This is a genomic window from Mycobacteroides immunogenum, assembly GCF_001605725.1.
Classification (GTDB): domain Bacteria; phylum Actinomycetota; class Actinomycetes; order Mycobacteriales; family Mycobacteriaceae; genus Mycobacterium; species Mycobacterium immunogenum.
In genome coordinates this window covers 230687-287849 of sequence record NZ_CP011530.1, presented here as the reverse complement: position 1 = coordinate 287849, position 57163 = coordinate 230687, and the positions used below count along the sequence as shown (strand labels likewise).

The following is a 57163-nucleotide window of genomic DNA, read 5'->3' as shown; positions in this document are numbered from 1 at the left end:
ATGCCACGGAGGATCAGCCACCACACACCGGAAGCCACCAGAGGTCTCGGGAAGGTCCATCTGACCAGTTTTCACCGGGGTAATCCCGCCGGTGAGCAGGACACGCTCGGAGTGGTGTCCCCTCCCAGCTCAGGGTAATGTCACGTCCCGTAGCTAACACGTGAGGGGACTTTGGGTGGGTGATCCGATCAAGCTCGATTTGGAGGCGCTGGGCCGTTTGCGGCCTCAAATCGAATCGCTGGTGGACAGAATCAAGTCCGAAACCCCCACAGCGAGTTCGAGCGCGGGCGCTGACCCAGCGTTGGCCGCTTTGCAGGATCTGACGGGCCGCGCCCTGCCGAACGTGCAAAAGATCGTGACCGGGTTCATGGGCAACTTCGCCGAGGTCGAGGAAGCGGGTCGGCGCGGATTCATCGCCACCGAGGAGCACGGCGCGGCACTGTTTCGCGTCATGCCTGACCTGCACCGCCAGGCATAGGCAGGGGTTACCGGGGTGGGGCCTACTGCGTCGCGGATGCTCGCGACCGATGTGAACTCATACCGGGAAGCACTCGACCCCGCCGCCAAGCTGATGGCGCAGCTCGAAGACCGCACCCACGACTTCAAGGGCTATGTAGAGCGTCCGGGCGGCTCAACGTGGAGCGGCCTATGGGCGAGCGCCTCACAGGAGAAAGCGGACGGTGCGTGGCGCACTGTCGTGCACGCCCGCGACGCGATGGACGAATCGGCTCGGGCGATGCTCAACACCATCGACTACGACATCATCCCGCCCCTCAACAACGCCAAAGCGATCCTGAACAACGTCCACGGCCAACCCGGCGTGACAGTCAACGACGCCGAATGCACGCTCAGCTACACCGCGCCCGAGGGGATGAGCAAGGAACTGGCCGACAAGAACGCCAAGATCGTCGCGGACGCTTCCCGCGAGTTGAAGGACTCAGCCACCAAGTGGTGGGCGGGCGTCGAGAAGCTCAAAGGCCAGGCCGACGCAGCCGGGAACACGGTCGCTGGTCAATTCAACCTGGCCGCTGCGATGTTCAACGTCAACAAGGCCGTCGCAGACACCAAACCCAAAGACGTTCCCGCCGCGACGCCGGACGACAACTTCTACAAGGACTGGTACCCCAAAGCCACCCCCGCCAGCACCGAGGCTGCTGCCGCGACCGCCCCAGTCAATCCGAACGCCCCGGTCCTGGGGCCACCCACACCGGAGAAATCCGTTGACCCGAGCAAGTTGGGCAGCATCGGTGGCACGGTCGATTACCTCAACAAGAATGCAACGCCCCCAGCCCCGTCGAAGCCCGAACCACCGAAGAAAGGCTTCCTGGACGGCTGGGTTGACGCCGCTAAACAGAAGGCCGAAGGCATCGTTGACCATGCGGGCGACATGATCGGCCTGCACGGCAGCGAGAAGTTCAAGGACGCCTGGATTGACACCGGCATCGGCCTAGCCAAAGACGCGCTTGACGAAGCCACCGGTAACCCCGGACACGTCCCCTCAGCACTCGACCAAACCATCGACGCCTACAACAAGGCCGAGTACGCCAAAACGCACGGCGGCTCAGCGGCCTCTTTAGCCGGAGCGGGACTCTTCGACATACAGGCCAAAAGCGCCGAAGCCACGGCGGCAATCGCCACGGGCGGCACTGGACGCTTCCTGGAACGCGGGGTGGTCGAGGGTGCGCTTGGGGCCGAGGGGCGAGCCGCCCTGCACGAGGGCATACCCACCCTCGACAACACACTGCACAACACCGTCAAAGGCTTCCTCAACGACGCCCTACACCCCGAAACCCCAGCAGCACCCCACATCGAGACACCGGCGGTGCCACGCGCTGAGATTCCCACAGCACCACATGTCGAGGAACCAGCGGTATCGCACGCCGAACCGCCAAGCGGCGGTGGACATGTGGGTGAGGACGCGCCAGGACACCACGCTCCACCCGCAGTCGAGCACTCAGCGCCTCATGTTGACCACAGCCCGTCTCCATCACCGCCTTCAGTTGTCGAGCATCCAGCGGACACCTTCGACCCACACCAGGGACGGCACTACACCTCGGGTGACCCGCACTATCCAGGGGGCTGGCCACCGGGCACACCGGAATCGACCTGGGCGAAGGGAGACACCGACCCTGGCTGGCATCACATCAACCGAGGCGAACGCCCTTGGATGCCCTACCAAGAACAGATTTCTGGAGCCGAACGGCTCCCTGACGGGCGAATCCCCGAATACGCCCAACTCAACCCCGACACCGGCAAGATGGTCAACTTCGACGGGCACACCTACCGTGGCGACCAAGAAGTCTTCCTCGACGCCAAAGACGGCTACGCCAAGCTAGCCACCGAACCGGGCAAGCCATGGACGAACGGGATGACTGACGGACTGCTCAAAGAAGTCGAAAGCCAACTTGGAGCCTTACCTGACGGTGCCCGCCTGGAGATACATGTCTCAGACCCCACGGGCGCGGCGGCAATCCGAAAGCTGCTCAGTGACAACTTCATTTACGGAGCCCAGGTCATCTACACACCGAAGGCACCATGATGACTACGGTTGGAGATATGAGCGTGAGTTCTGAGGTTCGTACGGCTTGGTCTGACAGCCCCTCGCTGCATTCAGTCTGGCTCGCTACGAGCGAGTCTCCGGAATGGATTGCTGCTCGCACAGATGCGCTGCTAAACGCTCTTAGCCACGTCTTCGGAGTCAATTCGTGGCAGACCTACAAAGGTGACAGCTGGGAAGGCTCACCCGAGACGCTCGCTGACATCGTGCGTCGTTTTATCGTGCGCGACCGTCCCACCGCCGACGATCCTGACGGTGAAGCAATACCCGAAAGCGGCTACTCGTTCATCATCTCGGGTGTTGGGCAAGGCATACAACTGGACGTGCGAGTCTCAGCGGGCTCCAAGGCACTTGGATCCCGTCTGCCCATGCACACTCTCTGGATACGGCTACGGGACATTGCACCAGCACTTCTCACTACCGAGATGTGCGATGACCTCTGCGCGGCGGTGATTCGTTCGTGGGAACCCGCGACAGCGGTGTTCTCGGATGACCCCGTGCGGCAGCTAGCACGTCGTGGCAACTGGAAAATCGGTGTTGGGTATCGCACGTGGATCAGCGCCGAGGTGGGCACGGTGACGCACCTCGTGGACACTTTGACCGCCACCGAGCTGGCGGGTGGCACGCTGATTTCCGCCCCGGACGACTGGCCCGCCACGCGCGTCGTGGAGTCCGTGACAGCGACTCTGCGCGAAAACGGACTCGACGAAGTTCCGCACTAGCCAGTGGCTTCGTCGTCCTCGACCGGCGCACCCTCGACATCACGTCGAGCACGCCAGCCGCGCGACTTGCACCCATCCGAACACCACGTCTTCCGCCGTCCCCTTTTGGGCTGTCGAATGATGCTCAAACAGCCAGGACACCGACTGTCCATTTCGTGTCGCATACCCTCCTCGTGACACGAAATAGACTCCTCGCCCAGTCCTTCCAGCGGCCTGTTGCTCCACACGATTTCCGTCCGCCGACCGTCCCCCGACCCTTGCGACGTGATCATCGGAATTTTCCACCGATACCAATCCCCGAGCATCGAGTCGTACAGCGCCGAGCTGTACCCGCTCACGACAACACTCGCATCACACGACAAGCACGCCTCCAACAACTCGCGATGAGCCCTATCACTTCTCATCTCAACTCTGTACTCCCCGCCGCGCCGAATCCCCCTGTCCACCACGTAAGGCGGGTCAACGTAGAGCAAGTTCTCCCTGCTGCTCCCGTACGCCTCGACCATCTCGACAGCAGGACGGCACTCCAAGCTCACTCGCTGAATCCTCTTGGCAGCCTTACTAATTCGACCAGCGTACCTCTGCAACACCACGGGCATCGGAGTGGACACGGGCCGCAAATCATGCCGCCACCCCGTACGTGTCAAACTTCCCGAGCGCCCCTGAGTTAGCGCCACGAACACCAGCCGCGCAATCTCCAACTCATCCAATTCGCTCGTAATCTCTTGTGCCAGTGTCCGTTCCGACCGACTGTGCGGAGTCAGGGAACACACTCTCTCCAGGTCGTCAGGACGGTCACGCAACACCCGCCAAAAGGTCATCAGGTGGCCGTCCAGGTCGTTCACGGTCTCCTGCCTGCTCGGCTTCTTAGCCAGCAGGAGAGCCAGGGAACCACCACAGACCTCCACATAGTGTTTATGCGCGGGTAACACCGACGCCAGGCGCGGGGACAGCCAGGCTTTCCCTCCGAAATAGGGCACTGGGGAGCGCGTCACCTGGCCGATGTTACCGGGAAGTGCTGGTGTTACTGGGATTTCCGCAGTCGCAGTCCACCTCACGCTCACCAGCCGTCTTGTGTCGATGACACACCACGAACCACTGCACATCCTCGCGCTCGACCCGTGGCATGATCTCCAGGCACCGCTCCCACTCGGCCACCTGCTCAACAGGAATCACATGAATTTGGCAATCAGGGTGGTATTCCCAACCAGAGTCCAGCTCCCCCTCGGGCTCGTCCTCCCAGCACCCCTCGGGAAGCTCGACACCCGGCGGTGCCCACCGCATCGAGTCCGTCCACGGGTACTGCCAATCGTCCGTGCCCTCGTCATCGGGCTCATCAAGCACCGCGTCGATGCGGGAAATCAGGTCATCCATGGGTCACCGTTTCCGGTCGAAAACGTACGGAAACTCGCCACCGTGTGACGGGTTTCCAGCACACCCTGTAACGGGTTTTCCCGTCCCCGCACTCTCCCAGCATCCCGCTCTGCTCGGACGACCCCAAGGGCTCCGCCCTCGGAGCCGCCCTCGCGCGGAACACCCTGATCTGCGCGCACACGGGCTCACCTGGCCCGTCGTTCACCCTCGGACACCACTGAGTCCCACTGTCGGCGAACGTGTTCGGGTATCCCAGCGCCCGGATACTTGTCACGCACGACTGCCAGCACGATGTTGCGCATCCCGTCAAAGCGCGCGAGTTCGCGCCGCAGTTCAGCCTTGCTAAATGCACGACGACCGTCACCAACAACGGTGAATCGCACCTGCTGCTCCAGGTAACCCGCGTGAATCAATAACACACGGTACAGGTCTCGCAGGCTGAATTCCGGTCGGTCATCGAGTTCGTCGGCGGCGTGAGTATCTGGTCTATTCATCAACCCGTCTCCCCGAGCATCCGATACAGTGTGCTCCGCCCTACACCCAGCGTCCGAGCCACGTCACCGACCCGATGACCCGCCCCGACAAGGGTTTTCGCCTGCTCGACCTGTCCCGCTGACATCGCCGCTGGTCGCCCAATCTTGGCTCCCCGCAGGCGAGCTGCCGCCAGCCCCGCTTGCGTGCGCTCGATAATCAGACTCCGCTCGAACTCCGCCAGCGCCCCGAACACGCTCAAGATGAGCCGCCCGCTAGCCGAGGAGGTGTCGATGCTCTCGGTGAGCGAGCGGAGGTGAATCCCCCTGGTGGACAGGCTCTCCACAAGTTCCAGGAGGTTCTTGAGCGACCTGGCTAGACGGTCAAGCCGCCAGACGACAAGAGTGTCACCCGAACGCAACATCGCCAGACACCTGTCGAGTTCGGGACGGGAGGACACGGAGCCGCTGATCCCCTCGTCGGTGAATACCTTCTCGACGCCAGCGGACTGTAGAGCATCGAGCTGGAGCCCTGTGGACTGCTCGGCGGTGGAAACCCGTGCGTAACCAATTAACATGTCTGCTCCGTATGCTCCGCACTCGCTCGCCTCGCCTGCGGCTCGGCTCCCGTCTCTGAACCCTCCGAACCCCGACTTATGGGAATCACTCTGTGGGACAAAGTTTCGAGACCGTGAATGTCATGGTCGGCGTAACACGACCTCTCGAATCCGAGTCGTCCCAAAGGTGTTCGGTTTTGAGACAGGGCGAGACTGGCGTACAAGCTGACGATGACCAGGCGCTCGATAGAGGTCAGGGGAGCCTCGATGTCACTCGTCATTGGTCGTCTCCTCAATAAACTTGTTCACGAGCCTCGCCCACACCCAGCGCAACTCGCCCGTAGCAGCTTCCCGTACGGCGTCGGCACACATGCCCAGCACGGGATCCCTGCTGTCGGTGGTGTGACGGGACTGGATGACCTTGGCAGCACCAACTACACGAGACCACCCGAGGCTCAGTTCCGCCCACTGCGCGGGATGGTCGCTGGCCGAGCACCGCTGGGCATCGGGGCCACGGGCGTGTTGCGGTTCATCGAACAGCTCGGCGAGAGCCATCAGATGACTTCGAAGCGTTGGGTTTTCGGACATGACTCGACGCTAGAGGCACTGGGAGACATGGGCAATCGCGATGGGCGCACGTCCCCCAGACATGAAGAAACCCCCGGAGAAAAGTGGGCTCCGGGGTTTCTAATGGACGGACTTACAGGGGCTGAATGCTGTACTCGACTCCCATCTCATCGAGCACCTCGGTCAGCTTGCCGCGCTTATCGGCACAGGCAGGTCGTCCAGCGCCGCCTAGGCGCTTGGGTACCCATGGCGCGGTGGGGTACCAGTCCTCCGCGTCGAGCGGCTTCCCACACACCTCGCACGTGTTATCATCTTTCTCGGTCATCTCGTTCCTTTCTCGCTGAGCCCCGCCGCTGCAACGGCGGGGTTTTCTCTTGTGCGCCAACATTTTTCGGCGCATCGTGGGTGCCGAGGTCGCGAGCCCCGTGTGCCGCACTCTGTGACGAGTCGGCAACACCCCGTCCTCAATCGCAAAGACGGCCGCAAGTCCACCCCACGTACTCGTCGTCGTCCTCCAATCTGTGTGCATACCAAACGCTTTGTTCCCTCATGGATGGGGTCGCGTGCCAACTGTTTTGTCCTATCGTGGATGGAGTCACGCGCCGCACCATCTCCGACACCACCAGTTCGGGCAGTTCGATTCCGGCCACGCTGCGTGCCATCTTGGTCGCCCACTGCGCCGGGTACCCACGCCGCAGCAGCTCCTCCACGCGAGTGACTGTCGCCACCGCGTCGTCCACAAGTTCCTGGACATCCGTTCTGAAGGCCCGATCGTCACACGGAAGGTAGGTCAGCGAGTCCGCGAGCACGACCATCGCCGCAAGAGTGTCCAGCCGGACGAGGGTGAGCGTGGCCTCGTGCTGCGCCCACCACCGCAGCGGTTCCCCCAGCGCCCACCCGTAGCGCGTGCGCGTGCGCTTGTGCCGCAGGGCCGCTCGCAGGTGCTCTGGGGTGAGTTCCGCGAGCAGCTCCTCATCACCGACGCATGGCCCGACCGTCAGCAACTTCTCCACGCGGGTCATCGCAAGCGCCATCACGCCGCCTCCCCAAGGTGCAGCAGCTCACGCACCGGGGCGCTCGGGATAATCCAGCGCTGCCCGATCCGTGCGCTCGGCACGGGCAGGTCACCCCGGGTCGCAGCGCGTTGCAGGGTGGACACATGCACACCCGTCAGCACCGCCAGGTCAGCGAGGTCAATCGCTGGCTGTCCGATGACTCGCGCTGTCGCGTCCTCGACTGTGGGGTGCTTGACCAGCGCTTTCACCTTCCCTTGCTTCATCTTCTACTCCCTTTCCGCTCAAATTCGTGAACTGTATTTCAGAGCATACCGCAATTTATACACGTCAGTATGGCTGATGCACACTCAACGACATGGAATTTTCCGGAGCGACTGGTACTGTCTTCTGCATGCATGAACGGCACACGGCGGCAGTGGTCAGCGCGAATCTCAAGAGGTTGCGGACTGTCTTGGGCGTCTCGTCGCGGTCGCTGGCTCAGAGCATGAACGAACTTGGCGCTCCCATGTCCAGCTCGGGAATCACTGACATCGAGTCTGGCAGGCGTGGAGTCAGCGTTGACCAGTTGACTTGCATCGCAGCAGCTCTCGGCGTCTCGCCCATCACACTCCTGACCCCCTGGGTCGCGGATGGCGATGCGGATCCTGACCCCGGTGCGGAGGCGATGCTGTCGGGCACGAGCCCCGAGCGCGCAGAAGACATCTATCTCTGGCTGCGCGGCGACAGATCACTGACTGACGAACTGCTCGATGACTTCGAGCGGGAAGCCTTCCGTCGGCAAGTAAACCCGCCATGGACGTGGAGGAAGAAATAGTGGCCGGGCGTCCACCATTGCCCATAGGAAGTCACGGAGACATCTACACGATGCCCCTCCGTTCCGGTGTGTACCAAGCCGAAACTCGGTTCCGAGACAAAGACGGGACGACCCGAAAAGTCCGTGCCAATGGCGCGACGGAGGCGAAAGCCAAAGCGGCACTTCGGGAGAAGATTCTCAACCGCAAGCGCGCTGGTACCGCCGACGAGCTGACCGTCGAGTCCCCGCTGAGTGCCCTTGTGGCGAAGTGGCTGGAGACCCTGGAGCCGAAACGGCGCAGCGTCACGGACACACGCGCAGGAAGTCTCGCTGACGACACCGTGGACACTTACATAGACGTGGCGCGGAAGGTGCTCATCCCCGGTATTGGTGCTGTTCGTCTTCGTGAGATGAGCACCCAACGCGCAGACGGGTATTTGTCCGGGGTCGTTGCTCGCAAGCGGCACGTGCGGACAGTGCTGATGCAGTCCTGTGCTCTCGGCGTCCGTTGGGGGCTCATGGAGTACAACCCAGTTCGCGAGACGGAGACGCCGCCACGTTCGCCGTCCGACAAGCGCACGCTCACTCCGGAAGACGTGCGGGAGCTGATGACACGCACCCAGTCATGGCAGGCACGCAAACCCGGCAAGGGCGGGCCGCAGCGCGGCGTGGACATGGTGGAGATCGTCGCCCTGCTCATGGCGACCGGCGAGCGCACCGGGGAGATTCTGGCCGTCCAGTGGGCCGACATCGAACACCTGGACGACGAGACGCAACCAGTAGCGGTGACCATCGCAGGAACTATCGATAAGAAGGGCCAACGCCAACCGCTACCGAAGTCCGAACACGGCTACCGCCGCCTGCTCCTCCCCGAATACGGGCGGCAGGCACTCCTCGCCCAGCGCGGGCGGGGTCTGCCGTTCGAGTTGGTGTTCCCGAGTCGCAATGGCACCGCGCGGTGGAAGAACAACGTCAACCGGAGCTGGCGCGAGATCAGAGGCGACGACTACTCCTGGGTCACACCACGCACCTTCCGCAAGACGGCTGGCACGGCCATCGAGCGTGAGTTCGGGGCCGAAGCCGCCGCCGCCCAGCTCGGTCATTCCTCACCGGACATCACCCGCAAGCACTACATCGACCGCGCTATTTCCGCCCCGGACAACACCGCCGCCCTGGACGCCTTCAATCCATTTGCGCCCAATAAGCGCCCATCCAAGCCGAATTTGAGAGTGGTGGGCGAGAACTAAAACGCTCTGACCTGCATTGATGGTGCGCCCGAAGGGATTCGAACCCCTAACCTTCTGATCCGTAGTCAGATGCTCTATCCGTTGAGCTACGGGCGCGTGCTATTCAATTGTTGCAGGTCAACAGGTTTGGCCTGCAGACCGACGCGGAGGCGAGAGGATTTGAACCTCCGGTCCCCCGTAAAGGGGACAACTCATTAGCAGTGAGTCCCATTCGGCCGCTCTGGCACGCCTCCTGAACTTCCCGAGCGGTACTGCGAACCCTTGAAAATGGATCCCGAACCGCCGAGGGCACAGAGTACAGGCCCGCGCGCCCGAAAGGCAAAGCCGTTGGTCGTCATCCGGCTTCACGTGCCCCGATAGGCTGATGAGGTGCCCGCACGACTTCGCCCCGAGCTGACCGAACTACCGGCCTACACACCGGGCCGCAGTGTCCCCGGCGCCATCAAACTCGCTAGTAACGAGACCGTGCAGGGACCGCTGCCGAGCGTGCGCGCCGCCATCGACGACGCCACCTCGCTGATCAACCGATACCCCGACAACGGGTACGCCGAGCTGCGCTCGCACCTGGCCAAGCACGTGGACATGCCGCCCGAGCACATCGCGGTGGGGTGTGGATCGGTGAGCCTGTGCCAGCAGCTGGTCCAGATCACCGCGACGGTGGGCGACGAGGTGCTGTTCGGCTGGCGTTCCTTTGAGACCTACCCCTTGGTGGTGCGGGTCGCCGGCGCCACCCCGGTCCAGGTGCCACTGGTCCAGCACACCTACGACCTGGATGCCATGGCGGCCGCGGTGACCGATCTCACCCGGCTGATCTTCGTGTGCAACCCGAACAATCCCACCGGCACCGTGGTACGTCCTGCCGAGTTGCGCAAGTTCATCGAGTCGGTACCGCCCCACATCCTCATCGCGATCGACGAGGCCTATATCGAGTATGTCCGCGAAGACTTCACCGACAGCCTTGCGCTGGCGCGCGAACACGCCAATGTGATTGTGTTACGCACCTTCTCGAAGGCGTACGGCCTTGCCGGACTACGTGTCGGCTACGCGGTGGGCGATCCTGACGTGATCACCACCCTGGGCAAGGTGTATGTGCCGTTCAGCGCGTCGAGTCTCGCACAGGCGGCCGCGGTAGCCTCTCTGGGCGCGGCAGAGGAACTACTTACCCGCACCAACGACGTTGTCGCCGAACGTTCCCGGGTAACCGACGCGCTGCGTACGGCTGGGTACGACGTCCCGCCGTCGCAAGCCAACTTCGTGTGGTTACCGCTGGGTGAGCGCTCCACCGAATTCGCCCAGGCCTCCGCCGAGGCGCGAATCATCGTGCGCCCCTTTGGAGTCGATGGCGTCCGGGTCACCATCGGGGCTCCGGACGAGAATGACGCCTTCCTGAGGTTCGCGCGCGCCTGGCGTTAGCTAACCCGTGAGAGCTCGGCGGCGGCCCATTCGACAGTCAGTTCGTGGACGTCCCGCGCGCCCGGATGCACGAGAGCCAGCGGGGTCAACGGTCCTTCGGCCACCCCCGTGAACACCCTCGCTGTCGCGGCCGGGTCCACTACCGAGACCGTCACCGTCGCAACGTGTTCGGCGGGACGCACGTAGAAACGTGTCCCCGATTCCACCGGCCCGGTGAGCTCGGCGCCGGAAATATCCATGGCCTTGGCGCCCTCGGAGATCGAAACCAGAACGGGACGGGTGGAATCCACCACGAAGGGCCCCATAAGACCCGCCGCCATCACCGCCTGCGAATCATCGACGGTGGGAACATGCTCCACCTGGCCGGCCGCGCGCAGGGACTGCTCCAGCAGATACCGGTACAACTGCACAACACGGTCGGCGTTGCGATGGTTGCGCGCGTCATGCAGCCAGAATTCGACGTCCTCGATCTCGGCCGTGCCGCCCTGTACATAAAGACGATAGAAACGGTATCCGAGATCCGGTGCGCCATGGCGAGTTTCGGCAACCGTCGCGCCTACTCCCAACACCTTGGCGTAGTGCGCCGCGCCTGCGGTGAAGCGCAGTTCCGACGACGAGACCTCACGCCATACCGCCCCGTCCACAGAAGCGTGCAGGCGTACCTCGGCGGGCTGCTGACCCACGCCGGTCCGTACCGTCAAACCGCCCAGCTGGGGCCGTTCCTGGAATTCAAACTCGATGAACGACGGCGACTTTCGCGTTGCCGCGGGCACGTTGCGCGCCGCCGTATCCAGTTCCACCCCGTTGGTGAGGAACCAGATGGCCGCCTGCGTTCCGGCGATGGCCTCGTGATCCTTGATATTGGCTTCGCCCAGATACCCGGCCTCACGCAACCGGCGGCTCAGCCGCGCCGTCGAGAGCGCCGGAAAGGAGTTCGCCAAAATCCAGGCCACCTGCGATTCGCGGGTGCGAGCGCGCAGGTTGGCCACCGACAGCCAGTCCGCCACGGCATAGCCGGACGGCAGGTTCGGGGCGATACCGGCGATATCGAGCGAATAGGCCGCGATGGTGGGGTTAAGGCGAATTAAATCTGTGCGAGCAGAAGTTCCGTCAGTGAACACAACCTCGTCCACGGTGGACGAGTAAGTGCCTCCGCGGTACCTCGTCAGACGCTGCGGAAGCGCCTCCGCGTTGGAACGACGGCGGCGGCCCGTGATGCGGGCAGACGGCCATTCGACAAGTGTTAGCAAAGATTGAGCGGTCATGGTTTGGTTGATCCTTGTGCCGGCGGAATGCAGCCCAGGGTCTCGATGACGTCGAGAGACGGGGACCCGGGATGCCAGGGGCGGGGTTAGGGAATCAACAACAACAGCAACACACGGAAGCGCTGCGCGCCCCGGTGCTGTCGGCGCGCAGCGCGATGATCGCCCGGAGTCGGTGCGACAGTGCGACGTGCTGCATGCCATTCAGTCTACGTATGTCTGAGCGCTCGGCACTGTTTGCTTCGGCACCCCGCCCGCTGGCGGGCGCGTCCGATCCGGCTCCGCCAGGCTCCGGCGTGTCGGAGAAATCCGGCGCGGGCGAGTTCGGCGCACGGGTGTTCGTTACCTGATGCGGCGCCCCAATCGCGATTAGGATTTCAGACATCACGTCTTGATCCCATCGCTGAGGAGGAAACCGCTGTGCCCGCTGCCCAGAACGAATCTCAGGCCCTCGGCAATCTTGCCGCACGGCAGCTAGCCAATGCCACCAAGACAGTTCCCCAGCTGTCCACGATCACCCCGCGGTGGCTGCTGCACCTGCTGAACTGGGTTCCCGTCGAAGCGGGCATCTACCGCGTCAACCGCGTGGTCAACCCCGATAAGGTCGCGATCCACAGCGAGGAGCAGGGCGAGGGCGAGGCACCGCTGCCGCAGACCTACGTCGACTACGAGACCAACCCGCGCGAGTACACGCTGCGGACCATCTCGACCCTGCTGGACATCAACACCCGGGTCTCTGACCTGTACTCCAGCCCGCACGACCAGATCGCCCAGCAGCTGCGCCTGACCATCGAGTCCATCAAGGAACGGCAGGAAAGCGAGCTCATCAACAACGCCGAGTACGGTCTGCTGGCCCAGGCCACCCCGGAGCAGACCATCAAGACCCTCGGCGGCCCTCCCACCCCGGATGATCTGGACGCCCTGATCACCAAGGTCTGGAAGACCCCCGGTTTCTTCCTGACGCACCCGCTGGGTGTGGCGGCGTTCGGCCGCGAAGCCACCCGCCGCGGCGTGCCGCCGGTGGTCGTCAGCCTGTTCGGCGCACAGTTCATCACCTGGCGCGGCATCCCGATCATCCCGTCGGACAAGGTTCCGGTGAAGGACGCCAAGACCAAGTTCCTGCTGGTGCGCACCGGCGAGGAACGTCAGGGCGTTGTCGGCCTGTTCCAGCCCGGTCTGGTCGGCGAGCAGGCCCCGGGCCTGTCGGTGCGCTTCACCGGCATCAACCGGTCGGCCATCGCCTCGTACCTCGTCACCCTGTATTCGTCGCTGGCTGTGCTGACCGATGACGCACTGGCCGTTCTCGACGACGTGCAGGTGGACAAGTTCCATGCCTACAAGTGATGAGATTCCAGTAGCGGACAGCCCGCCGGGATTCCCGTCGTCGGCCGAGCTGGCCGCACTGGCCACTCAACTGTTCTGGGAGGCAACACCTTCCGGCGCGCCTGGTATCGATACCCCGGGACCGGCGGTTCCCGTCGCGCCCCGGGGCACCGTGCCGGACGCGACGGCGGGGTCCTCCGCGGCGGCCACCGCCGGTTCGTTGGCCAGCCCATACGCACCGGCTCCGGTGGCCGACGCGCTGGCGACGGCCACGGTGGCCCCGCCCGTCGCGGCCTTCAGTTCGGCCACGCCCGACGGTGTTCCCGGTGCCGTGCCGGTGGCTCCACGCGGTGGCGGCGGTGACCTGACCTCGGGCAGCTCGGCGGCACATACCGCCGCAACGGGCTATCCGACGACCGGACTGGCCGACTTCGCGGTCCCCTCGGGGCTGGTGCCGACGATTCCGGGTGTGCTCGCCACCCCTGTGGTGGCCCCGGCCGTCGCTTCACCTCGGGTGGCCCCGCACTCAGAGGCGCTTTCGGTGCCAGATCTGGGTTGGTCGCCCCCCGTGGCACCGACGGGAGGCGACGAGGCGAACTACTACTTCCTGGGCGGGGCGCCCACTGCCGCACCGATCCATGAAGACGCGCGCGCCTTCGACGTCGCCTCGATTCGGGCCGATTTCCCGATCCTGTCCGAAACCGTCAACGGCAAGCCGCTGATCTGGTTCGACAACGCCGCCACCACCCAGAAGCCACAGTCGGTGATCGATCGGCTGGTGCACTTCTATCAGCACGAGAACTCGAACATCCACCGTGCCGCACATGAATTGGCGGCACGGGCCACCGACGCGTACGAGGACGCACGCGGTGCCGCGCGCAAGTTCCTGGGCGCCGAGGCGGACGAGAACATCATCTTCGTGCGCGGCGCCACCGAGGCCATCAATCTGGTGGCCCACGCCTGGGGTGGCAAAAATCTGGGGCACGGCGATGAAATTGTCATCACCCATCTGGAGCACCACGCCAATATCGTTCCGTGGCAACTGATCGCACAGAAGACGGGTGCCATCATCAAGGTGGCCCCGGTGGACGATGCCGGCAACCTGCTGTTGGCCGAGCTGGAGGATCTGGTCGGTCCGCGCACCAAATTGGTTGCGGCCACCCAAGTTTCCAACGCCTTGGGCACGGTGACCCCAGCCAAGCAGATCGTCGAGATCGCGCACCGCTACGGCGCGCGCGTGCTCATCGACGGTGCGCAGTCGGTGCCACACCTGGCGGTGAACCTGCAGGAACTCGGCGCGGACTTCTTCGTCTTCTCGGGTCATAAGATCTACGGCCCCACCGGAATCGGCGTGCTCTACGGCAGCGAGGACGCGCTGGCGGAGACGCCGCCGTGGCAGGGCGGCGGCAACATGATCGCCGACGTAACCCTGCAGCGTGCGGTGTTCCAGGGTCCGCCGAACAAGTTCGAGGCGGGCACCGGGAACATCGCCGATGCCGTCGGGCTGGGTGAGGCACTGCGGTACGTCGAGCGCATCGGCATCGACAGAATCGCCGAATACGAGCACGCGCTGTTGGAGTACGCGACACCGCGGTTGGCGGCGATTCCCGGCGTGACTCTGGTCGGGACGGCCGATCACAAGGCCTCGGTGCTGTCGTTCGTGCTCGACGGACATGATCCGGTGGAGGTAGGTAAGGCGCTGAACGCCGACGGCATCGCGGTGCGCGCCGGTCATCACTGCGCGCAACCGATCCTGCGCCGGCTGGGGCTGGAGCAGACGGTGCGGCCATCGTTCGCGTTCTACAACACCTTCGACGAGATCGACGTCTTCATCGACGCCGTACGGCGACTGGCGGAAAGCGGCGGCCCCAAGGCCTAACGGGACCAGCGGCCGGGCGGCTCACCCCGCCCGGCCCACCACCGTCAGCAACACTGCCGAATCTTCCAGCGCCGTAAGGTCGTGGCGCTCTTGCGGAATGACCACATACTGCCCAGCCGCGGCGGCCGCCCTGGCGTTGGAGGTGGCCAGCTCAACCCGCCCCTTGAGCACCAATAGGGTTGCCTCGCCGGGGTTTTCATGCTCGGCAAGCTTCGCGCCCGCCGCCAGAGCCATGACCACCTGGCGTAGCGCGTGGCCACTACCCCCGTGCACGGTGTGTGCCGACCGGCCGCTGTGCGCACTTCGCGCCGTTTCGACGTGCTCGTCGCCTAGGGCCGTTATCGAGATGACGTCCATGCCTGCCTCTCTTTCGTGTGTGGCTCCAGCACCATGCTGACCGTGCAGTCACCGTGAGCGGCGTCGGGTGACACGGTGACCTGAAACCGCCCGCCAATTGCCTCGGCGTTGACGTCGAGCACTTCCTGGATCAGGCCCCGCTGGATGCCCCGGACCACCTCCGGTGCCGTCGTGGCGATCTCGGCAAGTGGGCACGAACAGATCTGCACGGTGACTCGCCCGAACGACATCAACGTCGAGTGCACCGTAAAGCCAAGTTCACCAAGGGTTTCCACGACCAAGTCCGCGGCAGGCAACGGGTCCCGGCGCCGCGCCACATTCACGCGGTGCGCTAGGTCGGCCCCGACCAGCGCGGCACGCGATTCACGCTCGGCGGCGCTGCCACCGAGATGTACCGCGAACAACGCCACCACGTCGGCGTAGTCGAGGCGGGGCGCGATCGCGTACGACAGGCTGGGCCTGCCCGCCTTCTGCTCGGCGGCACCACCACGCCGGACAATATGCCCCTGCTCTTCGAGGGTCTTGAGATGGAACCGCACCGTGGTGATGTGTATCCGCAGACTGTCGGCGATGTGTTGAGCGCCCACCGGCCGTGACGCCTGGCGCAGCACGTCCAGGACGCGCTCGCGCTGTTGGCCCGCTCTACGGTTGACGGTCATTCCGGACGGACACCGACAATCGCGACCGCCGTCAAGGCATCCTTGTGCTCGTCGAAGGTGCGCCGCATGGCGAGCACACGTTTACGCGCCGCCCCATTCAGGAGAACGTTTTTCACCAGTCGCAGGGCCCCGACAACGCCCTCGTCGGCGACCACGCGCCGTGGGTTGAGCAGGGCCATGGGCGCCCTGTCGGTGCTCACCACCTCGAATCCCGAAGCACTGAGCAGCTCCGTCCATTCGGCCACGGTCAGTGGTCTGGCGTTGACCTTGATCGAGCGGGCAAGGGCGCGGCGAATGTCGTCCTTAGCTTCGGCGTCCACAGAATCAGGCGTGAGCCCCAGTTCGTGGATCGCGTAACGGCCGCCCGGCCGCAGCACCCGATACGCCTCGTCAACGATGGCACGTTTGGCCTTGTCGGTCTGCATGGTCAGCATCGCCTCGCCCACCACGACATCGGCACTGGCGTCGGCGAGACCGGTGCTGGCCGCATCGGCGACGATCACCCGCCCGCCGCACGGTGCGACGACGTCGCGTACCGACTGCGTGGCGGCAGCGGTGTCGTCGACACCGACGTAGGACCGCGGCCGCAATGCCACGATGTCCCGCGCGGTCCGGCCCAGCCCCGGACCCAGCTCGACCACATCCGCACCGGTCACCTTCCCGGCGGCCAGAAGCCGAGTGGTCAGTTCCAGACCGCCTGGACGCAGGACCCGCTTGCCCAGCCGCGCGAGCAGCCAGTGCCCGGGAAGGTCTTCATCTCGCCGCCCCGCCAGGGGCAGCTTTTCGTTCTCCGCCACACTTCAAATTTAGAGGAAATTTCTCCTTTTAAATAGGGCTACGTGTCTCCCCGTTGGATTCATCACGGGCGCAACCCTGCACATGCGCGCCCGATGCCGCTAGCGTGGCCCCACGTGACTGCCTCGACAACCTCTCTCAACGCCATCACCGACGCGACTCGGGCCGCCGTGGCCGGCAATCCCGCCGCGGCGCAGGTGGTATTCAAGGCCTCCGCCCAACCAGAGGGCACTGTCGGTAGCGAGATCGCCCTGGGCAAGTACCGCGTGCATGTCGATGAACCGCCGAGCCTCGGCGGGCAGAACACGGCGCCCAACCCCGTCGAGTACTACCTCGCCTCACTGCTGTCCTGCCAAGTGGTCACCTACCGGTTCTGGGCTGAAAGGCTTGGCATCCAAGTGGATTCGCTCAGCGCCAGCGCGGAGGGCGATCTCGATGTGCGCGGCTTCTTCGGCCTGGACAACACCGTCCGGCCCGGCTTTCAACAGATCCGCGTTACCGTGACGGTCTCCGGGCCAGACACCGACGAGCGCTACCGCGAGCTGCAAGAGGCCGTCGACGCCCACTGCCCGGTGCTGGATCTGACCACAGGGTCCACACCGGTACACACCACGCTGATCACCCAGGGCTCCGGCGCGTAGGCGCCCCGGCCTGCCTGAGCCAGCAAAGAACCAGACACACGCGTCCGCAACCCGCAACATATGCAGGTGACATGCACTTATTAGTAGCCATGCCCGCTAAATCAGCACAGTAGCAAGCTAATTAACGACTCCAGCGTCGGACCTAGGTGTGCGACGCATGAATCCCGGCAAATACTTCACAGCAGACTCGCAGCGGTAGAGCGCTTTTTAATCCGTAGCATCGAAGTATGCGCACCGACACAGACGCCTGGGATATTCAAACGAGCGTGGGTTCGACGGCATTGGCTGTGGCCGCCGGCCGGGCACTCGCGCGCCACCCTGTCAGCGGAACGCCGATCGACCCTTATGCCGAACTCTTCTGCCGCGCAGCGGGAGGTCAGTGGAGCGATTTGGTGCAGCGCAAGGAGTCGGACCACGCGTTGTCCAGTGAAGATTTCGGGCGCAGCTTCGCCAATTTCCAGGCCGCACGTACAACGTTCTTCGACAGCTTCTTCTCGAGGACCGGCGGTGCGGGAGTGCGCCAAATCGTGCTGCTGGCATCTGGGCTGGATTGCCGCGCATACCGCTTGCCCTGGCCTACCGGAACACGGATCTACGAGCTGGATCAGCCGCTGGTCCAACAGTTCAAGCAGGAAACTCTGGACGCCCACAATGCGGCTCCCGGCGCCATCCGCCATCCCATCTCGGTTGACCTGCGACAGGATTGGTCGACGGTCTTACAAGAAAGCGGGTTCGATCCGGCGGAGCCCTCGGCATGGCTGGTCGAGGGCCTGCTGTTCTTCCTCAAGTCCTCGGCCCAGGACCTACTCCTGGAAACCATCAACAGCCTGGCCGCGCCGGGCAGCCACATCGCAGTGGAACAGCGTGACACCTACCCCGATGTCGAATTCGCGTTGCGCCGGGCGCAGGCGGAGGACTCCGCGGGGCCCGGCGGCTCGCCGCTGGCCGATTTTCTCGCACTGATCTACAACGAGCCCCGGAGCGAAGCAGCGACCTGGCTGCGCGGCCGTGGGTGGTCTGCCGAACGGACCGCGCTGCTGGACTACATGAATACCTCTGGCTTCGAGCTCCCGGTATTTGGCAGCCTGGGCTGGGACACCCTGAGGTACACCAACATGGTGACGGCTGACAAGCAGTAACACGGGCGATCAAGCGGCCGGTCGTGAATCGCCCGCCCGAACTGCCCCTAAGAGCGGTGGCGGAGGGATTTGAACCCCCGGACGGTGTTAGCCGTCTCTCGCTTTCAAGGCGAGTGCATTAGGCCGCTCTGCCACGCCACCGTCGGCAAGCCTAGCGGCTCCGCGTGGCGGCTTACTCCCCGCCGCGTCCGTCGGCGTCGTGCAGCGCCTCTTCGGCCCCCTCACCCACCCGCCGGAAACTCTCGGCGATGGCCGCCTGCTGGGGCCGGGTCAGGCGCATCAGATAGTGCTCCCGCACGCATTCGGAGTACGTCCGCATGGCCGCCTCGCCCAGCGTGCGCCCCTGCTCGGTCAGCGCCGCCAGCACCGCGCGGCGATCCTGCGGCATCGACCCCCGCTTCACCAGGCCCTGTTCCTCCAGGCGGCGCACCTGGTGGGTGATCCGGCTACGCGAGGCCAGCAGACTGCTCGCAATATCCCCCATGCGGCAACTGCCGTTGGCAGATCGCAACAACTGCTGCAGCACATGAAAATCGGTGAGCGAAATGCTGTGCGATGCAACCATCTTGCGATTCAATAGAAAATTTAGCCGGTTTGTTGCCACCCAAAAGTTTTGCCATGAACGAAATTCCGCGAGATCAAGTCCCGGAACTTCACTCTCCGAACGCGTACTCATACGCCATCCCCCTTCCCGCCGACCACGCTGTGGCCTAGACCGCGCCTCCGTCCGCTGCGTCTAATAACCCAGTGGCCGATAGCTCGGCATAGTCTGGATGACATGCACGCTATCACCGTTGACAATCCGGGTGGGCCAGAAGCGCTGTGCTGGACGGAAGTTCCCGATCCAATCCCAGGTCCCGGCGAGATCTTGATCGACGTGACCGCCGCGGCAGCTAATCGTGCCGATCTGCTGCAACGTCAGGGGTTATACAACCCACCACCTGGAGCAAGCTCCATTCTGGGCTTGGAATGTTCCGGCACCATCGCCGCTCTTGGCACGGGCGTTACGCAATGGTCTGTGGGACAACCCGTTTGCGCGCTGCTTTCCGGCGGCGGCTACGCGGAAAAAGTGGTTGCGCCCGCTAGCCAGTTGCTACCGATACCGGCCAACGTCCCCATCGACGTCGCGGCCGCACTTCCCGAGGTCGCGTGCACGGTGTGGTCCAACATGATGATGGTCACGAAAATGTCAGCGGGACAATCAATCCTGATCCATGGTGGCGCCAGTGGCATCGGCACCCACGCCATTCAGGTAGCCAAGGCACTGGGCCTGCGGGTCGCCGTCACCGCCGGCACTCCCGCCAAGCTCGACGCCTGTCGTGATCTTGGCGCAGACCTCACCATCAACTACCGCGACACAGATTTTGTACAGGCCGTTCACAGTTTTACCGACGGCGCCGGCGTCGATCGAATTCTCGACATCATGGGAGCGAAGTATCTGGGCCGGAACATCGACGCCCTCGGCAACGACGGACACCTGATCATCATCGGCATGCAAGGGGGCATAGCCGCCGAACTGAACATCGCCAGGCTGATCGCCAAACGCGGCTCGCTCACCGCCACCACGCTGCGCGCCCGCCCCAACGACGGTCCCTCCGGGAAGGCGGCGATCGTCGAATCGGTCCTGCAGAACCTATGGCCGCTGGTCGAGGCGGACAAGGTCCGTCCCATCGTGGGCGCCGAGATTCCGCTGAGCCAGGCTGCCGAGGCACACCGGCTGCTGGAGAACGGCGAGGTCCTAGGAAAGGTGCTGCTGACCCGCTGAGCCGTCGAGTGTGAGCGTCAGGGCGCGAATATCCCCGAGTGTGAGCCCCAGCGCTCACACTCGGTGAGGAGTGGGGCCAGCCAGGGTCAGCCCAGCGAGGCGACCGCGCGCACCAGCTGGTCGACCTCGGCGGCCGTCGAATAGTGGCCCAAACCGACCGTGATCGCGCCGCCGATCTCGTTGACACCGATGGCGTCGAGCACCCGCGAGCTGGTGTTGGCGATCGCACACACCCCGTTGTCGGCCAGGCGCTGCACCACACGGTCCGCCGGAACACCGATCACCGTGAAGCTGAGCGCCGGAATCCGGTCCTCGGGCGCCCCGATGACCATGACACGCGGCAACGTCCGTAGCGCGCTCACCAGGTACCGGAACAGCCAGTCCAGATAGGCGCCCGCGGAGTTCAGGGACGTCAGCAGCCGCTCCCGCCGGGTACCCGACGCGGACTCGTCCAGACCGGCCAGGTACTCGACGCTGGCGACCAGACCGGCCAGCATCGCGAACTGATGCCCGCCCAGCTCCAGCCGCGCCGGACCAGTGGCCAACGGATTGAGTGAGATCGAACTGATCGAATCCAGCAGCGCCGGGTCCCGGAACACCAGCGCGCCCACCGGCGGTCCACCCCACGCCGTCGCATTGAACGCGACGACATCGGCATCCAGGTCCTCGATATCGAAGCCGCGATACGGCACCAGGCTCGAACAATCCATCACCACGAGCCCACCGACCGCATGTGCGAGCTTGGTGGCCTGCTGCAGATCCGGCACCGTGCCCAGCGTCGACGACGCCGCCGTCACCGCCACCAGGCGAGTCGGCTTGGTAATCAACGACTCCCACTGCCACGACGGCAGGTCGCCGGACTCGATATCCACCTCGGCCCATTTGACCTTGGCGCCGTACCTGTTGGCTGACCGCAACCAGGGCTGCACGTTGGCCTCTTCGTCGAGCCGGGACACCACCAGCTCATAGCCGAGACCCGCCTTGGACGACGACCCCTCCGCGAGGGAGTTCAGCAGGATCGCGCGATCGCTGCCCAGCACCACCCCGCCCGGGTCGGCGCCCACCAGGTCGGCGGCGGCGTGCCGGGCGGCCTCCAGAACTGCGGCGCTGCGCCGCGCACTGGGGTGCGGGCCCCGCGTGTCGGAAAAGGATCCCCGGAAAGCTGTGGATACAGTCGTAGCAACCGCATCAGGGATCAACATCCCTGCCTGGGTATCGAAATGTACCCACCCGTCGCCGAGGGACGGGTGCAAACCACGCACCCGGGCGACGTCATATGCCATGCCAGACACCTTAGATGCTCATCACAGGTCACGGCGCTGAACCCGTCGTTGCACGACGCCCCGACGGACGACGGTTAACCGCGCCGTCTCGTGTAGTCATACTAGGACAATGTCGTTTGCTTTCGGGGTGGCTGCGGCACTGCTGTTGCTGTTCATCCCAGGCTGGCTGATTGGCCGAGCCTTTGGGCTACCAACACATTCGGCCGCCGTCACCGCACCTGCATTGACCTACGGGCTAGTTGGACTCTGTATCGTCACCTTCGGCTCAATTGGCATACCGTGGAACTCACTTTCCGCCGGGTTTGCGCTGCTGGGCGCGATCGTCATCGCACGGCTGCTGTGGCGCTGGCTGCGGCCAAAAAACCACGCTGCACAATCAACGTCACAAAATCGTGCGGCGCTCGCCGCCGTCACGTTCGGCGTCGCGCTCGGGGCGGCTCTCATCTTCTACGCATTCCTGCGTGGACTGACCAACTGGCAATCGATTCCCAGCACCTGGGACTCGATGTGGCACGGCAACACCATCCGCTACATCCTCGATACCGGGCAAGCATCGTCGACCCGCATGGGCGACCTCCGCAATGTGGAGACACACGCCACCCTGTACTACCCGTCGGCCTTCCACGGGCTGGCCGCGGTGCTCTGCCAGCTGACCGGGGCCGCCCCCACCACGAGCTACACGCTCTACTCCGTCGCCGGCTCGCTGCTCTTCCCGCTCTGCGCCGCGGCACTGGCCTGGCAGCTGCTACGCGGCCGGACCACCCGCACCTTCCAGGCCGGCTCCGCAGCCACCGCGGCGGCGCTGTCGGCCTCATTCAGCGCGCTGCCCTATGTCGAGTTCTACGTCTCGGCCATCCCCAACCTGATGTCCTTCGCCCTGGTGGGTCCGGCGATGATCGCTATCACCAGCGTCGTCGCCGACCGCAGCCGCATTCCGGTGGCCATCCTCGCGTTCGTGGGTATCGCCTCGGTACACACCTCGGGCGCCATCGTGGCCGTTGTCTTCGTGGCCGCCTGGTGGCTGTTCGCCCCCCTGTCCCGGCGTCGCGGCGAGAAGCCAAAAGATAAGCGCCGCTTGGGAAGCGGTTTCATACCGCTGGCCCTCGCGGGCGTGGGATCACTGCTTCTGCTCTATCCGCAGCTGCGCACGCTGCTGCTGTTGTCCGAGATCATCGCCGGGCACCAATTCACCACGCCATGGGGCAAGAAGCGTGCCTTGCTGGATGCCCTCACCCAGCACACCCGCCACCTTGCCGACTACCCCGTGCAGTCCGCACTGCTGGGGCTGGCGCTGCTGGGCGCGCTGGTGCTGATCGTCAAACGTGTGTACTGGCCGATTGCCGTCTGGCTGCTGCTGGTAGTGGCGATTGTCCACTCCTCCAAACCTTTTGGCGGATTCATCGGCCACGCGGTGGCGCTCTTCTCCGACGCCTTCTACAGCGACCCGCGTCGCTTGTCCGCCATCGTCTGCCTGCTACTGGCGCCGGCCGCGGGGATCGGCCTATTCGCCCTGGCCGCCGCCGCGCTGGCCGGGCTGCGCAGGGCACGCGCCGCGCGGGCCGACGCGCGCTGGGCACTGGTGGCCACCGCTGTCGTGTTGGCGGTGGTCTGCGGTTTCTCGGCCCGGCACTACTTCCTGCCGCACAAGTACCTCGTGGGCGCCAAATACGACCAGGTGATGGTCGGGCCCAAGAAACTCGACGCCTTCGCGTACCTGGCGACCCTGCCCGGCGCCAAGAACACCACCATCGGCGACGGAAACGTGGACGGCTCGGGCTGGATGTACGCGGTCGCGGGCCTGCACCCGCTGTGGACGCACTACGACTTCCCGCAGCAGCAGGGGCCGGGTTATCACCGCTACATCTTCTGGGCCTACGCGGACGACGCCGATACCGACAGGCGCGTGACCGAAGCTGTGCATGCGCTGAACATTCGCTACGTCATGACCAGCACTCCCGTAGTCCAGGGGTTCACAGTTCCCGACGGACTAAGGTCGTTGGACATATCCCGATCATGGAGAAAGCTGTACGACAACGGCGCCGCCCAGATCTACGAATGGGTTGGCGACCGAAAACCAGATGCGGAAGGTGACAAATGACCCATCCAGGTCATGACGAGGACGACGACCAGGTGATCATCCTGGGCGCACAGGAACGCGACGCGGACAGCGCCGCCGATGATGACCTGTCGGTCACCGATCTCGTCGAACAGCCCGCCAAGGTGATGCGCATCGGCACGATGATCAAGCAGCTGCTGGAGGAAGTGCGCGCGGCTCCGCTCGATGACGCCAGCCGCTCCCGGCTGCGCGAGATCCACGCCACCTCCATCCGCGAACTCGAAGAGGGGCTGGCCCCCGAGCTGCGCGAGGAGCTGGAGCGCCTGGCGTTGCCGTTCAACGAGGACACCATTCCCTCCGATGCCGAGCTGCGCATCGCACAGGCGCAGCTGGTGGGCTGGCTAGAGGGGCTGTTCCACGGCATCCAGACCGCGCTCTTCGCCCAGCAGATGGCGGCGCGCGCGCAGCTTCAGCAGATGCGTACGGGGGCGCTGCCTCCGGGCCTTTCGGTACCCGCGCAGGGCGGCGGCAGCGGCACCGGCCAGTACCTGTAGGCCGCGCGACGATGGTCAGTATCCAGACCCACGAGGCGTGGGTGGAATTCCCGATATTCGACGCCAAGTCACGCTCGCTCAAGAAGGCTTTCCTCGGCAAAGCCGGCGGCGCCATCGGGCGCAACGAGTCCAATGTGGTGGTCATCGAAGCCCTTCGTGACATCACGCTGTCCCTCAAGGAGGGCGACCGGGTCGGGCTCGTGGGCCACAACGGCGCGGGCAAATCGACTCTGCTGCGGCTACTTTCAGGAATCTATGAGCCCACACGGGGGAGCGCCTCCATCAAGGGCCGGGTCGCGCCCGTATTCGACCTGGGCGTGGGCATGGACCCGGAAATCTCCGGGTACGAGAACATCATCATCCGCGGCATGTTCCTGGGGCAGACCCGCAAGCAGATGCAGGCGAAGGTTGATGAGATCGCCGACTTCACCGAGCTGGGCGAGTACCTCTCCATGCCCCTGCGCACATATTCGACCGGAATGCGCGTACGTCTGGCCATGGGGGTGGTCACCAGCATCGACCCCGAGATCCTGCTACTCGACGAGGGCATCGGCGCCGTCGACGCCGAGTTCATGAAGAAGGCACGAATCCGGTTGCAGCAGTTGGTAGAACGCTCCGGCATGCTCGTCTTCGCCAGCCACTCCAATGAATTCCTGGCCCGGCTGTGCAACACGGCGATGTGGATCGACCATGGCACCGTCAAGATGAGCGGCGGCATCGAGGACGTGGTCCGCGCCTACGAAGGCAATGAGGCCGGCGATCACGTGGCCCAGATCCTGGCCGAAGACGACCGGCATGCCTGACAAGGTCGTCGCCGTCGTCGTCACCTACCGGCGTGCGGCGGAGCTGGCGCAATCCCTGCGGATCGTGACGGCGCAGACCGTCGCCCCGGACCATCTTGTCGTAGTGGACAACGACAACGACCCCGCCGTCAAGGCACTCGTCGAGGGGCAGCCGGTCGCCGCCACATACTTGGGATCCACCCGAAACCTGGGCGGCGCAGGCGGATTCGCGCTCGGCATGCTGCACGCACTCACCCTGGGCGCCGACTGGGTCTGGCTTGCCGACGACGACGGCCGGCCCGGCGGCACCGATGTCTTGGAAACACTGCTGGCTTGCGCCCACAAGCATCGCCTCGCGGAGGTATCGCCCATGGTGTGCGATATCGACGATCCCGGTCGGTTGGCGTTCCCCTTGCGGCGCGGGCTGGTGTGGCGCCGCAGGGCAGAGGAACTGCGCACCGAGGCCGGCCAGGACCTACTGCCGGGCATTGCCTCACTGTTCAACGGCGCGCTGTTCCGGGCGGAAACCCTGGAGGCTGTGGGTGTTCCCGATCTGCGCCTGTTCGTTCGCGGCGACGAGGTGGACGTGCACCGGCGACTGGTGCGCTCGGGCCTGCCATTCGGCACCTGCCTCGACGCGACATACCTGCACCCCAACGGCGCCGCGGAGTTCAAACCCATTCTGGGCGGGCGCATGCACACTCAGTATCCCGATGATGCCACCAAGCGGTACTTCACCTACCGCAACCGCGGCTATCTGATGTCGCAGCCCGGCATGCGTAAGTTGCTGCTCCAGGAATGGGTGCGTTTCGGGTGGTACTTCTTGATCACCCGGCGCGACCCGGCCGGGCTGCGTGACTGGATCGCGCTGCGCCGCTTGGGCCGCCGCGAGCAGTTCGGCAGGCCGGGCAATCCGACTCCTTCCGTACAGGAGAAGTGAGAATGACCAACGAACTACTGGAATTGTCTTCGGACTCCCGCACTTTCAAGCGCGCATGGCGTGACCTGTCGGAAGGTTTCGAACACCGGCAGCTGTGGCTGCAGCTGGGCTGGCAGGACATCAAGCAGCGCTACCGGCGCTCGGTACTGGGACCTTTCTGGATCACCATCGCCACCGGATCCACGGCGCTGGCGATGGGCATCTTGTACTCGCAGCTGTTCAAACTGCCGCTGGCCGAGCACCTGCCCTATGTGACCATCGGTTTGATCGTCTGGAACCTGTTCAACGCCGCCATTCTTGAGGGCTCTGACGTCTTCGTCGCGAACGAGGGCCTGATCAAACAGCTGCCGACGCCTCTGAGCGTGCATGTGTATCGGCTGGTGTGGCGGCAGCTGTTGTTGTTCGCGCACAACATCATCATCTTTGTGATCGTGGTCGCGGTATACACACCGCACTGGCACATCACCGATCTCAGCTTCATCCCCGCACTGGTGTTGATCACGCTGAATTGTGTATGGGTTTCCCTGGTATTCGGCGTGCTGGCCACCCGCTATCGGGATATCTCACCACTGCTGGGCAGCCTGGTGCAGCTGCTGTTCTTCATGACGCCGATCATCTGGAACGAGCGCATGCTCAATGAGCGGGCCGGAAAATTGGCCGCCGTGGTGCAGCTCAATCCGTTCGTGCACTTCTTGGCCATCATCCGTGACCCGCTGCTGGGCCTGGACCAACAGCTGCACCACTGGATCATCGCGCTGGCGATCACGGTGGTTGGCTGGGTCGTCGCGATCGTGGTGATGCGCCAGTACCGCGCCCGGGTTCCGTATTGGGTTTAGTCATGCCTGATGTCACACATCGGGGACGCCGTTGGCTGGCGGCCTCTGCCGGTTGCGCCCTCACCGTCTATGCACTGTTGTGGATCGGCTATGTGCGGCAGTGGGCGTGGTTGACTCGTCTCGACGACGCTGCGCTGAGCCGTGCGCACGGTTACGGCGCCGCCCATCCCGGCTGGGTCGGTGCCTGGGATTGGTTCTGCACAATCTTGGGCCCCAACGCCTTCCGCCTCGCGGTGGGGGTGCTCGTGGTCGTGCTGCTGTGGCGGCGCCAACTGCGCCCGGCCATGTTTCTGGTGCTGACCGTGGAACTCAGCGGATTGATCAACGAACTGGCCAAGGCGCTGGTGCATCGGCCCCGTCCGGCAACCGCACTGGTGAGTGCGTATTCGTCGTCCTTTCCATCAGGACATGCCATGGGGATCGTCGTCTGCGTGCTGGCGCTCCTGGCCTTGGCGTTACCGAAAGCCGATGCCGCGCTGCGGCCCTGGCTCTGGGCGCTCGGTGCCGCACTGATTGTCGCGATAGGGGTGGGCCGGGTCGTGCTCAACGTCCATCACCCTTCCGATGTGCTGGCGGGTTGGGTGCTTGGCTACGCATACTTCGTCGGATGCCTGCTGGCGCTGCCACCCATCAGGGCAGCGGGCGAAACACCGCCAGTGCCCGATAACGCACCTTGAAGTGGGCTTGCGCGTATTTGTCGCCGGCCTCACCGTCACGAGCGAGCACCGTGGGACCGTCCACCGCGGTGAAGGAGAATTCGGGCACCTGTAGCTCGTGGTAGAGCGGGCTGCGTTGCAGCCGCCCCAGCACCAGCGCGGTAAGAATCCGCACGCCACTGAACCTGCGACCGGTCTCCAGGATTCGCACATCGATCAAGCCGTCATCCATGCGGCCGCGCAGAGATGGCGCGAAACCCGAAGGCAGATATAGCGAATTACCCAGGAAGAACAGCGAAGTCTGAATGGTCTTGTTATCGAATCGGATACGCACCGGATGGTCGCGCCGCAGCATGTGCAGCATGGCGTAGACAGCGGCCAGCGGTTTACCTATGCGCCGCTCAAGCTTCTCACGGACCTGGACGAATTTGGGGTATGAACCGATGCTCGCGGTATTGATCACCACCTGGTCCTCATTCAGGTAGACCAAGTCGACTCGGCTGACACTTCCCCGGCGGATCGCATCGACAGTTTTGGCGACACTGTCACAGCCGATGTCCTTGGCGAAATGATTGAAGGTGCCGCCGGGAAAGACCGCCAATGGCGTATCGGTTTCTGCCGCAACACCGGCGGCGCATGCCACGGTGCCGTCACCGCCACCGACCGCCAGCACTTCGGCCCGGCCCGCCGCCGTGCGCATCACCTCGACGACATCATCGTCCTTGTGTAGCTCAACAATTTCGGTGCGGGGCAACGCCTTGCGCACCTGATCCAGAATCCGCTGACCGGTGCCATCCCCGGACGCCGGGTTGACCACCAGCACCACGCCCTCACCCTCGGGCCGCGGGGCGGTATCCACCCGCAGCGGGTCTCCCGCGGAAACAGCCGTCGTCACGATCGGCGGCACCACCCGCGCCCCCAGTACCGCCAGCCCCGCCCCGATTCCGAACCCGGCGAACACATCACCGGGATAGTGCACCCCGGTGGCCACCCGCGACAGCCCTACCAGGCCCGCCAGCAGCGAGAGCCCCAGACCCAGCGGCGGACTTTCCAGGCCCACCCCCACCGCGAAGGCCGCCGCACTCGCCGAATGCCCCGAGGGCAGTGACGACGACGTGGGGACCCGCCTGCTGCGCCGCATCAGCGGCACCGACAGATAGTTCGGCCGCTCTCGCCGGCGCAGCCGCTTGGCCACCTGGTTGGTGACGGCGCTCGTCACCGCCAAGGTCACCAGCCCGCGGCCGGCGCCGCGCTGAGCGGCCGGCCTGCCGAACATCACCAGTCCGGCCCCGATACCGATCCAGAGCTTGGAGTGGTCGGCGGCGCGAGTGAGCCGCGGCATGACGGCATCCAGCAGCGGGCTCGGCGACTCCGCGATGGCCTCGAAGACCTCGCGGTCCAGTGTGCCCAGCCCATCGCCAATCTGGCGCAGACCCCTCAAAGAATTGCGTGACGGCAAGAAACCCATGCAGCCCAACATATCCCGCTTCGCCCGCGGCTGGCGGTGATCCGTCAGCAGTTGACGGCGGGAGGCTTCGCGTCGGCACGGAAGGACACGTGCACGTGATCCATGTGGTTGGCGGTCGGGCTGCCGCGGTTCTCCATCATCGACCAGCCGTTGCCGTCGTTGTATCGCTGCTGCCAGATCACGTAGGTGACACCCAACCGATCACGGTTGGCCAGAACGAAATTCGCGAGTGCGGTACCGGTCGAATACGAGCTCGTCATGAAGTCCAGGGCCAGTCCGCGGCCATGATCACCGCCGCCGCCGCGGCCGTTGGCACCACCGATATCACCGATCCCGAACATCCCCTTCAGGAAGTTTCCCGCCTGCGCCACCGCAGGCCGCGCACCCGCCAGCACCGTTGAGCACGGCGTGACGGCTCTGGCCCTGGCCTCCATGGCCAGCGCCTCACCCGAGATGTAGCGGCGGTCCCGCTGCGCCCGTGGCAGCTCGGCGATGAGGGCGATCGCATTCTGCGGAGCCTTGATCGACAACTGAACGTGGGGCTTCTCGACTTCGCTCACGACGCCCATCACGGCGGCACCGGCAACGAGTGACAGCGCGAGGCCCGCGACGCGCGAGAGCGCCATCGCGGGCCTCTTCTCACCGTCCTTCGCACGCCATCTCGCCAAGATCACCTGGTCAGATTACGAAACGATCACGCTTCTGTCACGCCGACGGCGAAGATTGTGGCAAATCTATGCACGACGCGGAGGTGCGTTGCGGGTAGTGACAGCGATGCGATTCCAGGCGTTGATCGTCAGGATCATCCCGATGATCTGTCCCAGCTCGCGCTCGGTGAATTCGGCGGCGGCCCGCGCGTAGGTCGCATCGGATACGTGCTCACCTGCGGAAAGCACGGTGGCCTCCTCGGTGAGGGCCAGCGCGGCCTTCTCCCGCTCGGTGTAGATATCGCCGGCCTCGGCCCAGGCGTTCAGCAGGTAGATGCGCTGCTCGGTCTCGCCCTGCTTGCGGGCGTCGTGGGTGTGCATATCGAGGCAAAACGCACAGTGATTGAGCTGCGATGCGCGGATCTTGATGAGCTCGGCCAGGCTGGGCTCGACATCCTTGGCCGAAGCGATACTCAGCGCCATCATGGCCTCGTAGACCTCGGGTGAGACCTTGTCCATGCGGATGCGCGGCTGGTGGGTCGGGACGTTCAGGGTGCTTGTCATGCCTCAACGCTAGAACCGTAAAGGCCCACTTTCATGGTTCAATTCCAGCATGAGTTCGTGGGCCAATTCGGCGGCGCGGGCACCGCGCCCGCTCAGCCACGACCTGCATCTCGACCTGCGCCAGACCATCACCCCCGGAACTCGGGGCGTGCGCGAGTTGCTGATTTCGGCACTGCGGGATGCCGTCAGGTCCGGGCGTCTCACCGTCGGGGCCATGCTGCCGCCGTCCCGAACCCTGGCCGGTGACCTGGGCCTGGCACGCAATACCGTCGCGGAGGCCTACGCCGAACTCGTCGCCGAGGGCTGGCTCGAATCGCGGCAGGGCTCGGGTACCCGCGTGGTCAATCGCGGCCAGGACCAACTGCCGCCCCGCCCACGTGGAGCGGGCACGCCCCCGCCGCACAACCTCATGCCCGGCTCCGGAGACGTCACCGCCTTTCCGCGTACCGACTGGCTCGCCTCGGCGCGCCGCGCGCTGAGCAATGCGCCGCACGAGGCCCTGCGCTCCGGCGACCCGCGCGGACGTCACGAATTGCGTTCCGCGGTCGCCGAATACGTGTCGCGGGTGCGCGGCGTGCGCACCACACCCGACTCGGTCCTGATCTGCGCGGGCACCCGTCACGCCGTGGAGATCCTGACCCGGATGTACGGCCTGAGCCGGCCGATCGCGGTCGAGGCCTACGGACTGTTCATCTTTCGCGATTGCATCGAGGCGACGGGCGGCTCCAGCACGCCCATCGGATTCGATGACGAGGGCGCCGTCGTCAGCGACTTGGACACCCTCGACACCTCGGCCGCGCTGGTGACTCCGGCGCACCACTTCCCACACGGGCTACCGCTGCACCCGACACGGCGCACCGCGGTGGTGGACTGGGCGCGCCGCACCGACTCGTACGTTCTGGAAGACGATTACGACGGCGAGTTCCGGTACGACCGTCAACCGGTTGGCGCACTGCAGAGCCTCGATCCGGACCACGTCGTGTATCTGGGTTCGGCGAGCAAGAGCCTGGCACCCGTGCTGCGGCTGGGCTGGATGGTGCTGCCGCCGGAACTGGTGGATGCCGCGGTGGCGGCCGCGGGCGGCGGCCAGTGGTACGTCGACGCGATCTCGCAGCTCACCATGGCGGACTTCATCGCGGGCGGCCACTACGACCGGCACATCCGCCGGATGCGCGGCCGATACCGCCGGCGGCGCGACCTGCTGGTGGCACGGCTCGCCGACTACGACGTCGGTGTCCGGGGATTGTCCGCCGGCCTGCACCTGCTGCTGACCCTGCCCGACGGCGCCGAATCCGAGGTGCTGTATCGGGCCGGTGAGGCCGGGGTGGCGCTGGCCGGGCTGTCGCGGCTGCGTCATCCCCTGGCCGGCCCACACGTCCCTAACCCGGACGGCGTGGTGGTCAGTTTCGGCACACCGGCCGACCACGGTTTCGGCCCGGCCGTCGACGCGCTGTGCGGTGTGCTCGCGGCCAGCGGCCTGTGAGACCCGGACGGCCCGGATGGCACTGTCTGGCAGTGCCAGGCCTCGTCATGGCAGCAGGTCAGGGCGATGGTTGAGGCATGCCCATCTTCGAGTCCTCCGCAGGCCCCATCCACTACCACGAGAGCGGAGACGGCCCACCGATCGTCTTTGTGCACGGGCTCTTCGTCACCGGAACCATGTGGCGCAAGATCATCGAGCCGCTGAGCGCGCGGTTCCGCTGCATCGCACCCGATCTTCCGCTCGGCGCGCACAAGACGCCTGTGAACCCCGGCAGTGAACTCAGCCCGCGCACGGTCGCCGGGCTGGTCCGTGAGCTCATCGAAAGCCTAGACCTCGAGGACGTCACCATCGTCGCCACCGACACCGGCGGGGCCATCACCCAACTACTCCTTGCCGACGGCTGCGACAGAGTCGGCCGCGTGGTGCTCACACCATGCGACTCCTTCGATAACTTCCTGCCGAAGTCGATTCGCATCTTCCAATATTGGGCACGCGTTCCCGGCACCGACTTTGTGCTGCGGCCATTCAAACTGCGGGCGGCACAGCGCGCACTCGGCAATACCCTTGCCAAGCACTCGATTCCCGACGATGTGCTGGCCGAGTGGGTGTCGCCTCTGCTGGCGCAACAGGGCATCCGCAACGATGTGCGGGCCTTCCTGCGCGGCATCGACAACCGCGACACACTGGCCGCCGCCGAGACGCTGCGCGGCTTCGAGCGCCCCGTGCTGCTGCTGTGGCCACGCAAGCTGCCGTTCTTCCCGTTCGCCCATGCCGAGCGCTGGGTGAGCCTGCTGCCGAACGCCAGACTGGTCGAGGTACCCGACAGCTACACCTTTGTCAGCGAGGACCAGCCCGAGCTGATGGTGCGCGAGATCGAGGCATTCGTCGGGCAGCGCGTATAGGTGCCCGTCAGCGGCCGGCGGTGGCCTCGAAGAACCAGGACATGACCAGTGCGCCGGGATCTTCGACGCCGCGGGCCGCCTCGCCCACATAACTGGCCCGGCCACGGGCGGCCATCGAATTCTTGGTGGCCTCCACCCCTGCGGCGGCGGCCCCGGCCGCCGATCGCAGCGCCGCGGCCAGTGCGGCGCCCGCTCTCACCGCCTCATCGAGTGCGTCCGCGGCCGGGGCTAGCGCGTCGACGACGGTCTTGTCTCCCACCCGGGCCCCGCCGAGAGCCTGGATCTGTTCCAGCGCCTGACGCACCGCGCGGGCCACCCGCTCGACGGACCAGGGCTCGCTGCCGAGCCCGGCGTACAACGCGCGGAAGAAGGTTCCGAACACCGCGCCAGAGGTACCGCCCGCACGCACGAAGTACGACGTCGACAGGGCCAGCAGCACCTGGTCGTCGGTTCCGCGCAGCGGTAACTCGTAGTGCCGCAATGCCGCCGCCATGTTGGTGCCGAAATCGCCGTCTCCGGCACGCCGATCCAAGTCGGTGAGCGCACCCACCGACTCGCGAACCCGTCCCACGAACGCGGAGAGCCACGGGTTTTCCGGCCCCTGGTCGGCACGGTCATCAGGTTCGATGATCGTGCCGTCGGTAAGCGTGCCCACGGGTGGCCCGGTCACCACCGGCCAGCCCGGCGCACTGGTGGGCGCGTCCCACAGCTCAAGCATCTCCCGGTCCGCGCGCACCACGGTCAGCGAGAAACCCGCCATGTCCAGCGCCGTCACGAAGCTACCGACCAAGCTGCGGGCCACCGCGATTCCCGCTGCCGCCAACTGAGCCGCCGCCTCACCGAAGAGCAGATTCAGCTCCAGCGGGTGCGTGGCCCCGAGCCCGTTGACGACGACGATCACCTCGTCTCCGCCGGTCACTCGTGCCGCCGGCAGGATGCGGGCCAGCAGCGCCGCCACAATCTCCGCTGCCCGCGCGACCGGCGCACGGCCGACACCGCGCTCCCCGTGAATCCCGATCCCGATTTCCATCTGACCGGCGGGCAGATCGAAGGACGGGACCGGCGAGCCCGGAACCGTACCGGGCGCCAGTGCCACCGCCATGCTGCGCGCGGCCGCCACCACCCGGCGGCCAAGCGCGGCCACCGCGGCCAAATCGTCGCCACGTTCGGCTGCAGCACCACAAAGCTTTTCCACCACCACGGTGGCGGCCGTGCCACGGCGGCCGGGCCCGCCGGAATCGGACGCCTCCGTCGCGACGTCGTCGTCAACCAGCACCACGTCGGTGCGCACCGCCGACTCCGCGGCGATCTGGCGCGCGATGGAGAAATTCATCACGTCGCCGGTGTAGTTCTTCACCACATGCAGCACGCCGCCACCGGCATCCGCCGCGACAGTGGCACCCGCGATCTGCAGGGCGTTGGGAGACGTGAAGATCAGGCCAGGGCAGGCGGCGGTGAGCATGCCACGGCCGATGAATCCGGGGTGCAAGGGTTCGTGCCCGGAGCCTCCGCCGGATACGACAGCTACCTGGCCGGGCCGCAGCGGCGCATCTCTGATCAGGTACCCGTGCTCACGATTCCACCGCAGGTCGCCGGTGGACGCGACCAGGCCACGCAGCGAATCCGGGATGAAGCTGTCCGGCGAGTTCAGGAAGTTCCGCGCAGGGACCATGCGGCAACGGTATGGCTCCGGCGCCGAGTGTGAGCGCCAGTGCGGAGAAAACGCCGAATGTGCGCGTTAGTGCTCACACTCGGCGGATGGGGCAGGGCGGCTTACTCGTCGTCCTTGGCGTGATCGGCGACGCCCGGGTTCGGATCGCGTGACAGGTCAATCAACGGATCGACGCCTTCGCCCTCGGCCCGCTCGTGCCGTCCGTGCTGTGGAGTCGTCATAGCTGCCCCTCATATGTCGATGTTCCAGCAATCCTTCGCGACCCTACCCGCGCGCGAAAGTTCATGCCCGCGCTCCGCGATGAGCGCCGGTACCGGGAACCTGGCATAGGCTCTGGCCCGTGTCAGATGCCTCAGCCGAACAGGCGCCGCTGCCGCTGACCACGCAGGCGGCCCGTTTCGTCATCACCGGCGGACTTTCTGCCATCGTCGATTTCGGCCTGTATGTGCTGTTCCTGCACCTTGGGCTGCAGGTCAACGTTGCCAAGTCCCTTAGTTTTGTGGCGGGAACCACCACCGCGTACCTGATCAACCGGCGCTGGACGTTCCAAGCCGAACCCAGCCGTGCCAAGTTCATCGCGGTGATGGCCCTCTACGGCCTCACCTACGCCGTTCAGGTCGGTATCAATTACCTGTTCTATATGCAGTTCGAGGACAAGCCGTGGCGGGTGCCCGTGGCCTTCGTCATCGCGCAGGGCACCGCGACTGTCATCAACTTCGTCGTCCAGCGCGCGGTGATCTTCCGGATCCGCTGAGCCGCTACGCTCAATTACCGATGACAACTCCGAAGTCCGAGCTACCTCTCACGCCCCGCGCCCTGACCGGGTTCGGCCGCACCGCGCCCACCGTGGCGCATGTGCTCTCCACCCCCGACGTCGACGTCATTGCCGAGGCCGTGCGCCGGGTTGCCGACGCGAGCTCCAGCAGCCCCGCCCATTTGCGCCGCGGCATCGTCGCGCGCGGCCTGGGCCGCTCCTACGGCGATCACGCCTGCAACGGCGGCGGCATCGTCGTCGATATGACGCCGCTGAACCGGGTGCATTCGATCAGCGCCGAAACCGCGATCGCCGACGTGGACGCCGGTGTGAGCCTTGATCAGCTGATGAAGGCCGCGCTGCCCTTCGGCCTGTGGGTGCCGGTGCTGCCGGGTACCAGGCAGGTCACCGTGGGCGGTGCCATCGGCTCCGACATCCACGGCAAGAACCACCACAGCGCGGGCAGCTTCGGCAACCACGTCGTGTCCCTGGATCTGTTGATGGCCGACGGCGACGTGCGCACCATCACCCCCGACGGCCCCGACAGCGAGCTGTTCTGGGCCACTGTCGGCGGCAATGGCTTGACCGGGATCGTGGTGCGTGCCCGCATCGCGATGACCCGCACCGAGACGGCGTACTTCATCGCCGACGGGGTGGCCACCCGCGACCTGGACGAGACCATCGCCGTGCACCAGGACGGCACCGAGGACAACTACACCTACTCGAGCGCGTGGTTCGACCTGATCAACCCGCCGCCCAAGCTGGGCCGCGCCGCCGTCAGCCGGGGAAGTCTGGCCAAGCTGGATCAACTGCCGCCGAAGCTGGCCAAGGACCCGCTGAAGTTCAGCGCGCCGCAGCTGCCCGGGTTCCCCGACCTGTTCCCGATCAACTTCATGATCAAGCCGTCGCTCATGGCGATCGGTGAGGCGTTCTACCGGATGAGCGGGAACTACCAGGGCAAGATCGTCAACCTGACGCAGTTCTATCACATGCTGGATATCACCACCGGCTGGCAATATGCCTACGGCCCAGCAGGTTTCGCGCAGCACCAGTTCCTGGTTCCGCCCGACGCGCTCGAGGAGTTCAAGGGCATCATCCGCTGGATCCAGACCCAGGGCCAGTACTCGGCGCTCAACGTCTTCAAGCTGTTCGGTCCGGGAAACAAAGCGCCGCTGAGCTTCCCGATGAAGGGCTGGAACGTCGCGATGGACTTCCCAAACAAGCCCGGTGTCAATGAGTTCCTCAACGAACTCGACAACCGGGCCATGGAGTTCGGCGGCCGGGTCTACACCGCCAAGGATTCCCGGGTGAGCGCGGAGAAATTCCACAAGATGTACCCGCGGGTCGACGAGTGGATTGCCACCCGGCGCAAGGCCGACCCACATGGCGTGTTCGCCTCCGATATGGCCCGCCGACTCGAACTGCTTTAAGAATTCACAAGGAAGACAACATGATTGACGCCACGGGTAACCCCCAGACCATCCTGCTGCTCGGCGGCACCTCGGAGATCGGCCTGGCCATCGTCGAGCGCTACCTCAAGAACGCCAAGGCTCGCGTCATCCTGGCCGACCTGCCGAATGCCCCCAAGCGCGCAGCCGCCATCGCCCAGATCGAGGCCGCGGGCGCCAAGTCCGTCGAGTACCTGGACTTCGACGCCGTCGACACCAAGAGCCACCCGGCGCTGATCGAATCCGCTTGGGCCCAGGGCGATGTGGATGTCGCCATTGTCGCCTTCGGCATTCTCGGGGATGCCGAGGAACTGTGGCAGGACCAGGCCAAGGCAGTGCTGAGCGCTCAGGTCAACTACACCGCGGCCGTGTCGGTAGGCGTGTTGATCGGCCAGAAGATGAAGGCGCAAGGTTTCGGCCAGGTCATCGCGATGTCCTCCGTGGCCGGCGAGCGGGTCCGCCGCTCCAACTTTGTCTACGGATCCACCAAGGCAGGCCTCGACGGCTTCTACCTCGGACTGGGAGAAGCATTGCGCGAGTTCGGTGTTCGCGTGCTGGTGGTCCGCCCGGGCCAGGTGCGCACCACCACGACCATCGAGCATTGGCAGGCCACCGGCGCCAAGGAGGCACCGTTCACGGTGGACAAGGAAGAGATCGCCGAGCTGGTGGTGGCCTCGGCCGCCGCCGGCAAGGAGCTGATCTGGGCACCGGGTCAGTGGCGCTTCGTGATGTCCGTGCTGCGTCACGTTCCGCGCCCCATTTTCCGCAAGTTGCCCGTGTAACCACGTCGAGATGACAGCCCAGATGACCTCGGAGTCGCGTCGGCACGTACTGGACACCACTAAGGACCTGACGCTCGCCGTCGTCACGGCGGCCGTGGTCAGCGCCATCGGGCTGCTCGCGATCGCACGTGTGGAGTGGCCTGCCTTCGGGTCGTCCAATCAGCTGCACGCACTGACCACGGTCGGCCAATTCGGCGCCATCGCCGGATTGGTACTAGCCGGAGTGCTCTGGCGGACTGGCCGTCAACTCGTCGCGAAGCTGTGTTCCTTGCTCTGCTTATCGCTGTTCACCGTGGTGACCATCGGTATGCCGCTGGGGGCCACCAAGCTCTACCTATTCGGCATCTCGGTGGATCAGCAGTTCCGCACCGAATACCTGACGCGCTTCACCGACTCGCCCGCGCTGCACGATATGACCTACCCGGATATGCCGCCGTTCTATCCGGCCGGCTGGTTCTGGATCGGCGGGCGCCTGGCGGCGCTCACCGGCACCGCCGGCTGGGAGCTGTACAAACCGTGGGCCGTCACCTCCCTGGCGATCGCGGCCTGCGCGGCATTCATCTTGTGGAACAAGATGATCCGTTTCGAATACGCACTCATCGTGAGCACCGCGACCGCCGCCGTCACGCTGGCCTACGCGTCCGCCGAGCCGTACGGCGCGATCGTCACGGTGCTGCTGCCACCGGTCCTGGTGCTGGGCTACAGCGCGCTGCGCGCGCCGGCGGGTAACGGATGGGGCGCCGTCATCGGGACGGGTGTGTTCCTGGGATTCGCGGCACTGTTCTACACGCTGCTCACCGCGTTCGGCGCGCTGGCCGTCACCGTGGCCGCAGCGGTGGTGGCGCTCGGCCGCATCCGGCGGGACGGCTGGTGGCCCGCGCTCAAGGAACCGCTGTTGCGCTGGCTCGCCATCGCGGGGATCGCTGTCGCGATCGCCCTGGTGTTCTGGGGCCCGTATCTCTTCGCGGTATCCCACGCGTCTTTGGAGAAGGCCGCCTCAGCACAGCACTACCTACCCAATGACGGTGCCGAGCTGTCCTTTCCGATGCTGCAGCCCACCATGCTGGGCGGTCTGTGCCTGATCGGCACCGTGTGGCTGGTGGCACGGGCGCGTACCTCGGTGCGGGCCGGTGCCCTCGCCATCGGGGTGACCTCGGTGTACCTGTGGTCGCTGCTGTCCATGCTGGCCACCCTCGCCAAGACCACCTTGCTCTCCTTCCGGCTGGTGCCCACCCTCACCGTGCTGCTGGCCGCTGCCGGGGTGTTCGCCTTCTTGGAGGTCGCGGCGGTCGCGGCGAAACGCACCAGACACGCCACGCTGGTCGCCACCGTCGTCGGCCTGGCCGGCGCCCTTGCCTTCAGCCAGGACATCCCCAACGTGCTCCGCAATGACATCGTCATCGCCTATGCCGACACCGACGGCACCGGACAACGCGCCGACCGCCGGCCGCCGGGCCCGGAAAGCCACTACGGCGCCATCGACAAGGCGATCACCGAGCTCACCGGTAAGCCGCGCGATGAGACCGTGGTGCTGACCGCCGATTACAGCTTCCTGGCGTTCTATCCCTACTACGGCTTCCAGGGACTCACCCCGCATTACGCGAACCCGCTGGCACAGTTCGACAAGCGCGCGGCCGCGATCAAAAGCTGGGAAAACCTGCACACCGCCGATGAGATGGTCCGTGCGCTCGACACGCTGCCCTGGCGTGCCCCGACTGTTCTGCTGATGCGCCAATCCGGCGACAACTACTCGTTACGGCTCGCCAAGGACGTCTATCCCAACCAGCCGAACGTCAAGCGGTACACCGTCACGCTGAACAAGCAGCTGTTCGCTGACCCCCGATTCACCGTCCGCACCATCGGCCCCTTCGTGCTCGTGGTGCGGGTCCCACCGCACGCTTAGCGCTCGTCGCGCAAGGGGCTCTTTGCACGCCAACTAACATCTTCCTCCGTGACGGTTGAGGGCAACGCGACGGAAAAGGTCGCCGGGAACGGCGACGGCGACTACCGCAGGGCCCGACTGATCGCTATCGTCACGGGTTTCCTGGGCGTACTGCTGGCTGTCGCGACCCCGCTGCTACCGGTCCGCCAGGACATCGCGCAGCTGAACTGGCCGCAGAACAACACCCTCGCCAGCGTCGATGCCCCACTCATCGGATACGTACCCACCGACCTGACCATCACGGTGCCCTGCGCGGCGGCCAGGGGGCTCGACGGGCACAACAACGTGCTGCTGTCCACCGTGCCCAAGCAGGCGCCCAACGCGGTGGACCGCGGCATGCTGATCCAGCGCAGCGGCGGCGACCTCGTGGTGATCGTGCGCAACGTGCCGGTGGTCTCGGCGCCCTTCTCCGAAGTTCTGGGCCCCAATTGCCAGCGACTCGAGGTGAGCGCGCACTCGGACAAGGTGACCGGCACCTTCGTCGGCCTCACCCAAGGCCCCAAGGACGCCAGGCCCGGGCAGCCCCGTGCCGGTGAGCGGGGCGGCTATGACTTCCGGCCGCAGATCGTGGGCATCTTCACCGACCTGTCCGGACCCGCCCCCGAGGGCCTGAAGCTCTCGGCCACCATCGACACCCGCTATAGCAGCTCGCCCACCGTCCTCAAGTTCATCGCGATGATCCTGGGCGTCCTGCTGACCGCCATCTCACTGGTCGCGCTGCACACCCTGGACACGGCCGACGGGCGACGGCACAAGCGCTTCATGCCCGAGGGCTGGTGGAAGCCCCGCCCGCTCGACGCGCTCGTCGGGGCGGTGCTGGTCTGGTGGCATTTCGTCGGCGCCAATACCTCCGACGACGGCTACATCCTCACCATGGCCCGCGTCGCCGAGCACTCGGGCTACATGGCCAACTACTACCGCTGGTTCGGCACACCCGAGTCGCCGTTCGGCTGGTATTACGACCTGCTGACCATCTGGGCGCATGTCAGCACGGCCAGCGTCTGGATGCGGCTGCCCACCCTGGCCATGGGACTCCTGTGCTGGGCGGTCATCAGCCGCGAGGTCATTCCCCGGCTGGGCCACGCCGCCCGCACCAACCCGGTGGTGCCCTGGACCGCGGCGGCCATGTTCCTGGCGTTCTGGCTGCCGTTCAACAACGGCCTGCGGCCCGAACCGATCATCGCGCTGGGCATCCTGCTGACGTGGTGCTCGGTCGAACGATCCATCGCCACCAACCGGTTACTCCCCGCCGCGGCCGCGTGCATCATCGGTGCACTCACCCTGTTCTCCGGGCCGACCGGTATCGCATCCATCGGCGCACTGCTGGTCGCCATCGGGCCGCTGCGCACCATCGTGTCCAAGCGTGCGAAACGCTTCGGCTATGCGGCCCTGCTGGCACCGATCCTGGCCGCCGGACTGGTGACGCTGGTCGTCATCTTCCGCGATCAGACGCTGATCGGCGAGATCCAGGCCAACGCCCTCAAGTCCGCCGTCGGCCCGTCGCTGAACTGGTTCGATGAGCACGTCAGGTACGAACGACTGTTCCTGCCCACCACCGACGGCGCCATCTCACGCCGATTCCCGGTGCTGGCCCTGATCATCGCCCTCGGTGTGGCCGTGGCAATGACCTTGCGCAAGAACAAGATCCCCGGCACCGCCAGCGGGCCCAGCCGGCGGATCATCGGTATCACCCTGATCTCGTTCGTCGCCATCATGTTCACCCCCACCAAGTGGACCCACCACTTCGGCGTGTTCGCCGGTCTCGCCGGGTCGCTGGGCGCGCTGGCGGCGGTGGCGGTAACCGCCGCGGCCATGCGCTCGCCGCGTAACCGCACGCTCTACGCCGCGATCGTGTTGTTCGTGCTGTCGCTGTCGTTCTCCAGCGTGAACGGCTGGTGGTACGTCTCAAACTTCGGCGTACCATGGTCAAATTCCTTCCCGCAGTGGCACTTCGGTATCAGCACCGTGTTCTTCGGGCTCTCGGTTCTCGCCATCCTGGCTGCGGCATGGATGCATTTCACGGGCCGCGACCACCCGGGCCGCACGCCCGTGCATCCGGTGCTGGCACGTATCGCGGAATCTCCGCTGGCCGTGGGCACCTGGATCGTGGTGATTTGGTCGATCTTCTCCCTGACCGCAGGCATGATCAACCAGTACCCCGCCTGGTCGGTCGGACGTTCCAACCTCGACGCGCTGCGCGGGAACGGCTGCGGATTGGCCAACGACGTCCTGGTCGAAGAGGACCCCAACGCCGGCATGCTGCAACCCATCGATGCCCCGATTGGGCAAGCGCTGGCCGCGGACACCAACATCATGTTCGACCCCAACGGAATTCCGTCCGATGTGTCGGCCGATGAGGAGAACAACCCGCAGAACTCCGACAGCTTCGTCGAGCGCGACAAAAGCGGCAATGCCAACGGCAGTCAGGACACCGAGGGCGGCACCACCATTGCCGCGGGTGTCAACGGCTCGCGCGCCCGTCTGCCCTTCGACCTGAAACCCGAGACCACACCGGTCATGGGTAGCTATCAGGTGGGGCCGCAGCGCTCGGCCCGGCTGCTGTCGGCGTGGTACCGGCTGCCTCCCAAGGACGCCACCAAACCGCTGCTGGTACTGGCGGCCGCGGGCCGGTTCGACCCGGTCGAGCTGCAGGTGCAGTTCGCCGGCGAGGACGGAAAGGTCTTGGGCGCCATCTCCTTTGCTGACCTAGGGCCTTCTCCGGCTTGGCGGAACCTGCGGATGTCGCGCGACGCCATCCCGACACAGGCCACTCGCATCCGGCTGCTGGTCACCGATGACGACCTGGCGCCGCAGCACTGGGTGGCGATCACCCCGCCGCGGGTACCGTCACTGCGCTCACTACAAGCAGTCGTCGGCTCCGACCCGGTATTCCTGGATTGGCTGGTGGGGCTCGCCTTCCCATGCCAGCGTCCGTTCGATCACAAGAACGGGGTCATCGAGATACCGAAGTGGCGCATCCTGCCCGATCGCTTCGGCGCGGAAGCCAACTCGCCGGTGATGGACTACCTGGGCGGAGGCCCGCTGGGCATCACCGAACTGCTGTTGAAGGCCACCCCCGTGCCCACCTATCTGCAGAACGACTGGTTCCGCGATTGGGGTGCCCTGCAGCGGTTCACGCCGTACTACCGAAACGCGACCGAGGCGCAGCTGCAGCTCGGCACGGCCGTACACAGCGGACTCTGGACACCAGGACCGCTGCGCAAGAGCCGTTGACCCACCCCTCGACGCTTGGCTGATTTGCGATAAAAACTGGCAATTTATCGGAACCCAGTAACACGCCCGCCGCCTTCAATGGGAGTTGTCAGTAAAGACATCCCCAAGGAAGGTGCGGCCCGTGTTGCGACAAATCGCCTGGCAGTTTCTGGTCACCGCATCCCTGGCGTCATACCTGCTGACAGCGTTTCCCAGCCACGCGAAACCAGCGGACGACGAGCCCTGTCCGCACCACCCGGTCAAGGTCGATCCGAAATGCGAACGCTCGGGAGCGGTCCGGGAGAAGTCGCCGCACAACGACTGATCGGGCGCCGAGACTACGGTTTCTGACGCGTTTCTCGGGTGCGAAACGCAGGATACGGCGTGTCGATGGGGCGGCTAGTCACGAGGCGGTTAGTCGTCCTGTGCGTGAACGAATTCCGCGAAGCCGGGGATGCTGAACTCCAGCAGACCATGACCGGCGACGGCGATGAGTCCCTTGTCGATGAGCCCGGCACGGGCGGCACTGATCGCTCGCGAATCCCGCCCCATCACGGTCGCGATATCGGACCGGCTGGCCACCCGGTCAGCGGTCAACGACTGCGCCATCGCAGACATGAATCGCCGCTGCACCGGGGTGGCGTTGTTCCAGCGTGCGCGAAAAAGCGCGTCCATATCCTCGGCGACCTGCCGGGCGGCATGCTCCACATCGGACGTTCGAATCCGGCCGCCCGGATCCGGATATCCGGCGCGCGCCCAGGCGGCGTCGGCATATAGCTGCAGCGTGTGCGGATATCCGTTGGTCTGCGCGATCACCGCTTCGAGAGCGTCCGGGTCCCAGTCCACACCAACCTGACCGGCGGGTTTGACGAGCGCGACCCGAGACGCGTCGGGACCGAGCCGGTGCAAGGTGCGATAGGCGAACCGCTCACTGAATGTGGCTGCCGCACTGATGATCTCCGGCGTCTGCGGCAGGCCGGCCGCGAACACCCCGGCGGGCAGCGTATCCGCTTCGGCCTGCAGGTCCTGCCAGGTGACAGCTAGCGTGCGCAGCCCCTGCCTATCGGCGTCCTGGACCTCGTCGATCAACAGCACCAGGCCCCGATGCCCCTCCTCGCGCGCCGCCTTGACGGTCTCGAGGATCAATTCCTTGAACGACGGCTCGCCCGCCGATCCGTCGGTGGACTGCGACGGTTTGACCGTCGCACCGACCTGAGCGACTCCGGGTACCCCGGCGGTGATGCTCACCTGATCGACGGCCCGCAATAGCCGGCCGCGCGACTTCTTCTTCCACCCCGCGGTGCGGCCACGAATCTGGGCGGCGATCGCCGCCACGAGCGGCTCGTCGCCACCTGCCGTGACCCACACCGTCACCACGCCGCGCGCCTCGGCCTCACGCTGGACCTCACGCAGCAGTGAGGTCTTTCCCACACCGCGTGGACCGGTATCGACACGGATGCGCCCGATCAGCCGCCCCAGCTCCGCCATGTACATCAGCCGCTCGCCGATCTCCGCGAGCTGTTCGGCGCGGCCGACGACCTCCCGCGCCACCTGGCCTGGCGTGTACGGGCTGGGCTGCATGCCGGATCCTCACGTGATACTTCTTCGACTTGTATCAATAGGTATCAGACGGGTCCGACACGGCGGATACTTTTCGATACTTTAATCGAGGTATCAATAGGTATCGGGTTTTTGAGGTCTCAATCCGGCCAACCGAGCGCGCTGCGTTCCGGTGCGGGAAGCTTCGTCACATACCATCGCCCTCGTGCCTTCGCAGCTTTCACAGTCCGCGACAGCAGGTACAGCCCAACGGGCACGTCTGATTTCTCTGGCCGCGGCCACTATCGGTGTGCTGCTATGCGTGCTTGTTCCCCTGCTGCCGGTCCGTCAGTCCACCGTCGATATCAACTGGCCCCAAGGGGTCAATGCCGACGGGAACATCACCAGCATCACGGCGCCGTTGGTATCGGGCGCCCCGCTGTCCTTCGAGGCACACATTCCGTGCACAGCCATCGCGACTCTGCCCGCCAGCGGCGGCGTGGTGCTGTCCACCAGTCCCGACGGCGGCTTCGAGGCAAGCCGGCACGCGTTATTCGTCCGCGCCACCGCCGACCTGGTGGTCGTCGCCTTTCGCGATAACGTGGCGACCGTCGCACCCCGCAAGGCGGTGGAATCCGGCGGCTGCAGCTCCCTGGATATCTGGGCCAATGCCGGCGGTGTGGGCGCCAACTTCGCCGGGTTACCCAATGCCAACGGAACTCTGGCCATCGAGAACAAGCCTCAAATTACTGGCCTGTTCACCGATCTCAAGGTGCCCGCGGCAGGCGGACCGACCGCCCACGTCGTCGTCGACACCAGGTTCATCAGCAGCCCGACCACTGCGAAGCTCGCGGCCATGGTGCTCGGCATTGCCGCGGTGGCCATCTCGATCGCCGCGCTGGCCGTGCTGGAGCGCAGCGGGCGCAAGCTCCCCAAACGATCCTTCCGCCTACCGGGGCGCGCCGCGCTGCTGACCAATGGCGTCGCCGATATCGGAGTCGTTGGCACACTTCTGCTTTGGCATGTCATCGGTGCCATCACCTCCGACGACGGCAATGTCCTGGTCGAGGCACGCGTGGCCCATCAGGCCGGGTACGTCGCCGAGTACTACCGTTACTTCGGCGCCACCGCATCCCCATTCGATTGGTACGCAACACTTTTGAGCTGGCTCACGCAGGTGAGCACGGTCGGCGTGTGGATGCGGTTGCCCGCCACCCTGGCCGGCATCGGCACCTGGTACATCCTGCGTAAGAAGATGCTGCCGCGACTGGGCGAGCAACTCGCCGCCAGCCGCACCGCCGTATGGACCGCCGCACTGGTCTTCCTCACCGCCTGGCTCCCGTTCAACAACGGACTGCGGCCCGAGCCCATCATCGTGTTCGGCACCGTCCTCACCTGGACCCTGGTGGAGCGCTCCATCGCCACCCGCCGCCTGTCCCCCGCCGCACTGGCCATCGTGGTGGCTCTCCTGGCCGCCACGGTCGCGCCACAAGGCCTCATCGCGCTGGGACCGCTGCTGGCCGGCGGGCGCGCCATCGCCCGCGTGGTCGCGGTGCGCCGGGCGCGATACGGACGCTTCACCCCGATCGCCGTCTTGGCGGCCTCGGTCGCCGGAGTCCTCGCCTTCACCTTCCGGGACCAGACCCTGGCCACCGTCGCCGAATCCGCGCGCATCAAATATGTGGTCGGCCCGACGATCGCCTGGTACCAGGAATTTCTGCGGTACTACTTCCTGACCGTCGAATCCAATGTCGACGGCTCGCTGACCCGTCGCATCGCGGTCTTCATCCTGCTGCTCTGCCTCTTCGGCACGCTCGCGGTACTGCTGCGCCGCGGGGTACTGCCGGGACTGGCCAGCGGGCCGGTGTGGCGCCTGCTCGGCAGCACCGCGATCGGGCTGCTGCTGCTCACCTTCACCCCCACCAAGTGGGCCATCCAATTCGGCATCTTCGCCGGGCTGGCCGGTGCACTCGGGGCGGTCGCGGCATTCACCTTCGCCCGCGTCGGGCTGCACTCACGGCGCAACCTGGCGTTGTACGTGACCGCGCTGCTGTTCATCCTGGCTTGGGCGACCTCGGGCATCAACGGCTGGTTCTACGTGGGCAACTACGGCGTGCCGTGGTTCGACAAGCAACCGGTGATCGCCAGCCACCCGGTGACCAACATGTTCCTGGCGCTCTCTGTCGTCACCGCGCTGATCGCCGGCTGGCTGCACTTCCGCCTGGACTACGCCGGGCACACCGAGGTCGAGAACACCCGCCGCAACCGCCTCCTGGCCTCCACCCCGCTGATGATCGTCGCCGCCATCATGGTGATTCTCGAGGTCACCTCGATGGCCAAGGGCGTCTACGCACGCAGCGATTCCTACACCACCGGCAAGGCCAACCTGTTGGCGCTCACCGGCAGCGATCCCTGCGCCATGGCGCGCGACGTGCTGGTGGAACCCGACGCCAACGAGGGTCTGCTGCAACCGGTTCCGGGACAGCAGGCAGGTAAGTACGGCCCACTCGGAGGCATTGATCCCGTCGGCTTCGTCCCGGACGGGGTACGCATCGGCATGACGTCCCTGCCCGTCGTCGGCAAGCCCGGTCTGGTGAATTCCGACGCCTCGCCGAACGCACCGATCATGGAGGTCAGCGACGCGGCCGGAACCACCGGCGGGGTCGGCCCCACCGGCATCAACGGCTCCAGCATGCTGCTGCCGTTCGGGCTGGACCCGGCCCGTACCCCGGTGATGGGCAGCTACGGCGAGAACACCATTGCCGCACACCTCAAATCGTCCTGGTACGAGCTTCCCCCGCCCAGCCCCGATCGCCCACTGGTGGTGATCTCGGCGGCGGGTGCCATCTGGTCGTTCCAGCAGGACGGCACCTTCAGCCCCGAGATCAACTACGGCCAGCAGCTCAAGCTGGAATGGGGTGTCCACGATCCGCAGAGCCCCGGCGGGTTCAAGCCGCTCCGCCAGGACTACCCCATTGACATTGGGCCACAAACGGTGTGGCGAAACCTCAGGTTCCCCACCAAGACCGCACCGCCCGGGGCCAATGCCGTCCGCATCGTCGCCGATGATCCGAACCTGTCCAGTGACCAGTGGCTGGCGTTCACCCCACCGCGGGTGCCGACCCTGAAGACCGCGCAGGACCTACTCGGCTCCGACACCCCGGTACTACTGGATATGGCTGTGGCACAGAACTTCCCCTGCCAACGGCCCTTCAGCGAGCGCCTCGGGTTGGCCGAACTGCCCAAGTTCCGGGTGATGCCCGAGCACAAGCAGGTGGCCACCTCCTCGAACATGTGGATGTCGGCCGAGGACGGTGGACCGTTCATGTTCACCACCGCACTGTTGCGCACCTCTTCGGTGCCCACATATCTGCGCAACGACTGGTACCGCGACTGGGGCTCGATCGAGAAGTACGAGCCCATCGTGGCTCCGAATCTGGCACCCAACGCACAACTCACCGAGGGCACTGTCGTCGTGAACGGCTGGACCCGTAAAGGACCGATTCGAGCCCTGCCATGACAGAGAATTCCGTGACAGACACCTCACCCGAGGCCCGCAAGCTGTACATCGCGCGCTGGACGGCAACCGTTTTCGGCCTGCTCGGATTTGTGCTGAGCGTCTCCATCCCGCTGCTGCCGGTCAAGGTCTCCACCGCGACCCTCGACTGGCCCCAGCAGGGCCGGCTGTACAACGTCACCGCGCCGCTGATTTCCCAGACGCCGATGGACATGACGGTGATCGTGCCGTGCTCGGTGGTGAACTCCGCACCGGCAGACGGCGCGGTCATCCTGGGCACCGCACCCCCCGAAGGTAAAGAGGCAGCGCTACAAAGCCTTTTCGTCCGGGTCTCCAAGGAACGCCTCGATATCACCGACCGCAATGTGGTCATCGCGAGTGTTCCACGCACCAAGGTGGCCTCGCCCGACTGTCGGCGGATCGTCATCACGTCGTCGGACAAGGGCACCTTCGCGACGTTCGAGGGGCTGCACGGTGATGGGGCCGACAAGTCCGCCGATCTGCGTAGCGGATTCCCCGACCCCAATCTGCGCCCGCAGATTGTCGGGGTCTTCACCCAGCTCAGCGGCCCCGCCCCCGCCGGACTGAGCCTCACCGCCCATGTCGACACCCGATTTTCTTCCAGTCCAACGCTTCTCAAGCTCGCCGCGATGGTGGGCGCCATCATCTCCACCATCATCGCGCTGATCGCGCTGTGGCGGATCGACCAGACCGATGGTCACCGCATGCGGCGCGTCATTCCGACCCGCTGGCGCCGTTTCGATCTGACCGACACCGTCATCATGAGTGCCCTGGTGCTCTGGTACGTGATAGGTGCCGGTTCGTCGGACGACGGCTACCAGATGGGCATGGCACGTACCGCCGAGCACGCCGGCTACATGGCCAACTACTTCCGCTGGTTCGGCAGCCCGGAAGACCCCTTCGGCTGGTATTACAACCTGCTCGCCATCATGACCAAGGTCAGTGACATCAGCCTGTGGATCCGGCTGCCCGACCTGGTCGCCTCACTGGTCTGCTGGCTGTTGATCAGCCGGGAAGTGTTGCCCCGCTTGGGGCCTGCCGTCGCACGCAGTAAGCCCGCAGCATGGGCGGCCGGCTTTGTACTGCTGGCGTCCTGGTTCCCGTTCAACAACGGTCTGCGCCCCGAAGGACAGATCGCCGTCGGCTCGCTGATCACCTGGGTGCTCATCGAGCGCGCCATCACCTCGCGCCGGCTGACCCCCGCCGCACTGGCCACCATCACCGCGGCCTTCACCCTCGGGATTCAGCCGACCGGCCTGATCGCCGTCGCGGCGCTGCTCGCCGGTGGCCGCCCCATTCTGCGGATCATCGTGACCAAGCACCGTCAGGTGGGTACCTGGCCGCTGGTGGCACCGATGCTGGCCGCCGGAACCGTCATCCTGCCCGTGGTGTTCTCCGATCAAACGCTGGCAACGGTGTTCGAGGCGACCAGAATTCGCACCGCCATCGGCCCGTCGCAGGCGTGGTACACCGATAACCTGCGGTACTACTACATGTTCCTGCCGACGGTCGACGGTTCGGTATCCCGGCGTTTCGGCTTCCTGCTGATCGCGGCGTGCCTGTTCATCTCGATGTTCATCCTGTTGCGCCGCAAGCGCGTTCCCGGTGTCGCCCGTGGGCCGGCCTGGCGCGTGTTGGGCGTGGTCTTCGGCACCATCTTCTTCCTGATGTTCGCGCCGACGAAGTGGGTGCACCACTTCGGGCTCTTCGCCGCCTTGGGCGCCGCCGTGGCGGCCCTGGCCACGGTGCTGGTCTCGCCACAGGTGTTGCGCTGGAGCCGCAACCGGATGGCGGTGGTGGCGACGGTGCTCTTTGTGCTGGCCCTGAGCTGGGCCAGTGCCGCCGGCTGGTGGTACGTCTCCAGTTTTGGCATTCCGTTCAACAGCAGCATGCCCAAGGTCGCCGGAATAAGCGTCAGCACAATCTTTTTCGCACTGTTTGCCCTTGCCGTCGGCTACGCGGCCTGGCTGCATTTCTCGCCGCGACACGCAGACAACCGGATCACCAAGTCCATCACCTCGGCGCCGGTGGCCTGGGCCGCCGGGTTCATGGTGCTCACCTCCATCTGCCAGCTGGCGATCGGCGTTGTCCGCCAATACCCGTCGTACTCCAACGGCTGGGCCAACATCCGCGAGCTCGCGGGTGGGTGTGGGCTGGCCGATGACGTTCTGGTCGAGCCCGATGCCAACGCCGGTTTCCTATCCGCCATCGGCGGACCCGCCGGCGCGCTGGGACCGCTGGGCGGCCTCGATCCTTCCGGCTTCACCGCAGACGGGGTGCCGGACAAGATCGTCGCCGAATCCATCCGGATGAACGACTCACGACCCGGAACCGACTACGACTGGGACTCCAAGGACCGCTACCCAACTCCGGGTATCAACGGCTCCCCGGTGCGGCTGCCCTACGGGCTCGATCCGGCACGAGTCCCGATCGTGGGCTCGTACCGCGTCGGCCCGCAGCAGCAGGCCAAGGTGACCTCCGACTGGTACCGGCTGCCCGCACGCGACGGCGCCCATCCGCTCGTCGTGGTGACGGCCGCGGGCACCATCGCCGCCAAGAACGTGAAGGGCGAGCTGACCGGACAGACCCTGCAATTGGAATACGGCACAGCCGGTCCGGACGGCACGTTCACCCCGACGGGACGCCTGACACCGTATGACCTGGGGCCCGCGCCGTCGTGGCGCAATCTGCGCTTCGCGCGTTCGGATATCCCCGACACCGCGACCGCCGTGCGGATCGTCGCGATTGATGGCTCGCTGACTCCGGGCGACTGGCTGGCCTTCGCGCCGCCCCGGGTGCCGGAGCTGAAGTCGTTGCAGGAGTACGTGGGTAGCACCAGGCCGGTGCTGCTGGACTGGACCGTCGGACTGGTCTTCCCCTGCCAGCAGCCCATGCTGCATCAGTACGGGATCACCGAGGTACCCGAATTCCGGATCACCCCGGACTACGACCAAAAGCGCAAGGACACCGACACCTGGCAGGACGGCGAGAACGGTGGTCTGCTCGGGATCACCGATCTGCTGCTGCGGGCCCATGTGATGCCCACCTACTTATCGAAGGACTGGGGCAGGGACTGGGGCTCACTGCGCAAACTCGACACCATCGTCGATGCTCAGCCCGCACAGATCGAGTACGGCTCGCAGGTGCACAGCGGGCTGTGGAAGCCGAACCAGATCCGCATCAAGCCGTAGCCGACTCCGCGTACGCCACCCTGGCGGGTATCCGGTATCGACTGGCTTGTTGCCGGTGGGCGGCGTCGCGTCTGCTTCATACGCTCACGACGTGAACGTTGACGGCAAGATACTGGTTTCCGGTGCGGGGGTGGCGGGCCTGACCGCGGCCTATTGGCTGACCGCGTACGGGTTTGAGGTAACGGTGGTGGAACGGGCGCCAGGGCTCGCGCCCGGCGGCCAGGGACTGGATATTCGCGGTCCGGCACTGCAGGTCGCTCAGCGCATGAATCTGTTGGACACCATCCGGCAGCGGGGCACCCAGCAGCGCGGGATGTCTGTGGTGGACGCCGAGGGCCATGAACTTTTCCGCAGCACCGAACGCACCCTCACCGGCGGCCAATTCGACGCACCCGATATCGAGATTCTGCGAGATGACCTGTGCGACATCCTCTTTGACGCCGTGGGCGCCAAGGCCGAGTTTCTGTTCGGCAACCGCGTGGCGGGATTGCACACACACGATGACGGTGCCACCGTCACCTTCGGCAACGGTGTGATCCGCGACTTCGACCTGGTGATCGGCGCCGACGGATTGCATTCCGGCGTCCGTGGGCTCGTCTTTGGTCCTTCGCAAGACTTCCACCACCACCTCAGTGGTTATCTCGCGGTCTTCAGCGTCCCCAATTTCCTCGGTTTGGATCATTGGCAGACGTTCCACAAACACGATCACGCCGTCATCGGTGTGCTGGGCGTGCGGCCGGATGACCGGGCCCGGGCGTACGTGATGTTCGATACCGACGAGCGGTTCGGATACGACTATCGCGATGTCACCGCGCAGAAGAACCTGGTGGCCGGCTGGCTGGCAGGCGCGGGCTGGGAGGTTCCCCGCATTCTGGCCCACCTCACGGATGCCGACGACTTCCACGTGGACAACTACGGCCAGGTCCGGATGGATTCCTGGGTGCGCGGGCCGGTGGCACTGGTGGGCGACGCCGGTTTCAGCACCTCGCCCCGCACCGGGCAGGGCACCACCGTCGCTATGGTCGCCGCGTACGTGCTGGCGGGGGAGCTCTCGGCCCACCACGGCGATCTCGCCGCCGGATTGGCGAGTTATGAAGCCGCGCTGCGCGACTATGTGATCCGCAATCAGCGCCGGGCACAAGAGCTGACATCGCATGTACTGCTCGAAACGTCGTCGGAGCATGCCGCCGACACCCATCCCGAAGGCATCCCCGACTTCGGCAGCATGACCGAGCCCTTTGCGCTCAAGAACTACTGAGCTGCCGGTGTGCGCGACTGTTCTTGTCGTGCAGCTCTTTCTGATAGCGCCCCGGAGTCATGCCGAAGGTCGAGGCGAAGGCGTCGATGAAGCTGCTGGGATTGGACCACCCGCAACTGATGGCGGTGTCGGTGACGGATCGGCCCTGCCCAAGGTAGGTCAGAGCGTGCTGAATGCGCAGCTGCGTGCGCCACTGGTGAAAACTCATCCCGAGTTCGGCATCGAACAAGCGGCTCAACGTGCGCTCGCTGGCACCCACACGCCGGCCCAAGGCGCCGAGCGTATCCGTGTTGGCCGGATCGTCGTGCAGCAGCCCGGCCACGGCGCGCAGCCGGTCGTCGCGGAGCTCCGGTAGGTACAGCGATTCCTCTGGCGCGTCAGCCAATTCGTCAATCACCACATCGCGCAGTCGTTCCCACGCGCCGGGCCGGAACTCACGGTCCTCGGTCGCGGTCATGAGCGCCGCGCGTAACAGCTCGGACACCGTGAAGACGGCCGGATACTCAGGCAAGCAACGGCTTAACGACGCGGGCAGGAACAGCGCCCGCACCTCGGTGCGCCCGCAGGCGCGGTAGCGATGGTCGCAACCGGGTGGAGTCCACATGACCCGGCTCGCCTGGGCCACCCGGCTGCCCCGCTGCGTCGTCACCGCGAGCGTCCCTGTCGCCGGATAGACCAACTGGCCGTGGGCGTGGCGATGGGTGCCCAGGCCCTCTCCGTGACGCCATCGGCCACGCACAGAAGCCGAATGACCCATAGCCGGCAGTGTATCGACGGACCGTGGCCGGCGGGGACTCACCAAAGCTGGCGCTAATGGTGCCCGCGGCGGCGATAGCCGTGTCCGCCGCCACCGAAAAGTCCACCCATGAACCCGCGATAGTCCTGGGGTGGCGCGGGTGGGTACGGGGCCGCGGTAGGCGGCTGATCAATATGCGCCGACGGGCCGAAGCGGGCGGCTCCGTCCACGAACTGCTGCAGACTGTCCTGCTCCAACAGCAGGGCCGCACAACCCGTGCATTGGAATGTGCGCACGCCAAACCATTTCGTCGACAGCATCTGCGACTCACACTTGGGACACGTCAGGGGCTGAACATTTGTCATAACAAATGCTAGCATGCATATGTTTGCATGAATCATCAGAAGGAGCGGACATGGCTGCGGACGCACACGAGCACGGATCCGGGCACTCCCATGGCCACGGCGTGAGTGCCGATGCCGATCGGAAATGGCTGACCATCGCCCTGATCCTGATCGGTGGCTTCATGGCCGTCGAGGTCGTCATCGGCGTCATCGCCCAATCGCTGGCGCTGATCTCCGATGCCGGGCACATGTTGACCGACGCCGCATCGATCGTATTGGCGCTCATCGCCATTCGGCTTTCCTCGCGCCCGGCTCGGGGCAGCTACACCTACGGCCTCAAGCGTGCCGAGATTCTCTCGGCACAGGCCAACGGCGTGACGCTGTTCCTACTGGCGGCCTTCTTCATCTACGAAGGCATCCGGCGTCTCATCACTCCCCCGGAAGTCTCGGGTCTACTGGTCTTCGTCACCGCGCTCGCGGGCATCGCTGTCAATGTGGCGGCCACCTGGTGCATCAGCAAGGCCAACCGTTCCAGCCTCAACGTCGAGGGCGCGTTCCAGCACATCCTCAATGATCTGTATGCCTTCATCGCCACTGCCGTCGCCGGCGCCGTGGTCTGGCTCACCGGCTTCACCCGCGCCGATGCCATCGCCGCTCTCGTCGTCGCGGCGCTGATGCTCAAGGCAGGCTGGGGGCTGGTCCGCGAATCAGGGCGGATCTTCCTGGAAGCCGCGCCTGCGGGCCTCGACCCCGGCACCATCGGAACCCAGCTCGCGTCCGTGCAGTCGGTGGCCGAGGTACACGATCTGCACATCTGGCAGATCACCTCCGGACAGCCGGCGTTATCAGCGCACATCTTGGTGGCCCCCAATGCGGACTGCCATGGAATACGGCGCGAGATCGAGGAGTTGCTCCATACGGAGTACGACATCGACCACACCACACTGCAGGTCGACCACGAGGGCGCCGAGGCATCAGCGCATTGCTTCGATCCCCATGGAGAGCCGTACCGCGCGGAAGGCAACAGGCCACCCGGCAAGGGATAGGTGTTGCGTAGACCGATGGAGGTCACGATGGGAGAGCCGGCAAGTCGCGCCGAGGCGTTCCTGCGCACAGCCACCATCGCCTTCGTGATCGGCTGGGGCCTGGACGCCATCGACCACCTGCGACGCGGTTTCGCCGCTGCGCCACAGACTCTCACCTACCTCGCCGCCACACACGCGGTTCTGATCGCGGTAGCGGTGACGATGATCCTGAGCCACCGTAGGCACGCACCCGAGGCCACCATGATCGTCGGCGCCCTCAGTGTGCTCGGGCTCGGGTACGTGCACCTCATGCCGAGCTACTGGCCCACACTGCAGGACAGTTTCGTCTCCGGCCCGCGGGTCGATGTCACCTGGTTTTCCTGGGTGACCATGCTCGTCTCGATCGGCGCCGCCTTGATATGGGCGCACGCGGGCAGCCGCGCCCTGGTCCTGCGCGACTGACTGCCCCAGCGCGAGCAGACGAAAAAGCCCCCGAACACACCGCGTGTCGGGGGCTTTTCCGTCTGCTCGCGAAACCGGTTTAGATCGGCGTCAGACCGTGCTTGCGCTGCATCTTGCCGAAATTCTGCTTGTCCCGCAACAACTTCAGCGACTTACGAATCAGCAGACGGGTCTGATGCGGCTCGATGACACCGTCGATGTAGCCACGCTCGGCGGCAATCCACGGCGTGGCCAGATTCTTGTTGTAACCCTCGATGAAGTCCGCCCGGATCTTCTGCACCTCGGGTGCTGTCGGGTCCGGGAACCGCTTCACCAACAGCTGGGCAGCACCCTCGGCGCCGATCACCGCGATACGCGCGGTCGGCCACACGTAGTTCAGGTCGGCCGAGAGCTGCTTGGAACCCATCACGGCATACCCACCGCCATAGGCCTTGCGGGTAATGATGGTCACCTTGGGCACATCGGCTTCCACCACGGCGTTGAAGAAGCGGCCGCCCTTCTTGATGATGCCGTTCTTCTCCTCCGCCACACCGGGCAGCGCGCCCGGGGTGTCCACCACGAACACCAGCGGCAGGTTGTACGAATCGCAGAACCGGATGAAGCTAGCGGCCTTATCGGAGGCATCGGTATCGACCGCCCCCGCCATCTGCAGCGGCTGATTGGCGACCACGCCCACCGGGTGCCCGTCGACCCGGGCGAACGCGGTGATCATCGCGGGACCACGCTGCTCGGAGATCTCGAAGACGTCGCCGTCGTCGAAGATCCTCAGCAGGATCTCCATCATGTCGTAGCCCTGGTTGTCGCTATCCGGGATGATCGTGTCCAGATACAGATCGTCCGCGGTGATCTCCGGTTCCAGACCCGGGTTGACGATCGGCGGATAGTCAAAGGTGTTCGAGGGCAGGAAGCTCAGGTACTCGCGTACGTACTGGAACGCGGCCGCCTCGTCCTCGACCACCTTGTGGATGTTGCCGCGCTGGGCCTGTACATCCGCGCCGCCGAGCTCGTCGAAGCTCACATCCTCACCGGTGACATCCTTGATGACGTCGGGTCCGGTGATGAACATGTAGCCCTGATCGCGCACCGCCACCAGCAGATCTGTCTGGATCGGTGAGTACACGGCGCCACCGGCGCACTTGCCCAGAATGATCGAGATCTCGGGAACATTGCCGCGCAGCAGCTCGTGACGGCGGCCCAACTCGGCGTACCAGGCCAGCGAGGTGGCCGTGTCCTGAATGCGGGCACCCGCCGAGTCGTTGATACCGATCACCGGGCAGCCATTGGTCGCGGCCCACTCCATGAGCTTGGCCACCTTGCGGCCGAACATCTCACCGACGCTGCCCTGATACACCGTCTGGTCGTGCGAGAACACCGCCACCGGACGCCCATCGATACGGCCCAGACCGGTCACCACACCGTCTGTGTACGGCGCGTTGGGATCGCCGGGCGTGCGGGCGAAGCCGTCGAGCTCCATGAAGCTGCCCTTGTCGACCAGCGCGTCGATGCGGGCGCGGGCACTCGGGATGCCCTTCTTATCGCGCCTGGCGATGGCCTTGGCATCACCCGGCTCGCGGGTAAGCGCAATCCGTTCACGCAGGTCGGCAAGCTTCTCTGCGGTTGTGTGTGGTGGCACGGTGTTGACCTTTCCTAAGCCTGCTGGTCCGTTGTGGCGTTGATGGAACGCAGCGCCTGACTCATATGAGCACCGACCTTAGCGATGATCGGTTCGTCGATGATCTGGATGTGCTCGCCGCCGACCGGAACCACCTCGAGGTCGGAGACGAACTCCCCCCAACCACCGTCGGGCTGACGGGTCGCGTAGGCGGGTTCGAACGTGATGGCGTCATCGTGATACCGATCGGCCATGTACAGCGTCATATGCCCGTCGAACGGCACCGGCGTCGACGTATCGATCGCCCGCTGATCCAGGTAAGACGTGCGCTGGTGCTCGATGATGCCGCCGGGAATCTCCACGCCGGCGGCCTTGACGGCCTCCAGCACGAACCGCACCTGGCCCTCGTCATCGAGTTCCTCAAGCTGCTCGTAGGGGATCTCCGGGATCTGCACGTTGAAGGTCTTCTCCGCGAACTTCGCGTAGCGATCCCAGCGCTTGCGCGTCTCCTCCGTGGTCGTCAGGATCGGCGTCCCCGGCCGCACCCCGTCGATGTTCCCGACCCAGGCGACCTCGGCACCGGCCTCCTTGAGACCGACCGCACAGGCGTACGCCAGCACCGCGCCGAGTGACCATCCGGCGAGGATGAACGGGCCCTGGTGTAGTTCCATCAGCTTGGGCACGTACTGCGCCGCGCGCTCCTCGATGGTGCCCTCGACCCGCTCGAAGCCGAACATCGGCGTGCCCTCGGGCAGGCGCTTCAGCAGCGGCTCGTAGACAACTGTCGAGCCGCCCGCGGGGTGGAACACGAACACGGGAACGGCCGTGGAACCTTCGGGACGCGGCGCCAGGATCCGGACGAAGCCGTCGATCTTGCCCGCTTCGAGCCTGCTGCGGACAACCTCGCCGAGCGCCTCGATGGTCGGCGCGAGCTTCACCT

Annotated in this window: 55 protein-coding genes, 3 tRNA genes and 1 pseudogene (2 of these 59 cut by a window edge); 31 read left to right on the top strand and 28 right to left on the bottom strand. The window is 65.4% G+C overall.

Annotated features, from left to right (window positions below; genetic code table 11):
- A protein-coding gene (locus ABG82_RS01415; protein ID WP_052510969.1) for an MT-A70 family methyltransferase crosses the window boundary here: on the bottom strand, positions 1-60 show its 5' end (the start). It extends 657 nt beyond the left edge of the window; only the first 60 of its 717 coding nucleotides appear in the window; the start codon lies at positions 58-60; its stop codon lies off the left edge, out of view.
- A gap of 115 nt (positions 61-175) precedes the next feature.
- Here ABG82_RS01415 and ABG82_RS01410 point away from each other — a divergent pair, with 115 nt between their 5' ends.
- From ABG82_RS01410 to ABG82_RS28505, 3 genes are all read left to right on the top strand, one after another.
- The gene (locus ABG82_RS01410) at positions 176-478 is read left to right on the top strand and encodes a hypothetical protein (protein ID WP_043077350.1); all 303 of its coding nucleotides are present in this window, start codon (positions 176-178) and stop codon (positions 476-478) included.
- A gap of 36 nt (positions 479-514) precedes the next feature.
- On the top strand, positions 515-2539 hold the full coding sequence (locus tag ABG82_RS01405) for a Tox-REase-5 domain-containing protein (protein WP_052510970.1): 2025 nt from the start codon (positions 515-517) through the stop codon (positions 2537-2539).
- A gap of 224 nt (positions 2540-2763) precedes the next feature.
- Positions 2764-3279 carry a hypothetical protein gene (locus ABG82_RS28505; protein WP_234708004.1) on the top strand — a complete coding sequence of 172 codons (516 nt, stop codon included), beginning with the start codon at positions 2764-2766 and terminating at the stop codon, positions 3277-3279.
- Here ABG82_RS28505 and ABG82_RS28820 read toward each other — a convergent pair.
- From ABG82_RS28820 to ABG82_RS01360, 9 genes and pseudogenes are all read right to left on the bottom strand, one after another.
- The gene (locus ABG82_RS28820; protein ID WP_234708009.1) at positions 3276-3890 is read right to left on the bottom strand and encodes a DNA adenine methylase; all 615 of its coding nucleotides are present in this window, start codon (positions 3888-3890) and stop codon (positions 3276-3278) included. The two genes, ABG82_RS28505 and ABG82_RS28820, sit on opposite strands and share 4 nt — an antisense overlap.
- Before the next feature lie 150 nt (positions 3891-4040).
- Positions 4041-4385 (bottom strand): annotated as a pseudogene (locus ABG82_RS28815) (DNA adenine methylase); the annotation flags it as partial.
- Positions 4285-4653, bottom strand: a complete 369-nt coding sequence (locus ABG82_RS01390; protein WP_043077352.1) for a hypothetical protein — start codon at positions 4651-4653, stop codon at positions 4285-4287. The pseudogene ABG82_RS28815 and the gene ABG82_RS01390, both read right to left, overlap by 101 nt.
- Before the next feature lie 185 nt (positions 4654-4838).
- Positions 4839-5147 (bottom strand): hypothetical protein, encoded by a 309-nt coding sequence (locus tag ABG82_RS01385; protein ID WP_043077353.1) that lies wholly within the window; start codon positions 5145-5147, stop codon positions 4839-4841.
- On the bottom strand, positions 5147-5701 hold the full coding sequence (locus ABG82_RS01380; protein ID WP_043077354.1) for a recombinase family protein: 555 nt from the start codon (positions 5699-5701) through the stop codon (positions 5147-5149). The genes ABG82_RS01385 and ABG82_RS01380 overlap by 1 nt, the downstream gene beginning before the upstream one ends.
- Before the next feature lie 249 nt (positions 5702-5950).
- Complete coding sequence (locus ABG82_RS01375; protein ID WP_234708005.1) at positions 5951-6268, bottom strand: hypothetical protein; 318 nt, start codon at positions 6266-6268, stop codon at positions 5951-5953.
- A gap of 112 nt (positions 6269-6380) precedes the next feature.
- Positions 6381-6572, bottom strand: a complete 192-nt coding sequence (locus ABG82_RS01370) for a hypothetical protein (protein ID WP_043077356.1) — start codon at positions 6570-6572, stop codon at positions 6381-6383.
- A gap of 139 nt (positions 6573-6711) precedes the next feature.
- Entirely contained in the window at positions 6712-7284 is a 573-nt protein-coding gene (locus tag ABG82_RS01365; protein ID WP_131676249.1) for a hypothetical protein, read from the bottom strand.
- The gene (locus ABG82_RS01360; RefSeq protein ID WP_043077358.1) at positions 7281-7526 is read right to left on the bottom strand and encodes a helix-turn-helix domain-containing protein; all 246 of its coding nucleotides are present in this window, start codon (positions 7524-7526) and stop codon (positions 7281-7283) included. Before ABG82_RS01360 ends, ABG82_RS01365 begins: the two co-directional genes overlap by 4 nt.
- A 128-nt stretch (positions 7527-7654) precedes the next feature.
- Between ABG82_RS01360 and ABG82_RS01355 the strand changes: the two genes are divergently transcribed.
- Both ABG82_RS01355 and ABG82_RS01350 read left to right on the top strand, forming a co-directional pair.
- On the top strand, positions 7655-8077 hold the full coding sequence (locus tag ABG82_RS01355) for a helix-turn-helix domain-containing protein (protein WP_052510971.1): 423 nt from the start codon (positions 7655-7657) through the stop codon (positions 8075-8077).
- Between the two features lie 50 nt (positions 8078-8127).
- Positions 8128-9303 (top strand): tyrosine-type recombinase/integrase, encoded by a 1176-nt coding sequence (locus tag ABG82_RS01350; RefSeq protein WP_043077359.1) that lies wholly within the window; start codon positions 8128-8130, stop codon positions 9301-9303.
- 20 nt (positions 9304-9323) lie between these two features.
- Here the strand turns inward: ABG82_RS01350 and ABG82_RS01345 are convergent.
- Both ABG82_RS01345 and ABG82_RS01340 read right to left on the bottom strand, forming a co-directional pair.
- Positions 9324-9399 (bottom strand) — tRNA-Arg (locus ABG82_RS01345).
- 48 nt (positions 9400-9447) lie between these two features.
- Positions 9448-9536 (bottom strand) — tRNA-Ser (locus tag ABG82_RS01340).
- Positions 9537-9672: 136 nt separating this feature from the next.
- Here ABG82_RS01340 and hisC point away from each other — a divergent pair.
- Positions 9673-10716, top strand: coding sequence for a histidinol-phosphate transaminase (hisC, locus tag ABG82_RS01335; protein ID WP_043077360.1), 1044 nt, complete (start codon positions 9673-9675; stop codon positions 10714-10716).
- Here hisC and ABG82_RS01330 read toward each other — a convergent pair.
- On the bottom strand, positions 10713-11981 hold the full coding sequence (locus tag ABG82_RS01330; protein WP_043077361.1) for a thioester domain-containing protein: 1269 nt from the start codon (positions 11979-11981) through the stop codon (positions 10713-10715). The two genes, hisC and ABG82_RS01330, sit on opposite strands and share 4 nt — an antisense overlap.
- Positions 11982-12193: 212 nt before the next feature.
- Between ABG82_RS01330 and ABG82_RS29120 the strand changes: the two genes are divergently transcribed.
- The 3 genes from ABG82_RS29120 (at position 12194) to ABG82_RS01320 (ending at position 15180) form a co-directional block, all read left to right on the top strand.
- Positions 12194-12328, top strand: a complete 135-nt coding sequence (locus tag ABG82_RS29120; RefSeq protein ID WP_264029235.1) for a hypothetical protein — start codon at positions 12194-12196, stop codon at positions 12326-12328.
- A 70-nt stretch (positions 12329-12398) separates the two neighbouring features.
- A complete protein-coding gene (locus ABG82_RS01325) occupies positions 12399-13322 on the top strand; it encodes a family 2A encapsulin nanocompartment shell protein (protein WP_043077362.1) in 924 nt (307 codons plus the stop codon).
- Positions 13309-15180 (top strand): family 2A encapsulin nanocompartment cargo protein cysteine desulfurase, encoded by a 1872-nt coding sequence (locus tag ABG82_RS01320; RefSeq protein WP_043077363.1) that lies wholly within the window; start codon positions 13309-13311, stop codon positions 15178-15180. Before ABG82_RS01325 ends, ABG82_RS01320 begins: the two co-directional genes overlap by 14 nt.
- Before the next feature lie 21 nt (positions 15181-15201).
- On the opposite strand, the gene ABG82_RS01315 is transcribed toward ABG82_RS01320, so the two are convergent.
- From ABG82_RS01315 to ABG82_RS01305, 3 genes are read right to left on the bottom strand one after another with little or no spacing between them, the layout of a single operon-like run.
- On the bottom strand, positions 15202-15537 hold the full coding sequence (locus tag ABG82_RS01315) for a cupin domain-containing protein (RefSeq protein WP_043077364.1): 336 nt from the start codon (positions 15535-15537) through the stop codon (positions 15202-15204).
- Positions 15519-16196 (bottom strand): helix-turn-helix transcriptional regulator, encoded by a 678-nt coding sequence (locus ABG82_RS01310; RefSeq protein WP_078343379.1) that lies wholly within the window; start codon positions 16194-16196, stop codon positions 15519-15521. Before ABG82_RS01310 ends, ABG82_RS01315 begins: the two co-directional genes overlap by 19 nt.
- A complete protein-coding gene (locus ABG82_RS01305; RefSeq protein WP_043077365.1) occupies positions 16193-16993 on the bottom strand; it encodes a class I SAM-dependent methyltransferase in 801 nt (266 codons plus the stop codon). The genes ABG82_RS01310 and ABG82_RS01305 overlap by 4 nt, the downstream gene beginning before the upstream one ends.
- Positions 16994-17107: 114 nt before the next feature.
- Between ABG82_RS01305 and ABG82_RS01300 the strand changes: the two genes are divergently transcribed.
- Positions 17108-17632 (top strand): OsmC family protein, encoded by a 525-nt coding sequence (locus tag ABG82_RS01300; RefSeq protein ID WP_043077497.1) that lies wholly within the window; start codon positions 17108-17110, stop codon positions 17630-17632.
- A gap of 227 nt (positions 17633-17859) precedes the next feature.
- Entirely contained in the window at positions 17860-18771 is a 912-nt protein-coding gene (locus ABG82_RS01295; RefSeq protein WP_043077366.1) for an SAM-dependent methyltransferase, read from the top strand.
- A gap of 54 nt (positions 18772-18825) precedes the next feature.
- Here the strand turns inward: ABG82_RS01295 and ABG82_RS01290 are convergent.
- Together ABG82_RS01290 and ABG82_RS27435 are read right to left on the bottom strand one after the other, a co-directional pair.
- Positions 18826-18912: transfer RNA gene (locus tag ABG82_RS01290), tRNA-Ser, on the bottom strand.
- 31 nt (positions 18913-18943) lie between these two features.
- Complete coding sequence (locus tag ABG82_RS27435; protein WP_162269179.1) at positions 18944-19336, bottom strand: MarR family winged helix-turn-helix transcriptional regulator; 393 nt, start codon at positions 19334-19336, stop codon at positions 18944-18946.
- 213 nt (positions 19337-19549) lie between these two features.
- Between ABG82_RS27435 and ABG82_RS01280 the strand changes: the two genes are divergently transcribed.
- Positions 19550-20536 (top strand): NAD(P)H-quinone oxidoreductase, encoded by a 987-nt coding sequence (locus ABG82_RS01280; protein WP_043077368.1) that lies wholly within the window; start codon positions 19550-19552, stop codon positions 20534-20536.
- An 86-nt stretch (positions 20537-20622) separates the two neighbouring features.
- Here the strand turns inward: ABG82_RS01280 and ABG82_RS01275 are convergent, their stop codons facing one another.
- Positions 20623-21819: a cysteine desulfurase-like protein gene (locus ABG82_RS01275; RefSeq protein WP_043077369.1), complete on the bottom strand. Its 1197-nt coding sequence runs from the start codon at positions 21817-21819 to the stop codon at positions 20623-20625.
- Between the two features lie 109 nt (positions 21820-21928).
- Between ABG82_RS01275 and ABG82_RS01270 the strand changes: the two genes are divergently transcribed.
- Genes ABG82_RS01270 through ABG82_RS01245 form a run of 6 tightly spaced genes read left to right on the top strand, consistent with a single transcriptional unit; the run spans position 21929 to position 27664 of the window.
- The gene (locus ABG82_RS01270) at positions 21929-23917 is read left to right on the top strand and encodes a DUF6541 family protein (protein ID WP_043077370.1); all 1989 of its coding nucleotides are present in this window, start codon (positions 21929-21931) and stop codon (positions 23915-23917) included.
- Positions 23914-24429: a bacterial proteasome activator family protein gene (locus tag ABG82_RS01265; RefSeq protein WP_043077371.1), complete on the top strand. Its 516-nt coding sequence runs from the start codon at positions 23914-23916 to the stop codon at positions 24427-24429. The genes ABG82_RS01270 and ABG82_RS01265 overlap by 4 nt, the downstream gene beginning before the upstream one ends.
- 11 nt (positions 24430-24440) lie before the next feature.
- Positions 24441-25232, top strand: coding sequence for a galactan export ABC transporter ATP-binding subunit Wzt/RfbE (gene wzt, locus ABG82_RS01260; protein ID WP_043077372.1), 792 nt, complete (start codon positions 24441-24443; stop codon positions 25230-25232).
- Complete coding sequence (gene glfT1 / locus ABG82_RS01255; protein WP_043077373.1) at positions 25225-26151, top strand: galactofuranosyltransferase GlfT1; 927 nt, start codon at positions 25225-25227, stop codon at positions 26149-26151. Before wzt ends, glfT1 begins: the two co-directional genes overlap by 8 nt.
- A gap of 2 nt (positions 26152-26153) precedes the next feature.
- Positions 26154-26987, top strand: coding sequence for a galactan export ABC transporter permease subunit Wzm/RfbD (gene wzm, locus ABG82_RS01250; protein ID WP_043077374.1), 834 nt, complete (start codon positions 26154-26156; stop codon positions 26985-26987).
- A 2-nt stretch (positions 26988-26989) separates the two neighbouring features.
- Complete coding sequence (locus tag ABG82_RS01245; protein ID WP_043077375.1) at positions 26990-27664, top strand: phosphatase PAP2 family protein; 675 nt, start codon at positions 26990-26992, stop codon at positions 27662-27664.
- On the opposite strand, the gene ABG82_RS01240 is transcribed toward ABG82_RS01245, so the two are convergent.
- From ABG82_RS01240 to ABG82_RS01230, 3 genes are all read right to left on the bottom strand, one after another.
- Entirely contained in the window at positions 27618-29111 is a 1494-nt protein-coding gene (locus tag ABG82_RS01240; protein ID WP_043077376.1) for a bifunctional phosphatase PAP2/diacylglycerol kinase family protein, read from the bottom strand. The genes ABG82_RS01245 and ABG82_RS01240 overlap by 47 nt on opposite strands.
- Positions 29112-29155: 44 nt before the next feature.
- Complete coding sequence (locus ABG82_RS01235) at positions 29156-29737, bottom strand: hypothetical protein (protein WP_043077498.1); 582 nt, start codon at positions 29735-29737, stop codon at positions 29156-29158.
- Between the two features lie 108 nt (positions 29738-29845).
- Positions 29846-30322: a carboxymuconolactone decarboxylase family protein gene (locus ABG82_RS01230; protein WP_043077377.1), complete on the bottom strand. Its 477-nt coding sequence runs from the start codon at positions 30320-30322 to the stop codon at positions 29846-29848.
- 49 nt (positions 30323-30371) lie between these two features.
- Here ABG82_RS01230 and pdxR point away from each other — a divergent pair, with 49 nt between their 5' ends.
- Positions 30372-31805: a MocR-like pyridoxine biosynthesis transcription factor PdxR gene (gene pdxR / locus ABG82_RS01225; RefSeq protein WP_043077378.1), complete on the top strand. Its 1434-nt coding sequence runs from the start codon at positions 30372-30374 to the stop codon at positions 31803-31805.
- A gap of 77 nt (positions 31806-31882) precedes the next feature.
- Entirely contained in the window at positions 31883-32707 is an 825-nt protein-coding gene (locus ABG82_RS01220) for an alpha/beta fold hydrolase (RefSeq protein ID WP_043077379.1), read from the top strand.
- Between the two features lie 7 nt (positions 32708-32714).
- On the opposite strand, the gene ABG82_RS01215 is transcribed toward ABG82_RS01220, so the two are convergent.
- Complete coding sequence (locus tag ABG82_RS01215; RefSeq protein WP_043077380.1) at positions 32715-34379, bottom strand: dihydroxyacetone kinase family protein; 1665 nt, start codon at positions 34377-34379, stop codon at positions 32715-32717.
- A gap of 340 nt (positions 34380-34719) precedes the next feature.
- On the opposite strand from ABG82_RS01215, the gene ABG82_RS01205 reads away from it, so the two are divergent.
- The 6 genes from ABG82_RS01205 to ABG82_RS01180 all read left to right on the top strand — a co-directional run bounded on the left by ABG82_RS01205 (position 34720) and on the right by ABG82_RS01180 (position 42843).
- Complete coding sequence (locus ABG82_RS01205; protein ID WP_043077381.1) at positions 34720-35133, top strand: GtrA family protein; 414 nt, start codon at positions 34720-34722, stop codon at positions 35131-35133.
- A 20-nt stretch (positions 35134-35153) separates the two neighbouring features.
- The gene (locus tag ABG82_RS01200; RefSeq protein WP_043077382.1) at positions 35154-36563 is read left to right on the top strand and encodes an FAD-binding oxidoreductase; all 1410 of its coding nucleotides are present in this window, start codon (positions 35154-35156) and stop codon (positions 36561-36563) included.
- Positions 36564-36583: 20 nt separating this feature from the next.
- The gene (locus tag ABG82_RS01195; RefSeq protein ID WP_043077383.1) at positions 36584-37363 is read left to right on the top strand and encodes a decaprenylphospho-beta-D-erythro-pentofuranosid-2-ulose 2-reductase; all 780 of its coding nucleotides are present in this window, start codon (positions 36584-36586) and stop codon (positions 37361-37363) included.
- Between the two features lie 10 nt (positions 37364-37373).
- On the top strand, positions 37374-39266 hold the full coding sequence (locus ABG82_RS01190; protein ID WP_043077384.1) for a galactan 5-O-arabinofuranosyltransferase: 1893 nt from the start codon (positions 37374-37376) through the stop codon (positions 39264-39266).
- Between the two features lie 48 nt (positions 39267-39314).
- The gene (locus ABG82_RS01185; protein WP_043077385.1) at positions 39315-42539 is read left to right on the top strand and encodes an arabinosyltransferase domain-containing protein; all 3225 of its coding nucleotides are present in this window, start codon (positions 39315-39317) and stop codon (positions 42537-42539) included.
- A 121-nt stretch (positions 42540-42660) separates the two neighbouring features.
- Positions 42661-42843, top strand: a complete 183-nt coding sequence (locus ABG82_RS01180) for a hypothetical protein (protein WP_043077386.1) — start codon at positions 42661-42663, stop codon at positions 42841-42843.
- An 89-nt stretch (positions 42844-42932) separates the two neighbouring features.
- Here the strand turns inward: ABG82_RS01180 and ABG82_RS01175 are convergent, their stop codons facing one another.
- Positions 42933-44099, bottom strand: a complete 1167-nt coding sequence (locus tag ABG82_RS01175; protein ID WP_043077387.1) for an ATP-binding protein — start codon at positions 44097-44099, stop codon at positions 42933-42935.
- A 184-nt stretch (positions 44100-44283) separates the two neighbouring features.
- On the opposite strand from ABG82_RS01175, the gene ABG82_RS01170 reads away from it, so the two are divergent.
- The 3 genes from ABG82_RS01170 (at position 44284) to ABG82_RS01160 (ending at position 52044) form a co-directional block, all read left to right on the top strand.
- Positions 44284-47577, top strand: coding sequence for an arabinosyltransferase domain-containing protein (locus tag ABG82_RS01170; protein ID WP_043077388.1), 3294 nt, complete (start codon positions 44284-44286; stop codon positions 47575-47577).
- On the top strand, positions 47574-50786 hold the full coding sequence (locus ABG82_RS01165) for an arabinosyltransferase domain-containing protein (protein ID WP_043077389.1): 3213 nt from the start codon (positions 47574-47576) through the stop codon (positions 50784-50786). The genes ABG82_RS01170 and ABG82_RS01165 overlap by 4 nt, the downstream gene beginning before the upstream one ends.
- A 91-nt stretch (positions 50787-50877) precedes the next feature.
- Positions 50878-52044 (top strand): FAD-dependent monooxygenase, encoded by a 1167-nt coding sequence (locus tag ABG82_RS01160; RefSeq protein WP_043077499.1) that lies wholly within the window; start codon positions 50878-50880, stop codon positions 52042-52044.
- Here ABG82_RS01160 and ABG82_RS01155 read toward each other — a convergent pair.
- Both ABG82_RS01155 and ABG82_RS01150 read right to left on the bottom strand, forming a co-directional pair.
- Positions 52031-52801 carry a helix-turn-helix transcriptional regulator gene (locus ABG82_RS01155; RefSeq protein ID WP_043077390.1) on the bottom strand — a complete coding sequence of 257 codons (771 nt, stop codon included), beginning with the start codon at positions 52799-52801 and terminating at the stop codon, positions 52031-52033. The two genes, ABG82_RS01160 and ABG82_RS01155, sit on opposite strands and share 14 nt — an antisense overlap.
- A gap of 53 nt (positions 52802-52854) precedes the next feature.
- A complete protein-coding gene (locus ABG82_RS01150; RefSeq protein WP_043077391.1) occupies positions 52855-53100 on the bottom strand; it encodes a hypothetical protein in 246 nt (81 codons plus the stop codon).
- Positions 53101-53195: 95 nt separating this feature from the next.
- On the opposite strand from ABG82_RS01150, the gene ABG82_RS01145 reads away from it, so the two are divergent.
- Positions 53196-54170, top strand: a complete 975-nt coding sequence (locus ABG82_RS01145) for a cation diffusion facilitator family transporter (RefSeq protein WP_043077392.1) — start codon at positions 53196-53198, stop codon at positions 54168-54170.
- Positions 54171-54197: 27 nt separating this feature from the next.
- Complete coding sequence (locus ABG82_RS01140) at positions 54198-54611, top strand: hypothetical protein (RefSeq protein WP_043077500.1); 414 nt, start codon at positions 54198-54200, stop codon at positions 54609-54611.
- Between the two features lie 79 nt (positions 54612-54690).
- On the opposite strand, the gene ABG82_RS01135 is transcribed toward ABG82_RS01140, so the two are convergent.
- Both ABG82_RS01135 and pks13 read right to left on the bottom strand, forming a co-directional pair.
- A complete protein-coding gene (locus ABG82_RS01135; RefSeq protein ID WP_043077393.1) occupies positions 54691-56244 on the bottom strand; it encodes an acyl-CoA carboxylase subunit beta in 1554 nt (517 codons plus the stop codon).
- Positions 56245-56258: 14 nt separating this feature from the next.
- Positions 56259-57163 carry the 3' portion of a polyketide synthase Pks13 gene (gene pks13, locus ABG82_RS01130; protein ID WP_407661899.1) on the bottom strand. The gene runs 4363 nt beyond the window's last position, so the window shows 905 of its 5268 coding nt (coding positions 4364-5268); the start codon falls outside the window, past its right edge — the gene reads right to left on this strand; the stop codon is at positions 56259-56261.

Coding starts and splice junctions, on each gene's coding strand:
- ABG82_RS01140 (WP_043077500.1), top strand. CDS start 54,198: ATGGGAGAGCCGGCAAGTCGCGCCGAGGCGTTCCTGCGCACAGCCACC.
- ABG82_RS01360 (WP_043077358.1), bottom strand. CDS start 7,526: ATGAAGCAAGGGAAGGTGAAAGCGCTGGTCAAGCACCCCACAGTCGAG.
- ABG82_RS01310 (WP_078343379.1), bottom strand. CDS start 16,196: ATGACCGTCAACCGTAGAGCGGGCCAACAGCGCGAGCGCGTCCTGGAC.
- ABG82_RS01165 (WP_043077389.1), top strand. CDS start 47,574: ATGACAGAGAATTCCGTGACAGACACCTCACCCGAGGCCCGCAAGCTG.
- wzt (WP_043077372.1), top strand. CDS start 24,441: ATGGTCAGTATCCAGACCCACGAGGCGTGGGTGGAATTCCCGATATTC.
- ABG82_RS01155 (WP_043077390.1), bottom strand. CDS start 52,801: ATGGGTCATTCGGCTTCTGTGCGTGGCCGATGGCGTCACGGAGAGGGC.
- ABG82_RS01230 (WP_043077377.1), bottom strand. CDS start 30,322: ATGACAAGCACCCTGAACGTCCCGACCCACCAGCCGCGCATCCGCATG.
- ABG82_RS01380 (WP_043077354.1), bottom strand. CDS start 5,701: ATGTTAATTGGTTACGCACGGGTTTCCACCGCCGAGCAGTCCACAGGG.
- ABG82_RS01275 (WP_043077369.1), bottom strand. CDS start 21,819: ATGGCATATGACGTCGCCCGGGTGCGTGGTTTGCACCCGTCCCTCGGC.
- ABG82_RS01315 (WP_043077364.1), bottom strand. CDS start 15,537: ATGGACGTCATCTCGATAACGGCCCTAGGCGACGAGCACGTCGAAACG.
- ABG82_RS01195 (WP_043077383.1), top strand. CDS start 36,584: ATGATTGACGCCACGGGTAACCCCCAGACCATCCTGCTGCTCGGCGGC.
- ABG82_RS01245 (WP_043077375.1), top strand. CDS start 26,990: ATGCCTGATGTCACACATCGGGGACGCCGTTGGCTGGCGGCCTCTGCC.
- ABG82_RS01405 (WP_052510970.1), top strand. CDS start 515: ATGCTCGCGACCGATGTGAACTCATACCGGGAAGCACTCGACCCCGCC.
- ABG82_RS01200 (WP_043077382.1), top strand. CDS start 35,154: ATGACAACTCCGAAGTCCGAGCTACCTCTCACGCCCCGCGCCCTGACC.
- ABG82_RS01175 (WP_043077387.1), bottom strand. CDS start 44,099: ATGCAGCCCAGCCCGTACACGCCAGGCCAGGTGGCGCGGGAGGTCGTC.
- ABG82_RS27435 (WP_162269179.1), bottom strand. CDS start 19,336: ATGGTTGCATCGCACAGCATTTCGCTCACCGATTTTCATGTGCTGCAG.
- ABG82_RS01270 (WP_043077370.1), top strand. CDS start 21,929: ATGTCGTTTGCTTTCGGGGTGGCTGCGGCACTGCTGTTGCTGTTCATC.
- glfT1 (WP_043077373.1), top strand. CDS start 25,225: ATGCCTGACAAGGTCGTCGCCGTCGTCGTCACCTACCGGCGTGCGGCG.
- ABG82_RS01370 (WP_043077356.1), bottom strand. CDS start 6,572: ATGACCGAGAAAGATGATAACACGTGCGAGGTGTGTGGGAAGCCGCTC.
- ABG82_RS01295 (WP_043077366.1), top strand. CDS start 17,860: ATGCGCACCGACACAGACGCCTGGGATATTCAAACGAGCGTGGGTTCG.
- ABG82_RS01265 (WP_043077371.1), top strand. CDS start 23,914: ATGACCCATCCAGGTCATGACGAGGACGACGACCAGGTGATCATCCTG.
- ABG82_RS01390 (WP_043077352.1), bottom strand. CDS start 4,653: ATGGATGACCTGATTTCCCGCATCGACGCGGTGCTTGATGAGCCCGAT.
- ABG82_RS01150 (WP_043077391.1), bottom strand. CDS start 53,100: ATGCTGTCGACGAAATGGTTTGGCGTGCGCACATTCCAATGCACGGGT.
- ABG82_RS01145 (WP_043077392.1), top strand. CDS start 53,196: ATGGCTGCGGACGCACACGAGCACGGATCCGGGCACTCCCATGGCCAC.
- ABG82_RS01350 (WP_043077359.1), top strand. CDS start 8,128: ATGCCCCTCCGTTCCGGTGTGTACCAAGCCGAAACTCGGTTCCGAGAC.
- ABG82_RS01330 (WP_043077361.1), bottom strand. CDS start 11,981: ATGACCGCTCAATCTTTGCTAACACTTGTCGAATGGCCGTCTGCCCGC.
- pdxR (WP_043077378.1), top strand. CDS start 30,372: ATGAGTTCGTGGGCCAATTCGGCGGCGCGGGCACCGCGCCCGCTCAGC.
- wzm (WP_043077374.1), top strand. CDS start 26,154: ATGACCAACGAACTACTGGAATTGTCTTCGGACTCCCGCACTTTCAAG.
- ABG82_RS01355 (WP_052510971.1), top strand. CDS start 7,655: ATGCATGAACGGCACACGGCGGCAGTGGTCAGCGCGAATCTCAAGAGG.
- ABG82_RS01240 (WP_043077376.1), bottom strand. CDS start 29,111: ATGGGTTTCTTGCCGTCACGCAATTCTTTGAGGGGTCTGCGCCAGATT.
- ABG82_RS01190 (WP_043077384.1), top strand. CDS start 37,374: ATGACAGCCCAGATGACCTCGGAGTCGCGTCGGCACGTACTGGACACC.
- ABG82_RS01280 (WP_043077368.1), top strand. CDS start 19,550: ATGCACGCTATCACCGTTGACAATCCGGGTGGGCCAGAAGCGCTGTGC.
- ABG82_RS01220 (WP_043077379.1), top strand. CDS start 31,883: ATGCCCATCTTCGAGTCCTCCGCAGGCCCCATCCACTACCACGAGAGC.
- ABG82_RS29120 (WP_264029235.1), top strand. CDS start 12,194: ATGTCTGAGCGCTCGGCACTGTTTGCTTCGGCACCCCGCCCGCTGGCG.
- ABG82_RS01375 (WP_234708005.1), bottom strand. CDS start 6,268: ATGTCCGAAAACCCAACGCTTCGAAGTCATCTGATGGCTCTCGCCGAG.
- ABG82_RS01215 (WP_043077380.1), bottom strand. CDS start 34,379: ATGGTCCCTGCGCGGAACTTCCTGAACTCGCCGGACAGCTTCATCCCG.
- ABG82_RS01235 (WP_043077498.1), bottom strand. CDS start 29,737: ATGGCGCTCTCGCGCGTCGCGGGCCTCGCGCTGTCACTCGTTGCCGGT.
- ABG82_RS01385 (WP_043077353.1), bottom strand. CDS start 5,147: ATGAATAGACCAGATACTCACGCCGCCGACGAACTCGATGACCGACCG.
- ABG82_RS01320 (WP_043077363.1), top strand. CDS start 13,309: ATGCCTACAAGTGATGAGATTCCAGTAGCGGACAGCCCGCCGGGATTC.